The 57,297-nt window shown below is 57.9% G+C and carries 56 protein-coding genes and 2 pseudogenes (1 of these 58 only partly in view); 43 read left to right on the forward strand and 15 right to left on the reverse strand.

Features of this window, described 5'->3' with window-relative positions:
* From OIM99_RS27840 to OIM99_RS10710, 8 genes are all read left to right on the forward strand, one after another.
* Positions 1-1,407 (forward strand): YadA family autotransporter adhesin (locus OIM99_RS27840; protein ID WP_409371508.1); only part of this gene is annotated, 1,407 nt, incomplete at its 5' end.
* A 127-nt stretch (positions 1,408-1,534) separates the two neighbouring features.
* Positions 1,535-2,188, forward strand: coding sequence for a hypothetical protein (locus OIM99_RS10680; RefSeq protein ID WP_311850393.1), 654 nt, complete (start codon positions 1,535-1,537; stop codon positions 2,186-2,188).
* Between the two features lie 490 nt (positions 2,189-2,678).
* Positions 2,679-4,157, forward strand: coding sequence for a HAMP domain-containing sensor histidine kinase (locus OIM99_RS10685; protein WP_311850394.1), 1,479 nt, complete (start codon positions 2,679-2,681; stop codon positions 4,155-4,157).
* The gene (locus OIM99_RS10690) at positions 4,142-5,497 is read left to right on the forward strand and encodes a sigma-54 dependent transcriptional regulator (RefSeq protein WP_311850395.1); all 1,356 of its coding nucleotides are present in this window, start codon (positions 4,142-4,144) and stop codon (positions 5,495-5,497) included. The genes OIM99_RS10685 and OIM99_RS10690 overlap by 16 nt, the downstream gene beginning before the upstream one ends.
* A gap of 109 nt (positions 5,498-5,606) precedes the next feature.
* Positions 5,607-6,281, forward strand: a complete 675-nt coding sequence (locus OIM99_RS10695; protein ID WP_311850396.1) for a hypothetical protein — start codon at positions 5,607-5,609, stop codon at positions 6,279-6,281.
* 34 nt (positions 6,282-6,315) lie between these two features.
* Positions 6,316-6,720, forward strand: coding sequence for a hypothetical protein (locus OIM99_RS10700; RefSeq protein ID WP_311850397.1), 405 nt, complete (start codon positions 6,316-6,318; stop codon positions 6,718-6,720).
* Positions 6,721-6,832: 112 nt separating this feature from the next.
* A complete protein-coding gene (locus tag OIM99_RS10705) occupies positions 6,833-8,053 on the forward strand; it encodes an MFS transporter (protein ID WP_311852249.1) in 1,221 nt (406 codons plus the stop codon).
* 29 nt (positions 8,054-8,082) lie between these two features.
* A complete protein-coding gene (locus OIM99_RS10710; RefSeq protein ID WP_311850398.1) occupies positions 8,083-8,430 on the forward strand; it encodes a DMT family protein in 348 nt (115 codons plus the stop codon).
* A gap of 640 nt (positions 8,431-9,070) precedes the next feature.
* Here the strand turns inward: OIM99_RS10710 and OIM99_RS10715 are convergent.
* From OIM99_RS10715 to OIM99_RS10725, 3 genes are all read right to left on the reverse strand, one after another.
* Complete coding sequence (locus OIM99_RS10715; protein WP_311850399.1) at positions 9,071-10,042, reverse strand: hypothetical protein; 972 nt, start codon at positions 10,040-10,042, stop codon at positions 9,071-9,073.
* 5 nt (positions 10,043-10,047) lie between these two features.
* Entirely contained in the window at positions 10,048-10,677 is a 630-nt protein-coding gene (locus OIM99_RS10720) for a 2OG-Fe(II) oxygenase (RefSeq protein WP_311850400.1), read from the reverse strand.
* A gap of 1,799 nt (positions 10,678-12,476) precedes the next feature.
* Positions 12,477-12,686 (reverse strand): cold-shock protein, encoded by a 210-nt coding sequence (locus OIM99_RS10725; protein ID WP_311850401.1) that lies wholly within the window; start codon positions 12,684-12,686, stop codon positions 12,477-12,479.
* Positions 12,687-13,221: 535 nt separating this feature from the next.
* Between OIM99_RS10725 and OIM99_RS10730 the strand changes: the two genes are divergently transcribed.
* From OIM99_RS10730 to OIM99_RS10745, 4 genes are all read left to right on the forward strand, one after another.
* The gene (locus OIM99_RS10730) at positions 13,222-14,142 is read left to right on the forward strand and encodes a beta-1,6-N-acetylglucosaminyltransferase (protein WP_311850402.1); all 921 of its coding nucleotides are present in this window, start codon (positions 13,222-13,224) and stop codon (positions 14,140-14,142) included.
* 212 nt (positions 14,143-14,354) lie between these two features.
* A complete protein-coding gene (locus OIM99_RS10735) occupies positions 14,355-14,747 on the forward strand; it encodes a hypothetical protein (protein WP_311850403.1) in 393 nt (130 codons plus the stop codon).
* 312 nt (positions 14,748-15,059) lie between these two features.
* Positions 15,060-15,323 (forward strand): DUF1488 family protein, encoded by a 264-nt coding sequence (locus OIM99_RS10740; RefSeq protein ID WP_311850404.1) that lies wholly within the window; start codon positions 15,060-15,062, stop codon positions 15,321-15,323.
* A gap of 14 nt (positions 15,324-15,337) precedes the next feature.
* Entirely contained in the window at positions 15,338-15,775 is a 438-nt protein-coding gene (locus tag OIM99_RS10745) for a hypothetical protein (RefSeq protein WP_311850405.1), read from the forward strand.
* Between the two features lie 440 nt (positions 15,776-16,215).
* On the opposite strand, the gene OIM99_RS10750 is transcribed toward OIM99_RS10745, so the two are convergent.
* The gene (locus tag OIM99_RS10750) at positions 16,216-16,602 is read right to left on the reverse strand and encodes a hypothetical protein (protein ID WP_311850406.1); all 387 of its coding nucleotides are present in this window, start codon (positions 16,600-16,602) and stop codon (positions 16,216-16,218) included.
* Between the two features lie 946 nt (positions 16,603-17,548).
* Positions 17,549-17,926, reverse strand: a complete 378-nt coding sequence (locus tag OIM99_RS10755; protein WP_311850407.1) for a hypothetical protein — start codon at positions 17,924-17,926, stop codon at positions 17,549-17,551.
* Between the two features lie 365 nt (positions 17,927-18,291).
* On the opposite strand from OIM99_RS10755, the gene OIM99_RS27845 reads away from it, so the two are divergent.
* The 8 genes and pseudogenes from OIM99_RS27845 to OIM99_RS10785 all read left to right on the forward strand — a co-directional run.
* On the forward strand, positions 18,292-18,741 hold the full coding sequence (locus tag OIM99_RS27845) for an SOS response-associated peptidase (protein WP_409371509.1): 450 nt from the start codon (positions 18,292-18,294) through the stop codon (positions 18,739-18,741).
* Positions 18,742-19,530: 789 nt separating this feature from the next.
* Positions 19,531-19,656: a hypothetical protein gene (locus OIM99_RS10760; RefSeq protein ID WP_311850408.1), complete on the forward strand. Its 126-nt coding sequence runs from the start codon at positions 19,531-19,533 to the stop codon at positions 19,654-19,656.
* Positions 19,657-20,024: 368 nt separating this feature from the next.
* The gene (locus OIM99_RS10765; RefSeq protein ID WP_311850409.1) at positions 20,025-20,420 is read left to right on the forward strand and encodes a hypothetical protein; all 396 of its coding nucleotides are present in this window, start codon (positions 20,025-20,027) and stop codon (positions 20,418-20,420) included.
* Positions 20,421-20,609: 189 nt separating this feature from the next.
* Entirely contained in the window at positions 20,610-21,230 is a 621-nt protein-coding gene (locus OIM99_RS10770; RefSeq protein WP_311850410.1) for a hypothetical protein, read from the forward strand.
* 180 nt (positions 21,231-21,410) lie between these two features.
* Positions 21,411-22,640: a hypothetical protein gene (locus OIM99_RS10775; RefSeq protein ID WP_311850411.1), complete on the forward strand. Its 1,230-nt coding sequence runs from the start codon at positions 21,411-21,413 to the stop codon at positions 22,638-22,640.
* Positions 22,522-22,794, forward strand: a complete 273-nt coding sequence (locus tag OIM99_RS27850) for an ATP-binding protein (RefSeq protein ID WP_409371510.1) — start codon at positions 22,522-22,524, stop codon at positions 22,792-22,794. Before OIM99_RS10775 ends, OIM99_RS27850 begins: the two co-directional genes overlap by 119 nt.
* A 124-nt stretch (positions 22,795-22,918) precedes the next feature.
* Positions 22,919-23,572, forward strand: a complete 654-nt coding sequence (locus OIM99_RS10780; RefSeq protein ID WP_311850412.1) for a response regulator transcription factor — start codon at positions 22,919-22,921, stop codon at positions 23,570-23,572.
* A 202-nt stretch (positions 23,573-23,774) separates the two neighbouring features.
* A pseudogene (locus OIM99_RS10785) lies at positions 23,775-24,110 on the forward strand (FCD domain-containing protein); the annotation flags it as partial.
* Between the two features lie 137 nt (positions 24,111-24,247).
* On the opposite strand, the gene OIM99_RS27855 reads toward OIM99_RS10785, so the two are convergent.
* The 5 genes from OIM99_RS27855 to OIM99_RS10805 form a co-directional block, all read right to left on the reverse strand.
* Positions 24,248-24,484 (reverse strand): tyrosine-type recombinase/integrase, encoded by a 237-nt coding sequence (locus OIM99_RS27855; RefSeq protein ID WP_409371529.1) that lies wholly within the window; start codon positions 24,482-24,484, stop codon positions 24,248-24,250.
* Between the two features lie 9 nt (positions 24,485-24,493).
* Entirely contained in the window at positions 24,494-25,423 is a 930-nt protein-coding gene (locus OIM99_RS10790) for an integrase arm-type DNA-binding domain-containing protein (protein WP_311850413.1), read from the reverse strand.
* A 385-nt stretch (positions 25,424-25,808) separates the two neighbouring features.
* Positions 25,809-26,606 (reverse strand): thioesterase domain-containing protein, encoded by a 798-nt coding sequence (locus tag OIM99_RS10795; RefSeq protein ID WP_311850414.1) that lies wholly within the window; start codon positions 26,604-26,606, stop codon positions 25,809-25,811.
* Positions 26,603-27,805: an NAD(P)-binding domain-containing protein gene (locus OIM99_RS10800; RefSeq protein ID WP_311850415.1), complete on the reverse strand. Its 1,203-nt coding sequence runs from the start codon at positions 27,803-27,805 to the stop codon at positions 26,603-26,605. The genes OIM99_RS10795 and OIM99_RS10800 overlap by 4 nt, the downstream gene beginning before the upstream one ends.
* Positions 27,806-27,807: 2 nt before the next feature.
* Positions 27,808-29,043 carry an ATP-grasp domain-containing protein gene (locus OIM99_RS10805; RefSeq protein ID WP_311850416.1) on the reverse strand — a complete coding sequence of 412 codons (1,236 nt, stop codon included), beginning with the start codon at positions 29,041-29,043 and terminating at the stop codon, positions 27,808-27,810.
* On the opposite strand from OIM99_RS10805, the gene OIM99_RS10810 reads away from it, so the two are divergent.
* Positions 29,042-29,347: a hypothetical protein gene (locus OIM99_RS10810; RefSeq protein WP_311850417.1), complete on the forward strand. Its 306-nt coding sequence runs from the start codon at positions 29,042-29,044 to the stop codon at positions 29,345-29,347. The genes OIM99_RS10805 and OIM99_RS10810 overlap by 2 nt on opposite strands.
* 37 nt (positions 29,348-29,384) lie before the next feature.
* Here the strand turns inward: OIM99_RS10810 and OIM99_RS10815 are convergent, their stop codons facing one another.
* The gene (locus tag OIM99_RS10815; protein WP_311850418.1) at positions 29,385-30,164 is read right to left on the reverse strand and encodes a helix-turn-helix domain-containing protein; all 780 of its coding nucleotides are present in this window, start codon (positions 30,162-30,164) and stop codon (positions 29,385-29,387) included.
* An 87-nt stretch (positions 30,165-30,251) separates the two neighbouring features.
* On the opposite strand from OIM99_RS10815, the gene OIM99_RS10820 reads away from it, so the two are divergent.
* Both OIM99_RS10820 and OIM99_RS10825 read left to right on the forward strand, forming a co-directional pair.
* A complete protein-coding gene (locus tag OIM99_RS10820; RefSeq protein WP_311850419.1) occupies positions 30,252-31,307 on the forward strand; it encodes a hypothetical protein in 1,056 nt (351 codons plus the stop codon).
* A gap of 53 nt (positions 31,308-31,360) precedes the next feature.
* Positions 31,361-32,335 carry a tripartite tricarboxylate transporter substrate binding protein gene (locus tag OIM99_RS10825; RefSeq protein ID WP_311850420.1) on the forward strand — a complete coding sequence of 325 codons (975 nt, stop codon included), beginning with the start codon at positions 31,361-31,363 and terminating at the stop codon, positions 32,333-32,335.
* Positions 32,336-32,348: 13 nt separating this feature from the next.
* On the opposite strand, the gene OIM99_RS10830 is transcribed toward OIM99_RS10825, so the two are convergent.
* Together OIM99_RS10830 and OIM99_RS10835 are read right to left on the reverse strand one after the other, a co-directional pair.
* Entirely contained in the window at positions 32,349-33,476 is a 1,128-nt protein-coding gene (locus OIM99_RS10830; RefSeq protein WP_311850421.1) for an LLM class flavin-dependent oxidoreductase, read from the reverse strand.
* Positions 33,477-33,577: 101 nt separating this feature from the next.
* Positions 33,578-34,921 (reverse strand): aspartate aminotransferase family protein, encoded by a 1,344-nt coding sequence (locus OIM99_RS10835; RefSeq protein ID WP_311850422.1) that lies wholly within the window; start codon positions 34,919-34,921, stop codon positions 33,578-33,580.
* 137 nt (positions 34,922-35,058) lie between these two features.
* Between OIM99_RS10835 and OIM99_RS10840 the strand changes: the two genes are divergently transcribed.
* The 17 genes from OIM99_RS10840 (at position 35,059) to OIM99_RS10920 (ending at position 50,087) form a co-directional block, all read left to right on the forward strand.
* The gene (locus tag OIM99_RS10840; protein ID WP_311850423.1) at positions 35,059-35,811 is read left to right on the forward strand and encodes an SDR family NAD(P)-dependent oxidoreductase; all 753 of its coding nucleotides are present in this window, start codon (positions 35,059-35,061) and stop codon (positions 35,809-35,811) included.
* Positions 35,812-35,947: 136 nt separating this feature from the next.
* Positions 35,948-37,060, forward strand: a complete 1,113-nt coding sequence (locus OIM99_RS10845; protein ID WP_311850424.1) for a LysR family transcriptional regulator — start codon at positions 35,948-35,950, stop codon at positions 37,058-37,060.
* A 118-nt stretch (positions 37,061-37,178) separates the two neighbouring features.
* Positions 37,179-38,642, forward strand: a complete 1,464-nt coding sequence (locus tag OIM99_RS10850; protein ID WP_311850425.1) for an amidohydrolase — start codon at positions 37,179-37,181, stop codon at positions 38,640-38,642.
* A gap of 80 nt (positions 38,643-38,722) precedes the next feature.
* On the forward strand, positions 38,723-39,508 hold the full coding sequence (locus OIM99_RS10855) for a polysaccharide deacetylase family protein (protein ID WP_311850426.1): 786 nt from the start codon (positions 38,723-38,725) through the stop codon (positions 39,506-39,508).
* A 19-nt stretch (positions 39,509-39,527) separates the two neighbouring features.
* Positions 39,528-40,079 (forward strand): cupin domain-containing protein, encoded by a 552-nt coding sequence (locus tag OIM99_RS10860; RefSeq protein WP_311850427.1) that lies wholly within the window; start codon positions 39,528-39,530, stop codon positions 40,077-40,079.
* 14 nt (positions 40,080-40,093) lie between these two features.
* Entirely contained in the window at positions 40,094-40,966 is an 873-nt protein-coding gene (locus OIM99_RS10865) for a polysaccharide deacetylase family protein (RefSeq protein WP_311850428.1), read from the forward strand.
* Between the two features lie 127 nt (positions 40,967-41,093).
* On the forward strand, positions 41,094-41,855 hold the full coding sequence (locus OIM99_RS10870) for an ABC transporter ATP-binding protein (RefSeq protein ID WP_311850429.1): 762 nt from the start codon (positions 41,094-41,096) through the stop codon (positions 41,853-41,855).
* Between the two features lie 61 nt (positions 41,856-41,916).
* Complete coding sequence (locus OIM99_RS10875) at positions 41,917-42,882, forward strand: ABC transporter substrate-binding protein (RefSeq protein ID WP_311850430.1); 966 nt, start codon at positions 41,917-41,919, stop codon at positions 42,880-42,882.
* 57 nt (positions 42,883-42,939) lie between these two features.
* On the forward strand, positions 42,940-43,932 hold the full coding sequence (locus tag OIM99_RS10880) for an ABC transporter substrate-binding protein (RefSeq protein WP_311850431.1): 993 nt from the start codon (positions 42,940-42,942) through the stop codon (positions 43,930-43,932).
* Between the two features lie 45 nt (positions 43,933-43,977).
* A complete protein-coding gene (locus OIM99_RS10885; protein WP_311850432.1) occupies positions 43,978-44,784 on the forward strand; it encodes an ABC transporter permease subunit in 807 nt (268 codons plus the stop codon).
* The gene (locus tag OIM99_RS10890; RefSeq protein WP_311850433.1) at positions 44,771-45,598 is read left to right on the forward strand and encodes an ABC transporter permease; all 828 of its coding nucleotides are present in this window, start codon (positions 44,771-44,773) and stop codon (positions 45,596-45,598) included. Before OIM99_RS10885 ends, OIM99_RS10890 begins: the two co-directional genes overlap by 14 nt.
* A 50-nt stretch (positions 45,599-45,648) precedes the next feature.
* Positions 45,649-46,557: an alpha/beta hydrolase gene (locus tag OIM99_RS10895; protein ID WP_311852250.1), complete on the forward strand. Its 909-nt coding sequence runs from the start codon at positions 45,649-45,651 to the stop codon at positions 46,555-46,557.
* Between the two features lie 8 nt (positions 46,558-46,565).
* On the forward strand, positions 46,566-47,471 hold the full coding sequence (locus OIM99_RS10900; RefSeq protein ID WP_311850434.1) for an alpha/beta hydrolase: 906 nt from the start codon (positions 46,566-46,568) through the stop codon (positions 47,469-47,471).
* Positions 47,472-47,757: 286 nt separating this feature from the next.
* On the forward strand, positions 47,758-48,492 hold the full coding sequence (gene minC / locus OIM99_RS10905) for a septum site-determining protein MinC (protein ID WP_311850435.1): 735 nt from the start codon (positions 47,758-47,760) through the stop codon (positions 48,490-48,492).
* A 34-nt stretch (positions 48,493-48,526) separates the two neighbouring features.
* Positions 48,527-49,342, forward strand: a complete 816-nt coding sequence (minD, locus tag OIM99_RS10910; RefSeq protein WP_311850436.1) for a septum site-determining protein MinD — start codon at positions 48,527-48,529, stop codon at positions 49,340-49,342.
* A complete protein-coding gene (gene minE / locus OIM99_RS10915; protein WP_311850437.1) occupies positions 49,339-49,602 on the forward strand; it encodes a cell division topological specificity factor MinE in 264 nt (87 codons plus the stop codon). The genes minD and minE overlap by 4 nt, the downstream gene beginning before the upstream one ends.
* A 179-nt stretch (positions 49,603-49,781) precedes the next feature.
* Positions 49,782-50,087, forward strand: coding sequence for a hypothetical protein (locus OIM99_RS10920; RefSeq protein WP_311850438.1), 306 nt, complete (start codon positions 49,782-49,784; stop codon positions 50,085-50,087).
* A gap of 8 nt (positions 50,088-50,095) precedes the next feature.
* On the opposite strand, the gene OIM99_RS10925 is transcribed toward OIM99_RS10920, so the two are convergent.
* Positions 50,096-51,169, reverse strand: a complete 1,074-nt coding sequence (locus tag OIM99_RS10925) for a GGDEF domain-containing protein (protein WP_311850439.1) — start codon at positions 51,167-51,169, stop codon at positions 50,096-50,098.
* Positions 51,170-51,763: 594 nt separating this feature from the next.
* On the opposite strand from OIM99_RS10925, the gene OIM99_RS10930 reads away from it, so the two are divergent.
* Complete coding sequence (locus tag OIM99_RS10930; RefSeq protein ID WP_311850440.1) at positions 51,764-54,310, forward strand: EAL domain-containing protein; 2,547 nt, start codon at positions 51,764-51,766, stop codon at positions 54,308-54,310.
* On the opposite strand, the pseudogene OIM99_RS10935 reads toward OIM99_RS10930, so the two are convergent.
* Positions 54,300-55,430: pseudogene (locus OIM99_RS10935) on the reverse strand (LysR family transcriptional regulator); the annotation flags it as partial. The gene OIM99_RS10930 and the pseudogene OIM99_RS10935 overlap by 11 nt on opposite strands.
* Positions 55,431-55,582: 152 nt before the next feature.
* Between OIM99_RS10935 and OIM99_RS10940 the strand changes: the two are divergent.
* The gene (locus OIM99_RS10940) at positions 55,583-56,446 is read left to right on the forward strand and encodes an amidohydrolase family protein (protein WP_311850441.1); all 864 of its coding nucleotides are present in this window, start codon (positions 55,583-55,585) and stop codon (positions 56,444-56,446) included.
* Positions 56,447-56,454: 8 nt separating this feature from the next.
* Positions 56,455-57,297, forward strand: the 5' portion of a protein-coding gene (locus tag OIM99_RS10945; protein ID WP_311850442.1) for a phosphate ABC transporter substrate-binding protein. 60 nt of this gene lie beyond the right edge of the window; 843 of the gene's 903 nt are visible here — the first part of the coding sequence; it begins with the start codon at positions 56,455-56,457; the stop codon falls past the right edge of the window.

Below are 57,297 nucleotides of genomic sequence, written 5' to 3' on the forward strand. Positions count from 1 at the left end.
AGCACTGCGAGCGGCGCCAATGGCACGGCTACGGGAGCGGAAAGCACTGCCAGCGGAACGAACAGCACGGCGACAGGCGCACAGAGCACGGCCAGCGGGTCGAGCAGCACCGCGTCGGGCGTGGAAAGCACAGCGAGCGGGGCCTCCAGCACCGCGACGGGCGCACGGAGCAGCGCGAGCGGAGACTACAGCACCGCGACTGGCATGAGCAGCACCGCGAGCGGAACGAACAGCACCGCAACGGGCGTCGGCAGTACGGCAAGTGGGCAGGACAGCACGGCAACGGGGATGGGAAGCACTGCCGACGGGCTCAACAGCACTGCCACGGGCGTGCGGAGCCAGGCGAGCGGCGGCTACAGCACCGCAGCCGGAGCAGCGAGCACTGCGAGCGGCGCCAATGGCACGGCTACGGGAGCGGAAAGCACTGCCAGCGGAACGAACGGGACGGCGACAGGCGCACAGAGCACGGCCAGCGGGTCGAGCAGCACCGCGACGGGCGCACGGAGCAGCGCGAGCGGAGACTACAGCACCGCGACTGGCATGAGCAGCACCGCGAGCGGAACGAACAGCACCGCAACGGGCGTCGGCAGTACGGCAAGCGGGCAGAACAGCACGGCAACGGGGATGGGAAGCACTGCCGACGGGCTCAACAGCATTGCAACGGGCGCGCGGAGTCAGGCGAGTGGCGGCTACAGCACTGCCACGGGCGTCGATAGCGCCGCCAATGGCGGTGCCGCTTCGGCTTACGGCGCCGGCTCGGTTGCGTCAGCGAACAATGCAACGGCAATCGGAACCGGAGCGACGGCTGCCGGTGCTTCTTCCGCGGCCTTCGGGCAAGGCGCCAGCGCAACCGGCGTTAATGCGACCGCTATCGGTCAGGGTTCGAGCGCTGCGCATGACAATTCCACGGCGATTGGGCAGGGCGTTGCGACAACCCGTGCCAATCAGGTCGCGATCGGCAATTCACGCAATACCTATACGCTTTCCGGCATCACGTCGGCGGCCAGCGCCGCTGCCCAGGTCGGCCCGACCGGTTTCGTGACGACCGACAGCCGCGGCAATCTCGCCGTGTCCAACTACGGGCCGGCCTCGATCGCAGCTCTGGACGGGCGGGTGAGCGGCCTGGAGACCGCCATCGGCAATCTCAGCCGCTTCACCATGGAGACGCGGCGCGAAGCGCGTCAGGGCATCGCGGCGGCCATGGCGATGACGAGCGCGCCCATGCCTTCGGTGCCGGGGCGGACGACCTGGGCCACCAATGTCGCGACATTCAGGGGAGAATATGCGGGTGGTTTCTCGTTTGCTCATCGCCTCAACCTGGACGTACCCCTCGCCGTCACGGCCGGAGCCGCCTACAGCGGCGGCGGCAATTTCGGCGCTCGTGTCGGCCTGCAGGGCGAGTTCTGATCCGCCATGTCGAGCGGCTTTCCCCCCGGGGGCCTCTTGAACGCTGCGACCGGGCGCCCGGCCGCCTTCGCCGATGCAGGGTAATGCAGACGCCCGGAGTCGATCCTTCAGGAAGAGACGACATACGTTGCAGAGACATTCGACCTGCGGCCGCAAGGCCGCCACATGGTTCGTCATCGCGCTGGCAATAGGCATTCTGACGACGATGTCCTCGAACGCCGCGCTCGCCCAGGGCCAGCGCGAACCCGCTTCCCCGCCGAAGCCTTCGCGCGCGGTCCCCGCGCCGGAAGCGCCCCAGCCGCGGCGCGCCGACGTCGATCGCAACGGTGTCCTGATCCTCGTCAAATCGGCGTTGCTGGCGCTCGACCAGGCCAACAAGACCGGAAACTATTCGGTCCTGCGCGATCTCGGTTCGCCCAATTTCCAGGTGAACAATCCGGCCAGGCTGGCGGAGATATTCGCCTCGCAGCGGCAGCAAAGGCTGGATCTCGCCGGCCTCGTCGTCCTCGATCCCCAACTCACCCTTCTACCGCAGATCGAGACCGACGGAAAAATGCGCCTGGCCGGCTTCTTTCCGTCCACGCCGATGCAGGTCAATTTCGAGCTGCTCTACGAACCGGTCAATCGCGAATGGCGCATATTCGGCCTTTCGGTCAACCTGTCTGCCAGCGGGCCGAAAGCGCCAGACACACCCCCCGCAAGGCAGCCTGCTGTCTCCCGTGAGCCACCCCGCGCGCCAACCGCCGCCGTGCTTCCAAACAGCCCTGCCACAGGCCGATAACCGCCGGGATGTTCTCGGCGTCTTCGGGGCGCCGCAGGGCAGTTGCCGTGCCGCATGCGCGCCGATCCGGCATTCAGACATTTGCCAGCTGCCGGCGGAACCAGAGCGTCAGCAAGGAATGACGGCAATCACCAGCAGCATGCGGGCGACACACCTTAAACGGTCGTCATGAGCCGAACTCAGGTGGTAGCTTTTAAGTGAATTTTGCCTTCTCGCTTTTTGTGTTCGCGAGAAACCCCGTAGTTGCCTCTTCACTCGCCAATCCTGCGACACCTCTCACAACTATATCGATGCACGATTTATTTCTGCCCTGTCTGCGGCTATCGTCTTCACTCATGTTGAGTCCGCATTTCTGACGCGCTGTCAGCATTCGGGACACATAGGACTTGAGCTTCTAGAAAAAACAGTAAGTTAGCAGCTAGCCGCCCGGTGGCACATCCGTTGCTGTTGAGTTATCAGAACTGCATCGCGTTTTCATGGGATCAAAGCAGTGAAGCTCGCCGCCGCGAAGCTACGTCTTTCGGTACGTTGGCAACTCATCGGGCTATGGCTTCTGCTGGCCGTCTCGGCATCAATCACCGCCTATTTGTTCGCACAGTTCTATTCACAGACCACAGCCCGCCAAGTATCCGAAGCGAAAGAGGTGGCCGATCGCGCCTGTCGTACCATTGGCGATCGCTATCTCTACTTCACCACCGGTTGGGCATCCAATGCATCAGGCATTAACGACAAAGAGTTCCGGGATGGACTGACCAGTGTGGTCTCTGTCGCGCTTGCCCACATATCTGGTGTAGAAGGCGGAATTTGGTATGGACCAAGCGGCTCTCTGGCCTATGCCTATCCGACCTATGAAGGATCGGGGCCAAAGACGGATCTACCCAGCGCTGAGCTTACCACTATCGCCGAGATTAATCGGCGTGCTTTGAGCGCTGATGGCCCGGCGCAGACCAGTTTTCGCGGACAGGCTCAGACGATCATACTGCACGCTTGTCCGTTATCCGGCCCTATTCCTCAATTGACCGCTTGGACGATGTCACGCGTCTATAATTGGTCGGGACCAGCTTATAATCGACTATTCGCCGGAATGGGTTTATTGGCGACAACCGTTCTTGGCGCTGCGCTATGGCTGGCAGCGGTAATCATCAGCTCTGCGCGACGAGCGACACACATTGCCTCAATCCTGAGCCAGCATAATACGATCGATCTACCGCAGCTCAAAGAAACAGGCGATCCCGATATGGATCGTCTCGTTGTAGCGCTGAACGAGGCAGGCCAGCGGCTCGGAGAGGCCCGCCAACACGCGGAAAGCGTCGAACGACTTGCCGCCGTCGGGCGCCTGTCGGCAAGCTTGGCTCATGAGGTTCGTAATCCCTTGGCCGCTATGCGACTTAAGGCAGAGAATGCGCTGGCTTCTTCTGATCCCATGCGCGCCAACGCTGCTCTGCAGGCCGTGCTGCAACAAGTGACTCGTCTGGACAAATTGCTGAGTGATCTACTGGCGACCACCCATCAGAAGCCCATAAAACATGAAAAAATCGATCCAGCCGCACTTATGGACGACATCTTGGACACACACCGCGACGCCGCCATTCGCAAGGGCGTCCATCTCACGGCTACGGCCGCTTCTGGCTCCCTTCGCCTGTCGGGTGATCGCGAACAGCTGCGGCGAGCTCTTGACAATCTTCTCGTCAACGCGCTTAGCGCTGTCGGAACGGGTGGAAAGATCGAGCTTTCAGTACGATCGGACGGTAGAACAGCCGTCTATAGCGTCAAAGATAGCGGGCCGGGCGTCGATCCAGCTATAATTACCCGCTTATTCGAACCTTTTGTCACCGGGCGCAACGACGGAACAGGCCTCGGGCTAGCGATTGTGCGGGAAATCGCTCGTGCCCACGGCGGAGAAGCTCGGCTAGTAGCATCATCTCGAGGCTGCAATTTTGAGATTGAGGTCCCATGCCACGCATCCTGATCGTTGATGATGATGACGGCATGCGCGAAAGCTTGACAGAAACCTTGACGGATCTGGGATACGTCAATGTGCTAGCTGCAGCGTCCGGTCCTGAAGCGCTCGCCATTATGGATCGATTTCAGGTCGATGCTATTCTTCTTGACCTCCGAATGCCCAAAATGGACGGCATTGAGGTCCTGACTAAAATCCGCGAGCGCTCTCCCGCCTTGCCCGTCGTGGTGCTGACTGCCTTTGCCACGGCAGCGAACACAATAGAAGCCATGCGGCTCGGCGCCTACGATCACTTGATGAAGCCGATCGGTCGCCAAGAACTGGCCGACGTCGTGAATCGGATGCTGGCCGATAGAAGGCTTTCGTCGACAGAAATAGGGACTCAGACTGATACCCTGATCGGCACGAGTGGCGGCATGCGGGCCGTACAAAAATCGATCGGAATGCTCGCAGATAAGGATACCACCGTCCTTATTCTAGGTGAAACAGGCACAGGTAAAGAGCTGGTCGCAACCGCGCTTCACGCCCATGGTCGACGCGCCGCTGCCGCATTCATACCCGTGAACTGCGCTGCCATTCCAGCAGATTTGCTTGAGAGCGAGCTCTTTGGCCACACCAAAGGTTCGTTCACAGGGGCGATATCTGATCGTCGAGGCGCCTTCCGGGAAGCGGATAAAGGCACGTTGTTCCTGGATGAGATCGGCGATATGCCTCTCGCCATGCAGGCTAAGATGCTCCGTGCTCTCGAAGAGCGCGTGATCACGCCGGTCGGAGGCAAACCAACACCAGTCGACGTGCGCGTGATCGCAGCGACGCATCACGATCTTGGGCAACTCGTCGCGAATAAGCGTTTTCGCGAAGATCTATACTATCGCCTCAACGTCGTCCCCATAACACTCCCACCCCTGCGCGAGCGTCGGGCCGATATAGCGCTTTTAGCGCAACACTTTCTGGCGCTTAAATCGAATCTGCCAAAGCGGCTTTCGTCAGATGCCTTTGCCAAGCTCGAAACTTATAGTTGGCCAGGTAACATCCGTCAGCTTCGCAACGTCATTGAGAGAGCATCCGCGCTGGTTCGTGGTCCAATCATCGAGCCCAGTGATCTTGAATTGCCGACCTCATTAGCGAGTTCAGCTAAAGACAGCGATGGCAATGATCTATCGCAGGCTGTTGCTGAGCTCGAGCGCAAGATGATCGAAAGAACGCTCGCCGACACACACGGCAATCGGACCGAAGCGGCGAGGCGGCTCGGTATCAACCGCCAACTGCTTTATACAAAAATGCAGCGCTACGGGCTGATGACGGCGTCAGATAAACTGACGCCCGACGTCGCCGATGATGACAGATAATCATCTAGAACGTCATCTAACCCATTGTTGAGGCGTATATTCAGAGTTGGCGCACCGCTTGCTCACTAGCTGTATCGACACGCTTGTGTCATTTGGCAAGGAGAAAGCCATGCCCCGGTTTATCGATCGCTTTCTAAGCACAAAAGCAATTCCCGCGTCGCTTCTCGTTATCGGCCTGGCAGGAACTGCCATTGCTCAAGCGCCACCACGACCTGGCTACGATCCTTCGCAACTTCCGGAAACGAGGGGCACTGTGAAACAATATTCCCTAACGCCGCGTGGCGACGTTGATGGCCTCATCCTTCAGGACGGTACGCAGGTGCAATTTCCTCCGCATCTCGGCGTGCAGGTCGTATTCGCGATTAAGCCCAACGACACAATTGCTGTGCGCGGCTTGAAAGCGCGTTCGGTTCCGATGATCGACGCCATGGAAATTCGCAATGAAGCGAGCGGAGCAACGATCATCGACAGTGGCCCGCCTGTTAGGTCAGATGCCCGGATCATGACGATCGGCGGACGCGTGGCGCAACCTCTTTATGGAAAGCGTGGCGAGATCAACGGCGCTTTACTCGAGGACGGTACGATTATTCGTTTACCGCCCCACGTAGCCGAGCAACGCGCTGACCTTCTCGGCAAGGGTAACTTTCTCACTCTATCCGGCGTCGCGACGCAAACACCATTTGGCAAAGTCGTCGACGTCACCAGCTTCGGTTCCAACTCAGGAGGCATGACTGACGTTGATCGGCCAATGCCCAGAGGTCCCGGAGTCGGCCCAAGAGACTGATCCACTTATTAGCGACCAAAATATAGGAGTTCATATGATTCATTCCAAATTCACCGGCACCATTACCGACGTGTTCGCTCATCGCTTCGTGATCGAGACACGTGATGGTCGTTTCCTCGCCGATATCGGTCCGAAAGCGGCAGAACAAATTGTTCTAAAAACGGGCTTAAAAGTTCGGCTCGAAGGAGAGCGCAAACCGAGCGAGATCAAGGTCGAGCGCATCGCCATAGGCGACGGAGACTTCCAGCTAGCTCATCATCCCGACAAGCATCATCATCCAGATTTCACAGCCACCGCTGCTACGAAAATGGCCGAGGCTGAAGGCTATCGAATCGTCGGCGATTTGCGCGCCAAGAGAAAACATTTTGAGGCGACAGCCACCAAAAGTGGCCGGACCTATGACATTCACATCCATCACGACGGTGTGCATGTGCACTAAGTTATAACTTCAGCGTGGGCGCGGCTCAGCTGCGCCCACTTTTGAAACGACGGATCGTGACATGGCTTCGCATCATCAAGGAACGACTTTAGTGGCTCCTAGATCGGTTAAAATGCGGCGACCTCTCGATGCGTTGAATTTCTTTCTAGCCGACGTGCGCGACGGACTGGGGCCCTATCTCGCAGTATATCTTCTGACTGTACAGAAGTGGGATGAGGCCAGCATCGGCATAGTCATGTCGATCGCGGGGATTGCTGCAATTTTGGCACAGACTCCCGCTGGCGCTTTAATCGATTCCAGCCAATTCAAGCGCGGACTTGTCGTAACGGGTGCCATCTTGGTGATGATAAGCACTCTCGTTCTGCCCCTGTTTCCATCTTTCTCCATGGTCGCCGGTCTGCAAGCAGTTAGCGGAGCCGCCGGATCGATTTTTCAGCCTGCAATTGCCGCCATCACGTTGGGCATCGTCGGCCCTCAAGCTTTCACGAAGCGCACGGGTCGCAATGAGGCTTTCAACCATGCCGGCAACGCTACGGCAGCCATCCTAGCAGGAGCGACAGCATACTTTCTTGGGCCTATCGTTGTCTTTTATGTGATGTCGATCTTTGCGGTGGCGAGCCTCATTTCGGTAATGATGATTCCGGCTAGCAGCATCAACCATGACGTCGCACGCGGGTTGATAGATGCCAACGAATCGAAGCATCGCCCATCCGCTTGGTCGATCTTGCTGACCGACAAGCCCCTGCTTGTCTTCGCTATCTCTGTCACTCTATTTCACTTCGCCAATGCTGCCATGCTCCCACTCGTTGGTCAGAAACTGTCACTCCAAAATGGAGAGCTCGGCACAACCTATATGTCCGGTTGTATTGTAGCCGCTCAACTCGTCATGATCCCGATGGCGATTTTGGTCGGTGCCAAGGCAGACCGGTGGGGTCGAAAGCCAATTTTCCTAGCTGGGTTTCTAATTCTGCCTTTGCGAGGCTTTCTCTATACGCTGTCGGACGACGCCATGTGGCTTATCGCGGTACAAGCCCTCGATGGCATCGGCGCGGGCATCTTTGGTGCTCTTTTCCCTATCGTCGTGTCAGACCTGACACGCGGGACTGGACATTTCAACGTAAGCCAAGGCGCAATCTCGACCGCCATAGGTATTGGCGCGGCACTGAGTACCAGCTTCGCGGGTTTTATCGTTGTAAGGGCGGGATACAATTCTGCGTTCCTATTTCTTGCAGTCATAGCAACCATAGCGCTTGCACTTTTCTGGCTGGCCATGCCCGAAACATACTCGGAGGAATCCGACAGCGGTCCTCAAACAGCACCCGAGGCAGCTTAAGCACAAAACGATTGAAGTGAGAGGACTATATGGCTGATAGATTCCTGTCGATCACAATGCTGGTTGCGTCCAACGTATTTATGACGTTCGCATGGTATGGTCATCTTAAACACAAGAGCACAGCACTATGGATCGCAGTGCTCACGAGCTGGGGTATAGCGTTCTTCGAATATTGGTTGGCTGTTCCGGCTAATCGAATCGGAAGCGCCGCATATTCCACGGCACAACTCAAAACGATTCAGGAGGTGATTACACTCATTGTATTCGCGGCGTTCTCGACCCTCTATCTAGGTGAGAGATTCACGCTGAGTTATGGCATCGGCTTTTTGCTGATCGCAGCTGGAGCGTATTCTGTATTCAAGTCGCCGTTCGGATAAGATCACTGTCTATCGGAAATCACGAGTGACCCCGTCCAAAAACTCGCGAAATAGGTCACTGCCGGGCCATCGATCAGCCAGATGTGAGTTCGTCGCCTTAAGCATCTATACCACTTTTGAGGATCCTTATTCTCGCAGGCCATGAATGCTTCAATCGTCCACCAAAACGGCGCGTCCTCGCCAATCCCTATTTGGTGTCGGCGCCAACCAAAGAGCACCCCGATCAAGCCAAAGCCAAGTCCAGCAAAGCGAATGGTCCAAATCATCATCGTCAGCTTCCTACGATGGATCGATTAGCGGCAGCATATGTGCCCGTGATTTCGCTACAATCTAAGGCCTGCCGCATCAGATGTGTCCACTGGCGGCAAAGTTAGAGTTCCCGGAGGTTAAGGTTGCCGATATTGGCTGACCTTGGAGGGGAGAGCATCAGGCATCGTGGAGAGATTACGGGGCTCCATCAATTTAATTGATTGAACGCTATATTTTAGCAGATGAGCTAACGGTGCGTATGAGCAAGAATCTGTTCGTTCTGCTCTATGGCTCATTCGACTGTTAAACCACGGCAGCAGATCTGCTCGCGGGCAGCTCAGTATCGATGTCTTCTCAGCACTCTTGTGTAATTGGTGACGTCAGGACCAGTTCAATCCAGAGGACCATCGTAATCCATAGAAACGAAATGGAAGAACAGCGATGTGGAGCTGCACGCGTCCGGCAACACGTCGCGCAAATGGTGGATGACGGTTCCAGGATAGATTAGCCCGTCGCCGAGAGCCTGATAGACGCCGATGCGGCTACTACTCATATCTAGCTGTAGTGGCCAACAGGTTTCCTTGTCCGGCTCCGGCGAGAAATCGATGCAAACGGCCATTGTGATCTCACATTGTCGTCGATCGGTATGGCGAGGCAAGCGTGCACCAGGTTGATAAGCGCCGAGATAGACATACGATGGCTTCAGGCGATATCCGACTACCTCGCTGACGGGGCCAGCCAATTGCTGATGGAAGAAGCGGGCAACTGGATCGTTGTGCACAACGTATCGCAACCCACTTTGGATATCGCCAAGCTGGAATGCGCCGGTGCGAATTTGGTGGCGATAGTAGCGACGCAGGGCCGATAGCTGAAAGGGATGGATAAAGTCGCGCAAGGTCGCAAAACCGAGCGCGTACATGCGTCGCGCTTCTGCAGTCCGAAGCGACCAAGCCATGGCTCGTCTTTGTAAAGTGCCTTTATCGGTGAGGATGCCAGCATGCCACAGTAGCGATGCGATAGCGGGCGATAGCCCGCCACCCGACATGAAGTTCCGCAGTTCGCCGATGGACTTGGCGCCAAGAACGAAAGGCACGCTGATTCCCGTGCCGCTATCTGTTGTCCAGGCCGTCCAAGCATCCTGATAAACAGCATGATTTATCGCGGCAGGAAGATCGACGCGATCTCCGAAGCGGACGGCCGGTGAAATTGCCAATTCGGCAGCTATCGGGAGTGCCGGCAAAGCATTCAGTTGCCACTGGGGCACAAGATGATCTGGCTGAGCTTCAAGTTCGCAACGAAATACTGTTGAAGCGCCAAGAGGAGATTCTAAGGTCTCCTCCGTTGTCTGTGCAAGGTCATCCATCTCAATCAACCTTTGACATGAATCCAACCATTGACCGTGAAGCGACTGTCATCGAATTTCTTCGATGGCGCTTTGACAGGGCGTATTTCATGTAGGAGGCCGCTCGGGAAAAAGACGATCCCGTTACGATGAGGCGTGATTGTGCTTTGTCGGGGTGCTGCCTTGAGCCTCGCCGCATTTTCTGGTGGTTCGTAGAGGCGCAACTCGCCGCCTGAAAATGGCTTCGGCTCGCGATGAAAGAAATACACATAGCTCAGCAAGCGGGATTTGAAATGACTTCCGCCGTTATCCTGATGGGCGACAAAAAACTCCCCATCGTTGGTTGCGGTGATCTGAACATCGATGGTGTCAAATGCAAGATTTGGCAGGCTGAAACGACGTGCTACCTCAGGTAAAAGACGGCGAATGTTGTCCTGGAACAATGTCTCAACCTCGTCGGGGTGATCCATGATCACCGAACGACGCTGGTTCTGATCAACCACTCCGTTGTTGTTGCCGCGCTGCACCACGCTGGATGGTTTGAACCGGCTCTCATTTTTGCGCACGAATTCAGTGACCATTTGGAGCTGAGCTGGCGCCAGAAATTCCTCAAATGTCACGAACTGAAAGATATCGCCGGGAAAGGGAATACCCACACCGGTGGGCGCTTGGGGATTGTACTGCGGGCCGTGTGGATCGCGAGGTGGTCCCGGTGGGATCGGTTGCGGCCCTTTCGGATCACTCGGGGGGCCCGGCGGAAGCGGCTGGGGGCCCTTGGGATCGCTAGGCGGTCCAGGCGGAATCGGTTGAGGTCCTTTTGGATCGCTTGGTGGCCCAGGCGGGATCGGTTGCGGACCTTTCGGGTCACTTGGCGGTCCAGGCGGAACCGGTTGTGGGCCCTTGGGGTCGCTTGGCGGTCCCGGCGGGATCGGTTGCGGACCTTTGGGATCGCTTGGTGGTCCCGGCGGGATCGGTTGGGGGCCTTTCGGATCACTTGGTGGCCCTGGAGGGATAGGCTCCGGTCTGCCGGGGCCTTCTGGATCTTTCGGGCCTGCGTGCGGATCCCAGGGGTTACCAGGCCCGGCGACGAGAGGCGGGCCTTGTGGAGAGCCAGGGTCCCAAGGCCCCAATGGACCGGACGGACGATGTGGACCGCCCCCCTCCGGGTCCCAAGGATCACCAGGGTTATGTGGCCCGGCAACGAGAGGCGGGCCTTGCGGAGAGCCAGGGTCCCAAGGCCCCAATGGACCGGACGGACGATGTGGACCTCCCCCCTCCGGGTCCCAAGGATCACCAGGATTATGTGGGCCGGCGACGAGAGGCGGGCCTTGTGGAGAGCCAGGGTCCCATGGCCCTAATGGACCAGACGGACGATGGGGGCCTCCTCCCTCCGGGTCCCAAGGATCACCAGGATTATGTGGCCCGGCGACGAGAGGCGGGCCTTGCGGTCCTTCTGGGTTCCAGGGACCAGGGTTATGCGGTACGCCACCTTGAGGTTCCACGTGCGGTACCCATGGACGAGGGCCGTCGCGAACTAGGTCAGGCCTAACGGGCGTAGCGGCCCGCGCTACAGGGGCGGCGTCGGATTGCTGTGCCCAGGGATGAAAGGCATCTGGTACGAAGGAGGCCGTCGCGGATGGCGACGTCTGCGTAGCGTTCCGGGCGATTTCTGCAAGGATAGCAATCGCAGTATCACTGCGACCGATGGCACGGCTGGTGACGATACCAGCAATCAGGCCTGTCAGTATTGCATTGAATGAAGTTTGCTCGCCGCGTTTCTCAATAAGACGAGAGAAAAACTGCAATTCTTCAGGATCAAAATCGAAGTCGCTGCCGCTGAGCAGTTGGTGCAGCAGACCGACCAACGCATTCGGCTTTTCGTCTCCCATGGAATCCCCCGCCGCCAATAGATCCAACAACGATTAAGTGAATTAGACATTAGACAACCGGCCTACGATATAATCAACGTGCGACTTATCCAAGATGCAGTTTGAAAGCCTGTCAAGCGGCCTGCCATGAGGTCATGGCACCGTCGTACTTGTCGACTGGTTGTCTGGCACAACCGAGCCAACTGTCTCAGTGATCAAATCAATTGGCGTGATGGACGAATGATCGATTGCGACGCTGGCCTTGCTGGGCCATCCATGCTTATCGATGCCGTTCTGGCTCTTTTTCCCGTTAAGTTCGATTAAATATTGAATATCAGGACTTGAGAGGAGAACTGCTGGCTTCTTGTTTATCAATATATGGCAGTGGCGCATTTAACCAAACGCCTAAGGGCATAAGCGAGCGAGACCCGGTGACACTATGGGCAGCACATCTGTGCACTGGCGGCTCCATACGAACCGTTCTGATTATAAAAAAAGCTCCGGATTTCTCCGGAGCTCTTGAGACAACCGCTGGAATGCCACCAGTACATCCGTGGCTCGCATCCAAGAGATTACCGCATCTTTGATCAAGCAGCTTGAAGGCGGCCTGCCGAAGCTTTGCCGCTCCTGCCGTCTGTAACAATTTCGTAGGCCAGCTTTTGACCTTCATTCAGGCCGCGCATGCCCGCTTGTTCAACGGCGGACACATGGACGAAAACGTCCTTACCGCCATCATCGGGTTGGATAAATCCGTATCCCTTTTGGTCGTTAAACCACTTCACTGTTCCGGTTGCCATTTGTAGTCCTCATGTTGGCGTCTAGGCGCAAGTTATCGTTTGCTGGCGAGAGAACTCGCCAGCAGCAAACATCGAATTTTTCGGGGGAGAGGTAGTAGCGCGCCGAGGCGGGAGACAAACAATCAACCAAAAGCCGATGAGCACTTGTATGCGAACATCATGGTCAAATCAAGGTCGAGAACAAAGGCATCGCCGCCGTTAGAATTTGCATGGAAGAAACTTTCCTAATTGAGTTTTAGAACTCAGCCGTCACAACAGCACGTTTCCCAATTATCGGTCGGATATTCGCGTCGGCCGTCGTCGAAGGCGGTCGCTAAACATATATGTTGTGAATCTAGCTAAAGTAGCGTCTAGTTCGATTCAGCAATTTCGTTCCGCTAAAAATACCGCTGTTCGTGCGGTTAAGCGCACCGATCTCCAAGGTTCTAATTTGACAAACTTGCCGCGCAATCGCGCGCGACATCGCTTGTTGCGTTCCAGAACTTACTTGCCTTTTCTGAATTTCCTAAGCCGCAACTCAAAAAGGGGCGAACACATGATTGCTTACCTTATTTTGGTTCATCGATTTCCAGAACAATTCAAACGCATGTTTAGGGCAATCTATGATCCTGAGAATATCTACGTGGTTCATGTCGATCTAAAATCGGGCTTAGAACTTGAAGATGATATAGCAAGGTTCTTATCATCTTATCCAAGTGCTGAAATCTTACCAGCGGAACAGGCAACTTGGGGCGGCTATAGCTTAGTCAACACCGAACTCAGAGGAATGGCACATCTGTTGAAGATGAGTCCGAACTGGAGCCACTTTATCAATCTCAGCGGACAAGACTTTCCCATAAAGAGCCAATCCTATATCGCTTCCTATCTCGCTCGCCATGAGGGTCACGAGTTCATAAAAGTTCTTGATCAGAGGGAAATGCGACCTGAAACCGTCCAGCGAATAAAAGAATATGTCGTCGAGTTAAACGGTGGCATTTACCGAACGGCCGTGCAGCGTAGCTTTTTGTCAGGCGTAACACCATACATCAGCAATCAGTGGATGATCGTATCTCGTGCCTTCTGCGAATTCGTATGCCACTCGCCTGAAGTTGATAGATATAAGCAGTTCTATCGAAATACATTCATCTCCGATGAAGGATTCTTCCAAACTGTCATGATGAATACCTCAGCCCACGGCCAGATTATCAATGACGACTTGAGAACAATCGATTGGGTGCCAGACGGCGATATTAAGCTTAGGCCCCGCACCTTAACGGCAGACGACGCAGAGCAGTTGATTGCCAGTGAAAATCTGTTCGCGAGAAAATTTGATATTGGCGTTGACGATGTTGTCCTCGACATCTTGGAAAACCACATTATGGTGACACTTCCTGATGTGCAGGAAAACAATACCGCGTCATTGAAAAGCTCGTTCGAGGACAGGCGCGGTTTAAAACAAGCCGATCTTGCCTGTTGACTTATCAACATAGCGAACTGTCCCGCGATATCCTTCAATTCGATCCATTTCTTTGCTGGCAACAGCAAAGATCTACCGCGTGATCAACGAAGGGCATCACTATGATGATAGGAAATGATCGACGCGCGACAACGGTGGGTGACGGACCGATGGAAGCTTGTCGCAATTGATGCCGGTTAGTGTTTCGCTCAATGAGGTTTCGAACAGCAACCATGCCCACTATAACCGCTCAAATCCGCAAATCTCCTCCAATTCGAGGGCACGCGTCGGTTCACCTGTTTAATGTGGGGCAGATAGTGCGAATAAAACCCGCGTTTCATGGGCCTCTTTCAAAGCCTACAGAAGTCTATCGCATTACCCGCCAATTGCCATCGGACGGCAGTTTGCTTCAGTATCGTATTAAAAGCGATGATGAGACGTATGAGCGTGTGGTGAATGAAGAAGGTCTTGAGGTGGCGGCAAAGCTACGCTCGTTGGACGAAGATGTATTCATAAATGGGACGTCTGATAACAGCCCTGAGAACAACCGTAGCGATATTGATCGCGAGAGAAAATATAGAATAGCGGCCTCCTCTCCGCGCAAGCTGCCTAAGAAAAGTATTTGAGAGTATGCTTATTCGCGAATACGAAATCGATGCGAAGTTAAAGATCAAAGCGATAGAGACGAGGACACTCGAAGGCGGATATGCTGGGCAGGATTCAATGGATGATCAATACGGTCGTCGAATTGAAGTGGATCGTTCTTGGACCGTCTATCATGTCTTTAGCGGAATTCCGGCAAACATAGATGGTCAGAGACTGATTGGCCTCCGCCGATCGATGGCGACAAAGCGCATGATATCTCTTAATCAGCACAATACTGAACGGCGAAGGGCGAGAGCCGCGTCGCGAGGTTCAGGTGCTACAACGGTCACTTCGTGACCTTAATATTTCCAAACCCGAGCCGGACCTTTGATCAGACACGAAAGGCAATTCGTTTTGCCGGTCACGATGGCGTCTTCGAGATACTGTTTTATGTGGAGGCCGATGTTCTAACCGCAAACAATCAGGGCACCGCATCTGAAGCTGAATGCCTCAAGATCTTTGATGCTTTGCGCCCTTCGGTTCAAAAAGCCGCAAGCCTGGCATATTCGAGAGGCCCGCGTCCTTTTTACGTTCTGAGAGCAGCTGATTTTCGATAGAGCAGGCAAAAGAGATGCATGTAGTTAGTTTTTTCTATGCGCAAGGTGTAGGACGATGGTTCAGCGTCATTGTCTTGGCGCTCACCACGACTCATGCAATAGCTGAAATTGCCGCGCCGATGCCGCTTACGCTCCGATGCAATGTCCAGGTGAACGGTTGCAATGCCGATGCTTGTATCGGCGAAGGGCGAATATCCTTCACGATTAACATAGACAGCGTGAAGGGTGATTATTATTTTCATATAAATGATAGTCGAGGGCGGACCAAAGAGATCAATGACAACTTCTTCATCTTAGATAGCGATCATTTTATAAACAGAAAGACGGGCGTTTACTGGAATCAAGGGAAGCCATTTAAGGATCCGAAAATCCGCAAACAGGAAAAGTGGAATACCTGGGGTGGCGTCTGTGAGAAGATCGATTTCATACCAGAGCTGCAGAATAAGTTCTGACTCTCGCCGTCAGGCGATACGCTCAATCGTCGAGATTATCTGTAAATGAAGCTAAGTATGGTTTTGTCCAAATAGCCCCGTTAACAAGAGTACTTATTTCTGCGTACGTACAATCATTTTTGTTTGGCACCGCTCCACGTCCCATTCGTTTGAGCTTTTCGGGTGTTGCGAAGCCCGCGACCTCATACCTTTTTAGAAATGGGCAGAATACGCTGAATTTGCGAACCATGCGGTAGTCGCCAAATAAACCAGTCATTGGTGAGCTCCCCAGATCTATTCTCATTGCCTTAGACTGGGCGCTAATAGAAGCTTTTCAAAGGCGTTAAAGGTCCTCGTGATCGCGGACTGTACCTTGGGCGCGGTTTTTGCTTCAGTGCCTCTGACCGATCGCTCGGACATATCAGGTGTTCTTTTGATGCGCGGTACGAAAGGACAAATGCCTATGTTTTGGCTCCAACTAACGCCGCTGCGCACGCTCTGGCCACATCAAGGTCCGGTTTGCTGCGGCCTGGCAGCGTGGCCCAGCCACCTCTTGAGATAAAGTTGGTCTGCTGCCAAGCGCTGTCTCTCTTCAATTTGATCAGGCGTTCATCCACGCCAGCCTCTTCGCGAAATTTTTGCACGCATATTGGCGACAAGGCAGAGATAACAGCCGCTTCGGCACGGAGCCGAGCAGTTCGCTCAACGGTGTCATTGGTAACCCAGCCCAGCCAATTAAAACCAATGATACCAGCCAATACCACTCCTCCGATTAAGCCAAATGTAGCTGACATAACCATTGCTGGAATATGCATAAAAATGTCTCTGGGGTTTGCGATCGGGATCACTGAGCCTCTTTTCTTGGATTTTGAGGATTCAAAACGGCAACCTCATCATCAATCGGTGCTGGGGGAGCCTGAGGCGGCGTGAGGTTTGGGTGCCGAAAAAAACGATGGTCGTCGTCAGATTTCTCAGTAGGTAGCACTGGAGAATAAGGGGCAACCGATGGCGTCTCTTTGCTGCGCATGAAACTCACCCGGACTAATGTTTCTAGTGATTAGTCGCGCCGCTGACCTCGCGTGGATTATTCATTTCAGGTTCGAATAAATCGCCAGAGCTGGAATCCGCTTTTTCTAATCGATGCTTCGATGCTTGTTCGAGAAAGACCGTGAGGCGGGGCAGATTCGGCATGCACCGCCCCGGTAAGCGCCCAAGGTCCAAATTTCTTTGGCAATCGCACACCTAGCGTATCATCGGCAAAAGCTCGCAGGTTGGATTTTACCTCGGAACGGAAAATGTAGAGCCTCACGTCGATACCTCGTCTGTACGCAAGCGCTTTATGGAAGCCAAAGCGCTATTGAACCGGAATAATGGCTTGCTCGAAACAGTACCTTTTAAGGCGGCATTACATCTAGCGACAGGCGAGCGTAAATGACGACTGCTAGAAACAGAGCTGCCAAGATGGAAATGGTCCAATAGAAGAAAGTCTCATAATTTCCCATTTGTAGTTCTTCTTACCGGGCGTGCGAACAACGCGAAGCCAAAAAATGGCTTCGGTAGATCTTTTGCGTAGACGGATAGAAATCCAGATAGCAGCTATCTCTGACATCTGATGTTGCAAGGCGGTAGAGTGCCTTTCTCTGGCGTCGTAGATTCCCTCAGCATCGTGAGGCGGGAATTAGGTGGACGCGAGCAAACTACCTTCCAATTGACTTGGGCAGTGACCTTACTCTCATTTCGCGTAAGCACAACATGTAAAGTCGACGCTGCGGCAGTTGAACGTCATGACATTGCTCATTGCGCAGCCCTCCCTCGAGGATTTGCAAGAAATTCCCAGTCGACAAGGTCGACGACCAGCGAGCAACAAAAAGCCAGGCTATCGTCTCGACTTTCTATAGCTTCGCGCAGTTCATAAAGCGCTTGTTCCTTGTCACCGCCAAATCTGACGGTTGAAACTGCGGCTTTCGCGGGCCAGCCGTTCGACGTCGTGGCCGGGATTGCGCACATCAGGAATTCAGGGCGCACGCATGCCGTATTTGACTTGCCCATCGCGCCCATGCGCGGATCATCGCCGGGCACGTCTTTCATCGCTGGTACGACAAGGTGTATCGGTGCACGATTCCCGCCGTTGCGCGTGGAGCCATAATTAATTGGCGTCTTACCGACGCGCATCTAGCGCGGCCGCACGATCGCGAATGCGGATTTATCGAGAGGAGTTGACCATGGTTGGCATCGATCTGCTCTGTCTGCGCCTAGTTTTGGGAACCGCGATCTCGGCAGGCTTATCGCTGGTCGGTATCGCGGAAGCGCGGCAAGCTGGCGGCTTTCATGGTTGGTCACATTCGAGTAGTCCGCACTATCAGGACCATCGCGACCCACATTATCAGGATCACCGAAACGATCCGGGCGCTGGACGCCCGCCAAGCCCCGCTCTCCTAGTTATCAAAACCCCTATATCCCGGGGAATGCTGCAACGCCTCCGCGTGGCCCCACAGTAAATTCATCCGGTCAACAATCTGGTCGCCGGATGCGCTGACTTGTGCGGGCGTTTTTCTCAATCGTACACCTGGGAAGCGGCGCAAGCGTTTAGTCTGGGCCTGACGGATAGGCGCTCGGCAGCGATCGTTAGCCTGCCGCGCTATAACATCGCGCCAAATACAGATGTCCAGATCATCCGTCCCAGCCCGGCCGGCGGGCGCGAGCTGATACTCGCGCGCTGGGGGCTCATTCCAAGAGAGTGGCAGAGGCGGTTCAGCTCTAACTCGTCTCAAAGCTTGCTGAAGAAAATAGCATCGTCGCGCTTCAATCCTCCACTCGAAGATGTGGAGACGAGGCCGGCTTTCAGAGATGCTTTCAAGAAGCAGAGATGCATTATCCCGGCTAGTGGTTTCTATGCCTGGACCGGACCGAAGTCTGATAGGACCCCACATTATTGCACCGCAGAGGATGGTCATATCCTCGCTTTCGCTGGCTTATGGGATCGCTAGAAAAAGCGAATGGCGCCGAAGTCATTTCCTGCAGGATCATTGTCCGCGAGGCCGACGAGTAGACTGTGAATATGATGATCGCATGGCGGCGATGCTTCACCAAGAAGATTTCGACGCTTGGTTGAGTGGCGACGATGGGAAGGAGTTTTGCTGAAGCCGCCGCGCGTCATACAAGAATGAATTATTCCGAAGCGCGTTAACGAGGCGACGATGATCCGGATACCATCAAGCCGGTGTCGCGAAGCCCGTGGTTTGGCGCAGTCGCCGCAGTTGCACCGATTGATGCTATTCGGTGCGAAACTTTATGCGTAGCTCGCTAGCGCGCCGCTTTACCCTTCGATCGGGTATGGGCTCTGGCTGGCCAACAAACTGGCGGATCATTCTCCGGGCAGCGGCCCTGGCCACTTGCTGCGCCGACGCGTTCGCTAGTTGGAAAGACGTCACCTGATTCTGATTCCGACGAAAGTTCAACAAATTGAGCGAGCCGCCATTTCGTGGTGCGACATGGGGCTTGGCCGAGCTGCAAGCTGGGGCTGAGACACACACGGCTGATCAGAAGCTAACCCGCGCTGGCAGCTTCCAGCAATCTAACGGCAACGGGAATGGACGGCGCGTCGCCATGAGCACTCGAAGCACTTGCGCGATCTTCGTCATGCCGCAGCGTGCATAACTTGCTGTAGAAGCTACCCCCAATTTCGGGGGGTTCCTCTGCTCTGCTTCCATTTTATAAAAAAATGTCCATAACAACTGTGAGGTTATATGAAGTACGCTCTTGCCTTTGCAACTACCATGGCGTTGCTTTTCGCGGTCCCAGCCGGTGCCATGGCGCAGTCGTGGAACCAGAAGGCCTACAACAACTCTCAGGCTGCGCAGAAATCGCAGCAGCATTACAACCAGCAGACGGGCCGTCGCTAAGCTCAATCGAGCGGCTATGTACCATTAGAAATAGAACGATCATTTTGCCCCGTCTCCGGCTCGCCGGGGGCGGGGATTTTTCATTTCATGGTCTGAGCGTTTGATCAGATCAACAATCAGAGCAAGCGTCATCGTGAGCCAAGGCACGGCCGCGATCACCAGTAAGAGACGGGCGACGCGCGCTAAAGAAACAGTCGTGGTGAAATGAGCCTAGGCGGGGCCACCTTCAGGGAAACCTGACCTTCACGCTTTTTGTGCTCGCGAGAAATAGCTATCTCTACGTCCTGGTAAAAATACATTGGTAAATCTACTAGCGCGCCCGACTTCATGAAAGCGACATCCTGTTTGGCGCACACCCTGCCGCCGACATGCCGCTCGGCGAATCGCACCAACGTATCGTCGTGCTTCCACGCGAAATCGATGTATTTAACGCCAGCATCGCCAGAATAGTGTTCTCGCGGGCCAACGCCAGTCCGACGGAGGTCGTCCCAGCGGCAGCGCTGGCAGGTCTGGCCGACCACATCGCGGATCTGCCGGATGGCTTCGAGAGATTGTTCGGGCAACGCGGCGTCGAGCTGTCGGCTGAACAGAAGCAGCGCCTTAGTATAGTGCTGGCAACGCCTTTTTCAACCTCGCAGCGCGTATTCGATGCGCTTTTGAGTCTTCATGTTGGCGCCGCTATCCTCGCTATCACCCATAGCGACATCGTAACCGCTCGTATGAACAGCATTCTGCGGCTTGCTGGCGCGACGGAGCGCGCGTAAAGCCGGGTTCGTGCCTAGATCTGTGTATCGTCCTGAGCGAGCACTAACATTGGCACGTGCAAACCCAGGCACCACGCGATCACAGCAAATATCCACTCGACAAGGTCAGAAATCGTTACAATATTGCGTTCGGCTGAAGGGGGATTGTCACTCGGCGATGGGCTCCTGAGTGACGACTAACGCGCAATGATGAGTTTCTGGGTTCCAAGCCGCATATTACAAGCGGCCATTGTCATTTGTCTGGCGGCAACTTTTGTCGTGCTGATGATCGTCCTGCGTGAGCCATGGATAGGGTTGACGCTGTCGGACGATTCTGCCGGCGATACCGTTCAGATCAACGAAGTTTATTCCACGGGACCGGTAGGCAAGAAGGCGAAGCCGGGGGACCGTCTCGTGGCCATCGCATCGGCAGCCTCAACTGATGCCTCGATCGCGCTTCGCGCGGGCGACATCATCGAAGAGCCCGACGTGATCGACAGTTATGGTGCGGTCCGGGCGTTCTTCGCCAAACAAACGCAACTGGCGGACCTCCTTAAATCCGGTGCGGTGGTGCTGTATCTTGCTCGCGAGGCCGCCGAACCTGCGGTTGTCACGCTCGTTCCGATGCCACGTCCGGTGACGAGCCTACCGTCGGCCTTTTGGGTACAACTGACGACCGGACTTGGTTCCTTGTTAATCGGCGCCTGGGTGGTGGCGATGCGCCCCCAAGACGTTCCTACGCGATTTTTTGCCCTGTCGGGCGCCATGATCATGCTATCGGCGTTTCCGGCCGCGATTTATTCATCGCGGGAACTGGCTATCGACGGCTAGCTATTTCGCGTTCTCAGCGCTCTCAATCATATCGGAGCGGTCGGCTTTGGCGCCTCAATGATCTGCCTATTTCTGATCTATCCGCGACGGCTCGCGCCTTACTGGGTGTTGTGGCTGGTTTGCGGCATCGTGGCGACATGGAGTTTCCTGAATCTAATTCATGCTTTGCCGAGCCCACAGATGGGTGCCCAACTGCCAACAGCGCTTGAAATGCTTGCCATTATTGCGCTCGCTATCGCGCAGCGTTTCGCTGTGCGGCAAGATGCTCGAGCGCGCACCGTGTTGCGTTGGCTAGGTCTATCCGTCGTTATCGGTTCACTACCCTTTATTCTTCTGATCATCAGCCCGGTTCTCTTCGACGTCGCACCTGCTCTACAGCAAGGTCATGCCTTTGGTTTCTTCTTACTGATTTATGCAGGACTGGCGCTTGGCGTGTCACGCTATCGGCTATTCGATCTCGACGAATGGGCCTTCCGCATTTTATTTTACGCAGGCGGACTTATCTTGCTCGTGGCGGCGGACGCACTGCTGATTGTTCTGCTTCAACTGCAAGCCGCAACTTCGCTCGGTCTTTCTCTGTTGTTTGTCGGCTTTGCCTATCTACCGTTGCGGATGTGGCTCTGGGAGCGCCTGGTTGAGCGTCGCAATGTAGAGCGGCACGAATTGTTCGAAGCCGTGGTCGATATTTCCTTCAATCCAGAGCCGGATGAACGATCGCGGTTGTGGCGATCGCTCCTGGCACGATTGTTCGAGCCTGTTGAGTTGGCAGTCGCCGAAGAGACACGAGTCGGCACGGAAATTCTGCGCGATGGCCTCGACCTCGCATTACCGCCGGTCGCCGACACACCAGCGCTCCTGTTGCGTTACGGTTGGGGTGGGCGGCGACTGTTCGGTTCTCGCGACGGCAAGCTCGCCGACCAGCTCATACGCATGATGCGCTACTCAGAAGCGAGCCGCAACGGATATGAGCGAGGACGTATGGAAGAGCGCCTGCGCATCGCCCGCGATCTGCATGACGACGTCGGCGCCCGCCTCCTCTCGGGGCTGCACAAGCGCAAAGTCGAAGACGTACAGCGTGTCTTGCGCGATGCCCTGGCCGACATTCGTTCCATCGTCGGCGGGTTATCAGCCGAATGCCTGCCGCTGTCGCAAATCGTGGCGGCGCTTCGTCACGAGACCGGGGACCGGCTCGATATGGCCGATATCGTCCTGGCATTTCGAAAACGAAAGAGAAACGGAGACTTTGCTCGACTATCCTGTCTATCGCAGCCTCATTTCCCTCCACCGCGAAATGATCACGAACATTATCCGCCATGCACAGGCGGACACAGCTCAGGTTCATCTATCGCTTTCGGAAAGGGCTTTAACCATGCGTGTCAGCGACGATGGGATCGGTATAACCTCGCTTGACGAGGAGGCCGATACGGGCAACGGACTTGCCGGCATGCGCAGGCGTATTGCCGAGTTGGGCGGGACGATTCATTTTGAGCCGACCAACCGAGGTACAAGCATCGCTGTTCTGCTGCCGCTACGGGCTCCCGCGCGCGCGGGACAGCGAGGCTGAGACGGTGGGAATATTTCCTCGATCACGGGGTGGCGACCCAACCCACAGCGGCCTATCGTGTAAAGCTCGTGTTCTTACTTCCTCAACCCATGACCATTCACTTTCGCATCCTCCGGCTGATCGAATGGGCCTTGTCGTCGAAGACAGGCCCGATACCCGGCGCTGGCTTGTAGGTACGCTGAAAGCCGCATTCCGTGGAATTGTGGTGCGCGAGGCTCCCTCGCTTTCGGTAGCTCGCTCTCACCTGCGCGGCCAAATGAAACGCCTTACGGAGGGGGGACCCCTTGATATTGCGCTCATCGACCTTGGTCTGCCGGACGGATCGGGAATCGATCTGGTTCGAGAAATTTCTATCCATCATCCTGGACTAAGCCCGATCGTAACTACGATCTACGACGATGATCAGCATCTATTCGAAGCCATCGCTGCCGGCGCTCAAGGCTACCTTTTGAAGGACCAACACGAAGACACTATGTTGCGCTACCTGCACCGCATCGATTCCGGCGAGCCACCATTGTCGCCCTCGGTAGCGCGACGAATCATGTCTCATTTCGCGCGCACGTCACTAGGCCCAATCGCAGAGCAAGAGGCGCTAACACCGCGGGAGCAAGAAGTACTAGCCCTGATCGGAAAAGGTTTACGCATACCGGAGGTAGCCCGAACACTCGGACTAACGCCACATACAGTGGCAAGCTACGTCAAGAACGTCTATCGTAAGCTCAACATTTCATCGCGGGCAGAAGCCGCCATCGAAGCAGTTCGTCGCGGGATTATATGAGCTGCTCGTCGACCGCTCAGGCATCTCAAATGCCGAGGAAATGCCAGACACCCGTCATATAGCATTGCGCGGTGAACATGCTACGTTGGCGAAACTCTTCGACGAAATCGGACTAGCGATTGCCTCTTGCCATTGAAGCCGGCACGACGGAAGCGCCCGCCAGCCAGCCAGCCAGCCAGCCAGCCAGCCAGCCAGCCAGCGCGAGCCGAAGGCCTTGGCTAAATTGCGCGATAACATCAATCAGGAATTGGCTTTGCGCGAGACCGGCCGGGTGCGCGAGGAGATCCATCTTTCCGGCGGTTTCCACGTGCTCATGGCCGATCTGTCGGGTAACCGCATCATTGCCGAACAGGTGCGACTGCTGGTGGCGCACACAAGCCTTATCGTCAATCTGTTCGAAAATCAGGCAGGGCTTGCCGGCTGGCACGATCATCACGATAATCTCATCGGCCATTGCGAGGCCGGGCGCATCGAGGATGCGCGCCCATATTATTCGAATTGGAAGAAGGCCTGGCGCTGGATCGCCGACGCCCCGTAGCCTTTGATATGATCGGAGTATTTTCTCTTGAATAACCGTTGTGGATGGGCCGAGTGGTATAGGACTAATTGTTTCTCACGGAGGCGCTTTGATTGGGAGCGGAAGCGTAGATTTCGTGCCTCGTTGCTTCGAGGTGGCTACGAGGGAGTGTCAGTTCCCCCCTGTGCACGATGTCCCGAAAGAGCGAACTGCAGTTCGTTGCCAATCGTTTCCGTTCCGCGTCTAAGCGGATCAACATCGAGATGAGCGTAGCGCGCGGTTGTAACGGTGGATTTATGGCCAAGGAGCTTCCCAACAATCGGTAAACCGAGGTTAGATCCCGCGCCGAAGGATGCGAATGTGTGGCGCAGATCATGAATCCTGACGCCGTCCAGTTCCGCGTATCATAAGATCGTGGCCCAAGGCTTCTTGAGGTCGGTCCGCTTGGCACCGTCGATATCACCGGGGACAACGAAACGACTATCACGTGGTGCGTTGCGAAGGAGATCGAGAGCCGCTGAGTTCAAGACAATCGTCTTGCGGCCGGTCTTGCTGTCAGGCAGCAGCAAGAGGCCGCAGCCCAGATCAACATGGGACCACTCCAAAGTCAGGATCTCATTCTTGCGGGCGCCTGTAAAGATCAGAAGGCGAATTGCCAGTATGGCAGGGGCAGGCAGGAGCGTCCGTTGGTTCTCAGGCTTTGCGCGATGCTTGCTCGGCGTGCCTACGGGCGGCTTCCACGGGATACCAGTGGTTTCAGCTAAACGGAGTGCCTCGCCGATCCTTCCAAGTTCTTCGGTATTGAGAAATCGTTCGCGTGCCTGTTCACGATATTTTTCGATATCGCGGCCTGGATTGCAAAGTCGAGGGATGAGCCCACGCTTGCCGGCAAATGTGTACATGCTTTTCAGGACCATAAGGACCCGGTTGGCTTGGTGAGGTGTGCCGCGCATCTTGAGATGGAGTTCGGATATTTTTTGCGGCGTGACGTGTTCGGCGCTTAGCGATCCGAGTGCCGGGACGACGTGCTTTTCGAGCAGCGATCGATAGCCACGGTACGTACCCGGCTTTCTCTTTGCCTCCACGTGTTGGGTCAGAAAAAGATCAACCAAAGCGCGGACAGTTGCTACAGCTTTCTGCTTCTCGCGCTCGATGACTGGATCTTCACCTAGAGCCGCCTGGCTAAGGAGGGCTCGGGCTTTGTTGCGAGCCTCTTCGGTTGTTACGACGCCATGTCGGCCGATCACCACGAACCGCCTGGCGGAAGCCGCGCCTGGTGCTTTGCTTCGATATCGAACGAAATAGGTCTTCGTGCCGCTATTTGCGATCCGCACGCCCCGCGTAATTCGTTATCCCAGAGAAGAGATCGGCGGCCGGTCGTCGAGGCCGTTTCGACGATACGTTTCGTAAGCTTAACAGTTGAGCGCATTTCCCTGTTCCGTACCTCCGTGGTGACCAAATGGTGACCAACTGGGAGAGAGTTTAACGGGAAGCGAGGGACGGCGCCAGGGAGAAAAAATATTAAAATCAAATACTTAATGAAATTGGGAGATGTTGGGAGAAACCCAAGGAATGGCCGAATTGATTCCTTTAATCAGGAGGTCCTGGGTTCGAGTCCCAGCGCGCTCACCACCTCCGTGGTGCTAGTTTCATTATAGAAATCGACTAGATGCTTCGGGCGCATGGAGGCCGGATCGCGCTGCGGATTCCCGCCGTTCGTCACCTCGTCCAATTCACGCTTGCCGCAAGAAAGGCCGTGCGCAACGCAGCGGCATTCTTGGGCTCGAACAGCGTCTCGTGATTGCCCGGAATATCGATGATGCGAAGGTCGGGGCAGCGTCTACGCCAAAGGCTGTCGGCCGACGTTGTCACGCGCGTGCGCAACAGAACGGTCGGTGCTCGCAGAACGGCGGGGTGATCATCGAGGCTTCCCATCCACGTGGCCGCCATGCGGATTCGCAGCCGCATGCTCAACTCTTCCGCAAAGGTCGGATCGATCATGCCAATCCGATGAAGCGGCGCGGCGTGACCGCGCGCCAGCGCGGGCAATCCATCTCCGGCAAGGCGAAACAAACCGCGCCAGGCGAGATGCCGGGCGTGGAGTGCAAGTGCGCCGGGACGTCCGCGCCGCAGGAGGTCTAGCGCGTGGGAGGTCAGCCGCGCCTTCCACTGTGCTGATCGCGCTGCCGTGATGGTTCCGGCGTCGATGATGCACAAGCCCGCGACACCGTGGCCTAGGCTTTCGAGACGGAGAGCGGTCGCATGGGCGAAATGGCCGCCGATCGAAACACCGACGAGTACGACCGGCATCTGAGGAGCACGGCGCAGGATCTCCGCCGTGAGAGTTTCGACCAGTGCTTCTCCGGAGAGTCCGGCGTCGACATGGTTCTGCCAAGGTGGATAACGAAGCGCGACGACACGATCCCGGTCCGCCGCGTCGGCAGAGAACAATGCACCATCTGGCGCATGGCCGCTCGCGCCCGGCAGGACGATGATCGGCGGGCGCACGGCGTTCATGTGTAGGCCGCGCTGGTGCGGGACAACGCCGTGGTGATCGTGCGAGCGGTGTACTCGGCGCCGGCGACGAACCGGAACACCGGGCCGAAGCTCATCGACGAGGCGGGGCCGACGAAGCGCAGGCCCGGGACGGAGGACTGGAAGGACGCATCGAGCCGTGGCGCGGTGCCTTGCCGGGCAATGGCACGACGCAGATCGGGCTCCAGAAACGGGATGCGTGCGACGTTCACCTCGTAGCCCGTGCCGGCGATCACACGATCCACGAGCAACTCGCGATCGCTTTTGTTTCCGCCCTGCCGCAAGCGCAGCGATACGCGATGGCCGTTCTCCCGGGCCTCGACGACGGTTGTGTCATGCTCGACCGGTACGAGTGTCTCGACCCGCTCACGAAGCCACCATGCCCCTTCTGGTGGCAGCAGGTTTTCAATGAAGCGCGCGCGCAAGCAGGGTGGCAGCCGGTGGAACGCACCGGGCAACTGCGACAACGCCCATGCCTTCGGACTGCCGCCCAGCGCGGAAATTGGCCAACGGATCCGCTGCCAGGGCGTCCGCGTGCGGCTGCCCTGGATCATCCATAGGGTCGACGGTTTGCGGATCAGCAATCGCGGCGCAGCACCGGCTTCACGGAGCAAGGCAGCCGCTTCGAGCGCGGACTGGCCGGAACCGATGACTGCAACTTCGAGGCCTTGGAAGGCAGCGAAACTCTCGATCCAGGCGCTGTGCATGGCGGCTGTTCCAGGCAGCGCCTGCAAGGCCTGCGGCATCCTCGCGAAGTTTGCGAGTCCCGTGGCGACGATGACATCCGACGCCTCGACCTCCTCACCATTGTCGAGCGTCAGGACGAAGCCCTGACGACGCCAGGACACGTTCGCGACGTCCACGGGCTCGGTCCAATCGACGTTGTGCTCCTGAAACCAAAGGCCGTATGAGGCAAAATTTTCGATGGAACACGGCTCGAATGTCTCCAGGCCACGCGGTCCGTTGTAGTCGGCGAATGTCGAACCCGGGTGCGGCGACGAGATGTTCGTGCCGAAGCAGTAGGACTTGAGATAGCGTCGCGACCCAGCACGGGCGATCTGACTCCAGAAGGCCATGGGCCGGCCGAAAATCCGGTGCGCGACATTGCGAGCTGCGAGATGGCTCGCGAGCGACAGCCCGTAAGGGCCGCAGCCTATGATCGCGACGCATGGCCTGCTCATGGTCACAGCCCACGCGCGATCGGGGGAGCGGACGGGAGCATGGTCCGCACGAAGCGCGGCGCTGCCCTAAATCCGAGATAGAGTTCGGAGAGGATATGGACGATGCCCGGCATCGGATCTTGGCGATTGGAAGCAAAATGGACCATGTGCGCGCGGTTTTGCCGCGCCCAGCGTCGCCAGTGCGCCAGATCCTCGAGACGTGTCCGCATGCAGAGCGTCTGCGCGAGCAGGATCGCATGAAGGGTGAAATTGTCACAGAAAGCGGTTTTTTCGGTTGGGTCCTCGTGCTGCGCCTCGGCCGCAAGCGCTTGCACCGCGTCGGTCTCGCCGAGGGCGTCCAGATACGCCAGCATCGGCAGTGGCAGCCCACGGCGCAGGTCGAGGCCGATCTGGTTGAACAGGCGCGGATTGAAATCGATGACCGTCCAGGCGCCGTCATGCAGGATGAACTCGACCTCGAACAATCCAAAATAGCCGAGTTCTCGACACAGGCGGCAGACGGCCTGCGACAGTGCGGGATCGGCCGCGCACGCCTCGTAGCAGACGCCCACCCCCACCGGTCGCGACCGCTGAAGGATTTTGGTCGAACGTCGCGTCACGAACACATCGGCGCTCCGTCCGATGAAGCCGGAGATGGAAACCACGCCTTCGCGCCCGACATCGACGAATTTCTGAATCACCGGACGCACCGCGCCGGGCGCGCGCGCCGTGTCGTCGAAGCCGTGCCGCTCGCGAGCCAGGAAGCGTGGATATTCCGCAGCGAGCTCGTCCGGAGAATGCACGACCATGCCCTTGTCGTTTCGCAGGCGATGGACATGGGTGCGGGGCTTGATCAACACCGGATACGGCAGATGCGGCGCCAATTCGGCGAGTTCGTCGGTATTCTGCGGATCCCAGCTCGGCAGGACCGCGACGCCGGCGATTGTTGCAGCCTTTTCAAGCAGCGCCTTGTCGAGGATGCGTTTGATTGTCTCGACCGGAGGCTGATACAGGCGGAAATAGCGATCGAGGAGCGGTGCGTTGAAGGTGTAAAGCCAGACCAATTCATCTGAAGTCGGCAGCAGCACCTGGCCGGGATCGCGCTTTCCGATCGCAAGCAGCCCATCGAGATAGCGTATATTGTCGCTTTCGACCGGCCCGGCGTAACGGCGCCCGGCGTAGCGCGACCAACCAGCCGCGCAAAAAGGGTGGTCGACGATCACGTTGACGCCAACGCCGAAACGGGCGAGGTGGCGCATGGCCGCGATCGTTCCCCCCGAGGATGCCGATCCCAACAGAACGGGGGGCCGCTTCAAATTGGGTCCGCTCATGCCGACCGTCCTCGCAAGTGGAACGCTGCCCTATAAACGCACCACTATCGCGCCGCGGCGCAGCGCTCCGGGGAATAATTTCAGCCGGTTCACGCTATCCTGCGTCCAATTGAAAAGCGCAACCGGTTGCGCGGACAAGAAGATCTATCGCTTTCCGAGCGAAAACGCTCTTCGAGCACCTTCGGACCTGAGAAAGGCTTTGGGTTCGAGGCCCAGCGCTCTCACCACTTAAAGTGCTAGTTTCAGATCAGCGGCCTTGGATAGGGACCTTATTTTATCCTGGCTCGAATCCTCTGAGCATTGTCATGAACAAAGCGAAGCAGGGTTTTTGCGCCCTTGCTCTCGGGCTGCGTCGTGAAGGTTTCCGATATCCCGAACACGGTCACCGCAAGAAGCGGCGCCAGACCGCCGCTGTCCACCATTCCCGTCATCGAACTGATGCCCTTGATGTGGTCGCCATCGGTGAAGGCGAGCGGCGAACGCTGAAGACTATCGAGCCGATTGAGAAAATTTATTCGCATGGCTGAAAGCGCGCGGGGCGTATGGCCCAAGGCGCGCAAGCGCTTCTGCTCCTTCGCGATGAAAGCCAGCATTTTCTCTTCCGGCAGGCGCGATAGGAACAGCTTGCCTGTCGACGAAGTGAAAGCGGCGAGATGCCCGGCCTGCTTCGGCCGGACGGAGATCGGCTCATCCGATTCTTCCACATGCAGAATCTTCGGCCCGGCTTCTTGCCATTCGGAAACGAAGGTCGTGTGGCCGACCTCTTTCACGAACTGCGGGAGACGTTCTCGAATGACTTCAAGCGCGATCGCTTTGGCCGAGACCTGTGCGCTCGATCCGTCCGCGTAGCGATAGGAACCGCGGCCTTCTTGTACAGCAAAGCCCGCGCGCACCAGGCTGATGCAATAGCGATGCAATTTGCTAGGCGCCATCCCGCATTTGTCGGACAGATCACCCAGTGCAATCGGGCCGGGCTCATCCCGCAGCAGACGCAGGATGGCGAGACCGTTCTCCAGTGACCCGATCCCTCGCGCCTCGTCGTTCGCCATATGGTTTGACATCCTATCTGTTTTATTTCACCTTTAGATAAATCAATTTTACTATAGGTAAAAAACCTATTCAAGTGGAGGACGTTCATGGCTGCGGAGATATTGCTGGTCGGAAGCATTCCCTATGACACGAACGAAAAGGTGTTCAGGGAATTCGGCCCGGCGCTGGCCTCGTCTCTGGTGGCGATGCCGGACGGTGAAGTCGGTCCGCGCAGCCATTGGATCAGCCGCGTTCATTATGCGGTGTTTGCCAACCATCCCGATCTCGAAACCGTGCGACAGCCTGCGAAGGAAGGCGGCGTTGAACGTCTTCATCCCCGCGATGCTGGCGACAGCTGGCAATTCAAGGTGCGCGATGGGATCGAGACAGTCGCGTTCGGCGACAAGGGATGGCGTCTGGGTTATGCCCGCGATGCGATCAACTCCTATTTCATCTTCAAGGCTCTGCGCGCGGAAGGGCTATATCCCGCCGGTATGCGCTTTCAGGTGTCGGTGCCTTCGGTCAACAGCGCGGTGCCTTACCGAATATTTCCCGATCAGGATGACGTCGAGAAAGTGCGGCGCGGCTATGTCGAAGCCTTGAAAGCCGAATTGGAGACCATCGTCCGCCACATTCCAGCGCATGATCTGGCCATTCAGCTCGATTGCGCGAGCGAAGTGCAGGATGCCTATGGCGCTATCGCCGGGCAGCCGGCGGCAACCGCCATCGATCGCAACACGCCGCAGATCCAAGCCTTGCTATCCTGGATCCCGCATGAGGTCATGGTGGGCTTCCATATGTGCTTCGGTACCCTTGGAGGCTGGCCGCGTTTCGAGCCGGAGGACATTTCGGGCGCCGTTATGATGGCGAATGCTTTCATTCGCGCGGCCGCTCGTCCGGTCGGCTGGATACATATCCCACTCCTGGCACGCACGGACGAGGCCTTCTACGCGCCCTTGCGCGAGCTCCAACCGAATGGCGCACGTGTTTTCCTTGGCATGGTGCACAGCATGGAGAGCTATCCGGCCCGCCTCGCGATCGTGAGGAAATTGGTGCCTGATTTCGGCGTCGCCGCTTATTGCGGATTCGGTCGCCTCAATCCCTCGCAATTGCCGGCGATCCGTCAGCAGCATCTCGATGCGTTACGCCTTCTCCACGGGTGATGCCCGAGGTGCGGAGGTCTTAGCGGCATCGTTGTCCTGGGGAGGAAGAGACGATGAAGACATGTATTTATGTAGGGCTCTTCGCTTTGATCGCGGCGGCCTACGGACAAGCGCAAGGACAGGCACAAGACTATCCAACCAAGCAGGTAACGATCATCACTCCGGGCACGCCGGGGAGCACGTCCGATCTGATGCCGCGTGTCATCGCCGATGAACTTACGCCGCGCCTTGGAAAGCCCGTGGTGGTTGAGAACCGGTCGGGCGGTAGCGGATTGGTCTCGGCCAATTCGGCGCTGGGCCAACCGGCGGATGGTCATACTTTGTGGTTCGGGACGATGGGCACGACGACGATCAATCCGTTCGTCATGGACGACATGCCGTTTGATTCCCTGAAAGCCTGGACGCCGATCGCCGAGGCGGGGTCGATGCCGCTCGTTCTAGTGGTCAATCCCGAAAAGACACCCGTCAAGGATCTGGCGGAATTGATTACCTACGCGAAGAGCCATCCAGGCAAGGTGACATTTGGCTCGGCCGGCATCGGCTCTTCTTACGCGATCACGATGTTTCTCCTCGGCAAGGAAGCCGGCGTGCAGTTCACCCACGTTCCCTATAAAGGAACTGCGCCAGCCGTGAGCGATGTGCAGGCGGGGGAGCTGACGGTCATGGTGCCCGACGTCGGCCTCGTGCGGTCACAGATCGAAAGTGGCAAACTGCGCGCTCTGGCGGTCACGACGGCGAAGCGGCTCGACATGCTGCCGAATGTCCCGACCTTCAAGGAAGCGGGCTATAATATCGAGGTCTCGCTCTGGTATGGTTTCTTCGTCCGCTCCAATACGCCAGGGCCAATCGTCAAGAGGCTGGCCAGCGACCTCAAAGTGGCGATCCAAAGCCCGAACGTGAAGAAACGTTATGACCCGTTGGCGCTCATCGTCGGCGACAAGTTCGGTGATGACTTCGCGCGATATTATCGGTCCGAATATGAGCGCTGGGGCGCCTTGGTGAAACCACTCAACATCCGCGCAAATTAGCTGCTTTACGCCGCTACCATGAATGATCGCGGCTGGCGGGCGGCGTCCAGATGCCGGCCTTCTGCAATTGCGAGAGTACCGGTGCGAGGCGTTTCGCCTCCTCCGGTCCCCACAACAGCATGCGGAACGCGAATCCGCCCATCAGATCGCAGTCGCGATGCAGCTCGATGATTTGTTCGGCGATTTCGTCGGGCGTTCCAACGAGCGACATGATCTCGGCTGCGTTGGGGCGTGTATCGCCGATCTTCGAGAGATGCGAGGCCCAGGTCTTCTGCGCTTCCGGATCGGTCGAGCCGAGTAGATCGGCGAAGGTCTGCTGTGCGGTGCCCGGCGTATCGCGAATAAGCAAGTCGCAGAGAATAAGTATGCGCGGTGGCTCTCTGCCGGTTTGTTCCGCATTCTTGCGCAGGGTGCCCGCTGTCTCCTGGACGACGGGCTTAGTCAAGGACGATGTAAACAGATAGTCGCAATTCGCGGCCGCGAAGGCGAGCCCTTGAGTGGAGGCCGCGGCGCTGACGAGCAACGGCAGCATCTGCGGGACAGGCCGGCGCATCTTGCCGTCAACCTTGAAATATTTGCCTTCATAGGAGACGGCCTCGGGCGTGCGCTGCCACAAGGCGCCGGCGATATCGACGGCCTCTTGCGCCAGAGCATAGCCGTCTACCTTCTTGTCGAAGCCGAAGAGGCGAGCTTCGTGATCGCGGAAGCCGTTGACGATGTTCCAGCCCCAGCGGCCGCCGCTGATCCAATCCAGGTGAGAGCCGAGCCGGGCGATCACCACGGGATGCAGGAAAGTCGTGTGCATCGTCGAAATGATGCCGAGATGCTGAGTAGCGAGAAACAACGGCACGGAGAGGATCGTCGCATTGGTCGACGGATCCTGAAAGCCGGTCCGCGAGACGGCTTCCGATGCCGGTGCATAACCGTCAGCGATCAAAGCGAAATCCAGGCCGATATTCTCGATGGTTTGCGCAAAAAGGATATGGCTGTCCAGCTCCAAGACGTCTGGATTCTGTCGCGCGATTTCCAGCGAAGGTAGAAGCGTTCTGGAATAGGGCCAGAAGGCGCCGATTCTCAGCGTGCCGTCGCGGCGGCGCTGTTTCCGTTGTCCTGCCGTGGCAGATCGCGCGGTCCACTCCATACCAGTCTCACCCTCATTTGCTGAGAAAGGAAAGCTACAAGAGACGACTGCGCCCGCCTATTTGCCGTTAGTTATGCTCGTTTAACCAAAGGTGGCCCACTTCACGCCACGGTGTTCAGCGCTGCGCGGACGGCCCCGAAAAGATCGTCGATCTGGCTTTCTGAAATGATCAATGGCGGCGACAAGGCGATGATATCGCCGGTCACGCGGATCAGCGTGCCGTTTTCGAAGCTGTGCACGAAGGTTTCGTAAGCGCGTGCGCCAGGCTGACCAGAACGTGGAGCCAGTTCGATGCCAGTGACAAGACCCATATTGCGGATGTCGATGACATGCGGCGCATCGCGCAAGCCATGGGCCGCCTTCTCGAAAGCCGGTGCCATAGTTTCCGCCCGCTCGAAAAGCTTCTCTCGTTGATAAGTATCGATCGTCGCGATGGCCGCGGCACAGGCGACCGGATGGCCGGAATAGGTATAACCGTGCGCCAATTCGATGGCAGCGGGATTGTCTTTCTGATCCATGAACGTGCGGTAGATGTCATCGCTCGTGGCGACAGCGCCCATGGGGATCGTGCCATTGGTCAGGCCCTTGGCCATGGTGATCATATCGGGTTTGACGCCGAATTTTTCGGCGGCAAACGCAGGACCGCCCAAGCGGCCGAAGCCGGTGATCACTTCATCGAAGATGAGAAGAATGCCGTATTTCGAGCAGATCGCGCGCAACCGTTCCAGATAGCCCTTGGGCGGCAGGAGAACGCCGGCCGATCCGGCCATGGGTTCGACGATCACGGCGGCAATGGTCGAGGGATCATGCAGAGCAACCAGCCGCTCAAGATCGTCGGCCAGATGCGCACCCCATGCGGGCAGGCCGCGGCTGAAGGCATTCTTCTCCAGATCATGCGTGTGGGGCAGGTGATCGACATTCGGCAGAAGTGCGAACTGCCGGCGATTGCCAGCAAGGCCGCCCACCGAAATGCCGCCGAAGCCAACGCCATGATAGCCGCGTTCGCGGCCGATCAGGCGGGTGCGGCGGCCCTCGCCGCGGAGCTGATGATAGGCGAGCGCGATCTTCAACGCGCTGTCGACGGACTCGGATCCGGAATTGGCGAAGAAAACGTGGCTCAGTCCTTCCGGCAGAATTTGCCGTAGCTTTGCGGCGGCCTCGAACGCAATCGGATGACCCATCTGAAACGATGGCGCATAGTCAAGACGCGCCAATTGCGCCTTCACGGCCTCGGCGATCTCAAGCCGGCCATGGCCGGCGTTGACGCACCACAACCCCGATGTACCGTCGAGAATTGGCCGGTCATCATCCGAGCGGTAGTACATGCCCTTGGCCGAGACGAGCATGCGCGGCGCTTGTTTGAACTGACGGTTGGCCGTGAACGGCATCCAGTAGGCGTCAAGATCGTTCGGCATCACGCGCATCGGCGGTCTCCAATCATTCATGCTGTCGCCCTTATGCCGGAGATGCGCCGGAAAGTGATTTGATCTTTGGTTGCGGCCCTCGCGACCAAAATTCAAATCACTTCGACGCGGCGGTGTGCATAGTGAAGGCTACCGCAGATGGGTTTGAAGGAATGCCAATGGAGATTCGGTTCGATAACAGGACGGTGGTCGTGACGGGCGCGCGCGACGGGCTCGGGCGCTGCATCTCCGAACGGTTCATCGAGAGTGGCGCCAATCTCTATTGCTGCGACATCGATCCCGATGGATTGGAAAGCATTGCCGCGAAAGGCGCCCACGTGCGGACCGTAGATCTGACCGACGATAAGGCGCTGCGGGCCTGGATCGGCGACATCGAGCAGGAAACTGGCCGCGCCATCGATATTTTGATCAACAATGCCGGCGGCTTCGCCCACGCCGTGCCGCGTCCGCTGGAGGAGGTGACCGACAGCGAATGGGATGCGGTGATGGCTCGCAATCCGCGCATCGCCTTTGCCGTCAGTCGAGCCGTGGTTCCCGCGATGAAGCGGGCCGGTTCCGGCCGTATCGTCAATATGAGTTCGGGTGCCGGGGTGGCGGCGTCCCGCACCAAGCTGCATCCTTATACGGCCGCCAAACATGCCATCGTCGGCCTGACGCGCCAGATGGCTATGGAGCTTGGGCCATTCGGCATCACGGTCAACAGCGTCGCGCCGGGCTTCGTTCTCTCCAACGCTTTCACCAAAGCCGATTGGGAGCGCTACAGCCCCGAAGCGCAAAAAGCCCATGTCGAGAACACGTTCATGCGGCGCATCGGCCGGCCCGATGACATCGCCAGCACGACCCTTTTCCTGGCGTCCGATCACGCCTCCTGGCTGACCGGCCAAGTCATTCTGGTCGATGGCGGCCGCTAGTCCGGGGGCAGGTCAGCTCGGACTTGGCTGCTTCGCGGGCAGATGCATCAAATCCGGGCATGACCAAAAGTAAAATCGGGCTGGACTGGAACCTACAACGGGTTAACATTTCCCCCGTCATAAGAAGGTGGTCCAGATGGCCGAAGTCCCCCCGATGGCGATGAAGTTCCTGCGTCAGCGCGTCAGCCTGCGTCATTTGCGGCTGATCCTGGCGCTGGACGAGGAGCGCAGCATTACCCGCACGGCCGATCGCCTGTGCATCAGCCAGGCGGCTGTTTCCAAGACCCGCAGTGAAATCGAGAAGGGCATTGGCACGCCATTGTTCGAATGGCACGGCCACCGCCTGGAAGTGACCGAAGTCGGCCAATGCGTGCTGCAGTCGGCCCGCCGCATCGTGGCGGAACTCGAATGCCTCAGCGAGGAATTCGCGCTGATGAAGTCCGGCATGGGCGGCGTGTTGACCCTCGGCACGCGCACCATTTCCGGTCAGCCGTTTCTGTCGCGCGTCACCGCCGCTTTCAAGAAAGCGCATCCCAACGTGACCGTGCAACTGGTCGACACCGATCTCGAGACCTTGATGGAGCGTTTGTCGAAAGGCACGATCTCGCTGCTTTATGGGCGTTTCGATGCGACGGCGGCGGGCGCGGGTTTTGAAGCACATCAAGTGTTGAGCGATCGCATGCTGATTGTCGCCAGCCCCAATCATCCCTTGGCCAATGAACGCAAGCCCTCATGGGCCGAGCTGGCGAAACAGGCCTGGGTGCTGATTCCTGAAGGGTTTGTTGGCCGCTACGGTCGCGAGCATCTGGCGGCTGAACTGTCGCGTCATCAGCTTCCCTTCCCAACCAATCTGATCGAGACGCAATGTCTGTTGCTGACGATGAGCCTGTTTCAGTCGGGCGATTTCCTGACGATCCTGCCGGAAGGCGTGGCGGCGCAGCTTGAAATTCGCGGCATCGCCCGGGTTCTCAACACGCCACCAATCGGCGCGCCTGATTCCGTCTGTTTGATGTGGCGGGCGAACACCGCCATGCCGCCTGCCGCGCGGCGCTTCCGCGATATGGCTTTGGAACTGCTTCAGGCCGACGAATTGCAGCGCCAGGAGGAGGAAGAAGGCTTGCTGAAGCCATTGCGCGGTGAGGCCTGGCGTTTCGAGGCCGTGCAGGGCGTTCGCCAGCAGGCTCATGCCGCGCCGGCCGCCACTCGTCGTGGTCGTCAGCGCAAGACCGCGCTCAGTGAATCTGCCTGACACTTTCAGGTCCCTGAGCGGCCTTGCATGACATTTGGTTAGGCCGCTCGAAACTTCTTTTCCATTGTTGCGCTGGAGGTGCCGTGATTGAACCAAGGCAATGGTTCAAGAGGGCGGCGTGGTGCCTGTTGCGACATCCGGATCGGCAAAAGAGTTCGCAATCGATTTCGTGGCTCGCAACGAGCGTGCCTTCATCACCCTGAATGATTCCATCTTTTATTTCGGTGAGCTTGGTGTGCAGGAAACGCGCACCGCCGGGCTGATGACGTCGCTACTCGAACAGCACGGTTTTCACGTCCAGAAGGGCATATCCGGTTTCGCGACCTCGTTTCTGGCCACCTATGGCAAGGGTGAGCCGGTCATCGCCATCCACACGGAATATGACGCCAATCCGTCGAACAGCCAGAAGTCCGGCGTGACGGAACGGGCGGAGATCGTCGCGGGCGCACCTGGACATTGCGAAGGGCACAATACCAACGCTGCCGTCATGATCGCCTCCGCTTTGGCGATCCGCTACGCCATGGAAAAATTCGGCCTGCCGGGTACTTTGAAAATCTTCGGAGCATCAGCCGAAGAACAATTGCTGAGCCGGCCCTATTTCGTGCGCGACGGTCTTTTTGACGATGTCGATCTGGCCTTTCACGATCATATCCTCGATGAGTTCGGTACCGACTACGGCATGATGCAGAGTGCCGCCGTCTCGGCTGAATTCACCTTTCGTGGCGAGGCCGCCCATGCCGCGGTTGCGCCCTGGAAGGGACGCGACGCGCTGGATGCAGTCGTTCTGATGGATATGGGGCTGGCACAACACCGCGAACATATGAAGCCGACGATGACGGCCCATCGCGTCATCACCAAGGGCGGCGAACAGCCCAATGTCATTCCTGCAATTGCCGCCTGCTGGTGGTATTTTCGCGATCCGACGGCGGAGGGCGCACGGCTTCTCTTCGAGCGCGCTCAGCAGATCGCGCAGGGCGCGGCGCTCATGGCCAATTGCGAACTCAGCGTCGATGTTCGCGCCGCTGTCTGGCCGGTTCGGCTCAATCAGACGATTGCCGAGGTGATCCAGCGCAATGTCGAAGCGGTCGGTATGCCGGTCTGGACCGAGACTGAGCAGGATTTTGCCCGAGCCTTGCAGCGTCAGGCGAAAGTCGCGGTAATGGGCCTGCGCCCCGCGGTGACGCCGTTCAAAGGACCGGCGGTCCAGATCGCGGCATCCAACGATTGCGGCGACGTCTCCTGGAAAGTGCCGATGGGACGCATCTGGTTTCCGGGCAATGTGCCGCATTTGCCGTTTCATCATTGGAGTGCTGGTGCCGCTCTGGCCACCTCCATCGCCCATAAGGGCGGACTTGCCGGCGCGAAAGCCCTGTCGGGCGCGGTCATCGACTATCTGCAAGACCGCGATCTCGTGGCCCAGACCAAGCGCAGTTTCAAGCAGGAGATTGGCGACACAGTCTATGCGCCGCTGCTTCCGTCCGGACAGCGCGCGCCGGCTGATCTCAACCGCGCCCTGATGGAGAAATTTCGTCCGGAGATGGAAGCTCATTACCTCAGGCAGGAGCCTGTCTTCACTCTATAAACGTGAGAGGAATATCGATGTCGTCCAATCCCATGCGTTATCCCAGAAAGTGGGAATGGCCGAACCAGGCAAGGATTGCGATGAGCATCAACCTCGCGCTTGAGGCCTTTCGTTTCAAAAGCCAATATACGCAGGAAGGCCGACCGGGACAGGTCGATCACTTTTCTCTCTCCTACGCCCGCTACGGCGCCAAGGCAGGCGTCTATCGCATTCTCGATCTTCTGGATGAGACGGGTCTGAAGGCGAGCATGTCGATCAACGGCAAGGCCGCCGAGCTTTACCCCGATCAGATCCGCGCTGTCGCCGACGCCGGCCACGAACCCGTCGGTCATGGCTGGGAAAACGACATGCTCACCAATGACAGCGATCCGGAACAGGAGCTGGAAGAAATCCGTCGCGTAACGAAGGCGATCACCGATGCCGCTGGCGTGCGCCCTGTCGGGTGGACAAGCCCGGGCAGTGCCGGCTCCAGCAATACACTCAATTTCCTCGCGGCCGAGGGCTATCTGTGGAATGGCGATGAGGCCGACGACGATCTGCCTTATGTAAAGACCACCACCGGCGGCCCGATGGTGCTGCTGCCGCGCGTCAATACGCCGACCAATGATCTCAGCATCTGGATTGCCGGCAAGAACCCGCCGTCGGTGATCTGGGAGCAGTTCAAGGACACGTTCGACGAGCTTTATGCGGAAGGCCAGCGCGGTCATCCGAAATGGATCGAGATCGTATTGCACGCTCATATGGCCGGGCGACCAACCCTGATCCCGACCATCCGTAAATGCATCGCCTATGCCAAGCAGCATGAAAATGTCTGGTTTGCCCGCAAGCGCGACATCGCGGAATGGACGCTGAAGCGGGAAGGCTGAGGGCGCAGGGAGCGAAACAATGACAGTCGATGTCGGCGAACGCCTTCGGTTCGTCCGCACCCAAAAGAAAATGTCGCAACGCCTTCTGGCGAAGCGCGCGGGAGTGACGAGCTCAACCATTGCGATGATTGAATCCAATGAGGTCAACCCCTCGGTGGGCGCGCTTAAGCGGGTGCTCGACGGCATTCCCATGGGGCTTGCCGAGTTTTTTTCCGTGACGGCTCCCGCCGACGAGCACCAGGCATTCTATCGTGCCAGTGAACTGGTCGAAATCGGCAAAGGCGATATCTCCTACCGTCAGGTCGGCTCCTATTCGAACGGCAACATGCTGCAGATCCTGAAGGAGACCTATCAGCCGGGTGCCGATACTGGATCGGTGCCCTTGCAGCATGATGGCGAAGAGGGCGGGGTTGTCATTCGCGGGCAACTCGAAGTGACCGTCGATGGCGAGCGCTGCGTGCTCGGCCCCGGCGATGCCTATTCTTTCGAAAGCCGGCGACCGCATCGGTTTCGCTGCGTTGGCGCCGAACCGTGCGAGGTGATCAGCGCCTGCACGCCACCGACGTTCTAATTCCAGGAGCATTCATGGCAAAGCGTCCCCGATTTCCGCGCGAATGGAGCTGGCCCGGTCAGGAGAAGATCGCCTTCTCCATCGGCGTTCCGTTCGAAGCCTTCGAGAAGCAAAGTCAGGTCAATTTCGTCGCCAGCCGTGGTCAGCTCGATCGATTCTCCCTGTCTTATGGCGATTACGGCTGGAAGGCCGGTATCTGGCGCCTCATGAACATTCTCGACGAATTCGGCCTGAAGTCGTCGATCTCGGCCAATGGTCTGGCGGCTGAACGGCATCCCGATATCATTCGCACTTTCGCGCAGGATGGCCACGAAGTGCTGGGGCATGGTTGGGCGAATGACGTCTATGCCAAGGATGCGACGCCTGATCAGGAGCGGGCGGAGATTGCCCGCTGCACGGCCATTCTCACCGAAACCACCGGGGGCATTCGCCCGGTCGGTTGGACCAGTCCGGGCTCCAGCGGGTCGGATGTGACCAATGAGCTTTTGGCGGAGCAGGGCTATATCTGGGTCGGCGACGATGCCAGCGATGACTTGCCGTTCGTGCAACAGACTAAGTCCGGCCCCTTTGTTACGCTGCCGCGCACCAATATTTTCACCAATGACATTGCTGCGTGGATTTTCCCGAGTAACCCCACGTCGGTGTTCTTGGAAAACTTCAAAGAAACCTTCAATCAGCTCTATCGAGAGGGGCAGGAGGGCGCTCCCAAATGGCTGAGCATCACGTTGCACAGCCATATGGCCGGCCGGCCCACTATGGCGAACACCATTCGGCGCTGTCTCGATTACGTGCGCCAGCACGACGGTGTCTACTATACGCGCAGTCGCGATATCGCCGAGTGGGCATTGCAGCGTGAAAAAGAGGCAGGGCGTTTAACGGCTGGTTGAGGCTGTGCCGACTTCTTTTCTGTTGTTGCCGAACACACCGCATGATCGACTTGATGAAGAATTTTCGTTCGGAACCGCAACCATGGCGCGTATGAGCAGGTTTGAGGCCAAAAAGACGAGGGACGCGATGACGGCAATCATCGAGCTTGATCGTGTCAGCATCGCCTTCCAGAAAGAGGTGATCTACGACCAATTGTCGTTCTCGGTGAACGACGGCGAATTCCTGTGCATTCTTGGGCCCAGCGGCTGCGGGAAATCCACTCTGCTGCGGGTGATCGGCGATTTGCTTGGTGTGGATACGGGCAGTGTAACAGTTGCCGGCTTTCCAGCCGCGCAGGCCTGGCAGGAGATTGCTTACGTCTTCCAATCGCCGCGGCTGCTGCCCTGGCGCGATGCGGAAGCCAATGTCATCCTCGGCCAACAACTGCGCTTTGGCCGCGAACGTGGCGCCGACGAGATGCGTCAGAAGGCGCGCGCGCTCCTTGACCTCGTGGGCCTTGGCCGCGACACCCACAAATATCCGGCCATGATGTCGGGTGGCGAACGTCAACGCGTGTCGATCGCGCGTGCGCTTGCCGTCGACCCACGCATCGTGCTCATGGACGAGCCGTTCTCGGCGCTTGACGTGACGACACGCCGGCGCATGCGCTCGGAGATCATTGAAATCTGGAAGAAGACCGGCAAGACGATTGTCTTCGTCACGCATGAGGTCGATGAAGCTCTTGAGCTGGCGGATCGGGTTGTCGTCCTGTCGGTCAAGCCGACGCGCGTTCTGGAGACGGTAAGCCTGTCGATGCCGCGCCCGCGCAATCTCGCGTCGCCGGAAATGAACGCCGCGCGCATGCGCCTTACGCGCCTGCTCGGTGTTCCAGAACAGGCGGAAGAATAAAAACAGCGGAAACCGCGACAGGAAGGGACGAGTTATGAAGATGCCGATCATACGAAGACTAGTGACGGCTTTCGCGTTCATGTGCGGTCTGAATGCTGCCACGGCGGCGGAGACCATTACATATGGTTCTCTGCCCGATCCTGGCTATGACGCCGTGGTCTGGGCCATTGAGAATGGCAAAGTCAGCGACCCAAATGTTACGCTGAAAATCGAGCGCGTTTCCTCCATTCCCGCGTTGATGCAGGCGGCGATGACGCAGCAGTTCAACCTGATGCCGAATGGCGTGCTGTCGCTGCCGCAAATGCGTGAGAGCGGATTGAAGGTCAAAGTTCTGAGCACGCTGCTCCGTTATCATCCGGAAGGCCACAGTGCCGATATCTGGGTCATGCCCAACTCGCCGTACAAGACGATCCAGGATCTTAAAGGCAAGACGATCGCGGTCGTTTCGGGTGAATCGCAAGTCGTTATCTCCGTCCGCTGGGCGATCAGTGAGCGATTTGGTATGAATGCCGATCTGGTTGGCGGCGATTTCCGCTGGGTGGAGATGCCGCAGGCGCAGTTCGAGGCGGCGTTGCAATCTGGCCGCGTCGACGCGGCTCAGTTCAATCTCGTGCCGTCCTATTCCGCAACCAAGGATGGCAAATATCGTTCCGTGCTCCAGGGATCGAAAGAGCTCGACAGAATGTTCGGCGGGCCGATGCCGTCGAATTTCCTTTTTGGCTATGAAGACGACATGAACAAGCGGCCCGATGCCTATGTGGCGGCGGGGAAACTGCTGAAAGCCTCGGCCGATTATGTACTTAAAAATCCGGACGAAGTCTTCGCCGCCGTGGCGCCGAAATACAAAATGTCCAAGGACGATCTGCAGACCTGGTTCGTGACCTATGCGCAAATGCCGATGTCCGTTGGGCCGACCGACAAGAGTGTCATGATGAAGGCCTGGCAGGTCGGCCTGAAGATGGGAATGTTGAAGAAAGTGCCCGATAGCGCCGACGAGCTGATGTGGTCAAAAGCGATCATGCAGTAGGCGGTCAATGCATTGGTTCATACGGAAAAAGAGAAACAGGACAGGAAGGGCTTTGCTATGAACATGCCGATCATCAAAAGCGCTATAACCGGCTTGGCTTTCGCTTTCGGATTGAACGCAGCACTCGCTGCGGAAACCATCACTTATGGCTCCTTGCCGGACCCCGGCTACGATGCGGTGGTCTGGGCAATTGAGAATGGTAAGGTCAGCGATCCGAATGTCACCATCAAGGTAGAGCGGGTGTCATCGATTCCCGCCTTGATGCAGGCGGCAATGACCCAGCAATTCAACCTGATGCCGAACGGCGTTCTGTCCCTGCCGCAGATGCGCGAGAGCGGCCTGCCGATCAAAGTGCTCAGCACTCTGCTGCGCTATCATCCCGAAGGCCATAGTGCCGATGTCTGGGTGATGCCGAACTCGCCTTACAAGACCATTCAGGACCTGAAAGGCAAGACCATTGCCGTGGTTTCCGGCGAGGCCCAGAATGTGATCTCCGTGCGCTGGGTCATCAGCGAGTATTTCGGCATGAATGCCGATCTCGTGGGCGGTGATTTCCGCTGGGTGGAGATGCCGCAGGCGCAGTTCGAAGCCGCTCTTCAGGCAGGCCGTGTCGACGCCGTATCGTTCAGCAATGTGCCATCCTATGCGGCGACGAAAGACGGCAAGTACCGTTCGGTTCTGCATGGTTCCAAGGAACTGGAGAAGATGTATGGCGGCCCAATGCCGTCGCTCTTTCTCTTCGGCTACGAGGGCGACATGAACAAACGCCCGGATGCCTATGTGGCGGCGGGTAAGCTCCTCAAGGCATCGGCCGAATATGTCCTCAAGAATCCTGATGAAGTGTTTGCGGCTGTCGCGCCCAAATACAAGATTTCCAAGGATGACCTGCAGACCTGGTTCCTGACCTATGCCCAGATGCCGCTGTCGCTTGGGCCAACCGATAAACAGGTGATGATGAAGGCCTGGCAGTCTGGCGCGAAAATGGGGATGCTGAAAAAGGTTCCCGCAAGCGCCGATGAGCTGATCTGGCCGAAAGCGATCGCGCAATAGCGATCATCTTTTCATACCTCCATAAATCGCGACGAATTGCATCTGATGTCGATATCGAGTCCATCGCTGCCCCCTGATCGACGATTGCCGACGGCGTTTCTCACGCCGCGGCGGTTGATCACGATTGCTTTCGTGCTCCTGGTGTTCGTCGCCTGGCAATTGTATTCAGCCCACATGCCGCCGGTGCTCATTCCGAGCCCGGCGCGGGTATGGGATCGGTTCGTCGAATTATGGACCGATCCGAGAAACCTCGCTTATGCGATTTCCTCGCTGATACACGTGACAGTGTCGGTGGTGCTTGCCTTCGTTCTCGGCGTCGCCATCGCGTTGCTGGGCTATTATTTCAACGTTCTTGACCTGGCGATCTACAGCAGGCTGACGCCGTTTCTGAATTCCTTCTCCAGCATCGGCTGGGCTTTCCTGGCGATGATCTGGTTCGGCGTCAACGAAGGTTCGGTAATTTTTGCCACCACCATCGTGCTGCTGCCGTTTGCCATCATCAATGCCGGCACCGGCTTGGGAGAGCTTGATCGCGAAGTGGTGGAGATGGGCCGCAGTTTCGGGCGCGGCGCGTTCAGGCAGACATTCTGGATCATTCTGCCGATGATGTTTCCCTATCTCTTTGCCACCATTCGTTTGTGTTTCGGCATTGGCTGGCAGGTGGTGCTGACCGCTGAACTGCTGTGCGGCTCATCCGGGCTCGGCATGCTTATCAACCTGGCGCGCCAACGCTATTGGACCGATATGGTCTTTGCGGTAGCTGCGCTGATCTTGCTGGTGGTTTATCTCACCGACCGCGTCATCTTCGCTGCGATCCAGCAACGTTTGCGGAGGCGTTATGAGCTCTCCTAACGGGATCGGGCAACGCCTCGTCGCCGAAACCTTCGTGGTCGCGGCCATCGCTGTTTGGTGGCTGTCCTCGGCGCAGTTTCCGCCGAATGTCTTCCCCAGTCCCATTCAGGTCTTCTGGGAGCTCGTGCGCCTCAGCACCGATGCCGAGTTCTGGGGCCATGCGGCAGCCACCGGCCTCCGCGTCGTCCTGGCCGTCATTCTGGCGACGGTTTTCGGCAGCGCACTGGGCATCCTGCCACGCTATTTTCCATGGATTGGCGGCATCGTCGATGACGTGCTGGTGCCGTTCTTCACGTCATTCCCGGCGATCGTCTGGGCCATTCTCGGCACGGTCTGGTTCGGCCTCACGGGCACTGCGATTCTCATCGTCCAGGTGCTGATCATCTTTCCCTTCTGCCTGGTGAACGTCACGGAAGGCGGCAAAGAGATTGGTCGCGAAGAAATCGAAATGGGGCGCAGTTTCGGTCGCCGCCCATGGTCGATCTTTTGGCGCATCGAATTGCCCTTGCTTGCCCCCTTCATTGTTTCCGGAGCGCGTATTTCCTACGGCGTCTGCTGGAAGATCAGCCTGATCGCCGAACTCTTCGGCGGCCGTTCCGGTCTTGGCTACATGATGCAATGGGCGCGCGACTTCGGCAGCGTCGACAGCATCATCGCCATCTGCCTTGCTATCGTCTTCTTCGTCGCGATCGGTGATGCGTTGATCCTGCGTCCGTTGACGCAGTTGTTCCAGCCAAAAATGGAATCGAAGCGCGCCAAAAAGGGGCATCAAAGCCCGGAAATACTGGTCACGCCGACCGTCGGGCGCGGCTAGGGGCCAGCGCAGGCAGAGAAAATTGAAGAGAGGAAAATGCCGTGTCCCAGATGAATTTTGCTCCGATCGAGGGCAGGAAGCTCCCGGCGCCGAAACAGATCGATGTGCAAGGTCTGAAGACCCGCTACTATGAGGCCGGCCAGGGCGAACCGATCGTCTTCATGTACGGCGGCAATTTCGGCTCGTCGGATTCAGCTTCCAGCGCGCCTGTGTGGAGCCTCAATTTCCTGCCGCTCTCCGACGGCTTCAAAGTCATCGCCTTCGACAAGATTGGGCAAGGCTTTACCGACAATCCGGTCCGCAATGAGGATTATACGATGGCCTCGGTGATCCGTCATGCGGCGGCGTTCATCGAAGCGCTGAAACTGCCTCCGGTTCATCTGGTCGGTCATTCCCGGGGCGGTTTCGGCGTTACGCGCATCGCCCTTGAATATCCGCATCTTGTTCGTTCGGTCACCATCGTCAGCAGCGGCACGCTCAGTCCCCGCGTCAGCCCGAACGAAGTCATCCTGTCGAATTCGCCCTATGCGCCCTACAGCCGCGAAAGCGCCCGTTGGATCTACGAAGGTTATTCCTACGATCCAAAGAAAGTCACCGATGAATGGATCGATGCGGTGATGGAAGTGTTTGAACAGCCGAAATATAAAGTTAGCGTCCAGAAAATGGTCGAAGAGGGAGCGGGCGCGCGCTATTTCCTACCGGAACTGGCGAAGCAGAAGCGCGAGACATTGAATTGGCTACGCGAGGGGCGCTTGCAGCGGCCAACCCAGGTCATCTGGGGACAGAATGATCCGACCGTGCAAGTCGAGGGCGGTTTCGAGGTCTTTGATATGATCGCCGCGCACAATCGACGCACATCGTTCAGCCTGTTCAATCACGCCGGACATTTTTCATATCGCGAGCAGCCGGAGCGGTTCAACGCCTTGCTTGCCCATTTCGTCCGTAACGCCAGCGCTTGAGGCCGACGATGAAACCGACAACCCGATCGATCACTGTCAACGGCGCACAAGTGTCCATGCTGCAAGCCGGGCCTACCGGCGCAACGCCCGCTCTGCTTCTCCACGGCGGCCGGGCAGGCCAGTCTCCGATTGCTTATGGCAGCCATCTCTGGGGCAAGGCTCTGTCGCTTCTCGGGACTGATCGCTCCGTCGTGGCGCTCGATCTGCCGGGGGCCGGCGGGAGCGATCTTGCTTCGCCGAACCAACTCACGATCGATGGTTTGCGCGAACATCTCGATCAGGTGATCGTGGCGCTCGGATTCGAAAAGGTTCATCTGGTCGGTCATGATATTGGCGGCCTGGCTGGCTTATGGCTTGCATTGTCGTCGCCTCGAAAGATTGCGTCCCTTTCCATCGTCGCCAGCGCCATGGCGCCGCCCATGGGCGATGGGCTGGACGATATCGTTTACCAATCGGTGCCGACGCCGCTCTGGAGCCGCGAATCGCAATTCTGGGCGTTCGATCGGCTGTCTCATTCCCATGCTCATATCGACGACGGGCTGCTCGATGCTTGCGTTGCTGCCGCCACCGGCGCCTCCCATCGCGCCGCTGTCGCCGCCCTGCGCGAGGAGGCGATGGGGATGCGGAATTTTGGCATTCCGGCCGTGAAAGGAAAGATGTGGGCCATTCTGCGGGACAAAGGCATTGGTGTGCCGACCCAACTGGTTTGGAGCGACAACGATCCGCTGGCGGCGCGCGATGGCGGCAATATGCTCTTCCGCATTTTGGCGGAGAAGCAATATGCAACCTATTTTCACATCATCAATCGCGCCGGCAGTTTCGCTTTTCGAGAACAGCCGGAGATATTCGCGGAGATCGTCGGATCTTTTCATGACAGTGTCGATGCCATGACACCTGCAAGAAGCGCGGCATAAAACGTTCTGGCCGAATCGCTGTCATCGAGCGAGCCCTGATTCTTTTCACAGAGCGCCGCGGAAGCTGATGCGCGCGCAAATTTCTTGCGCGCCATGATGCCGGTCGCACCTGCGTATCCAACCACCAGTTGCGTATAGCCGTCGCTTTCAGGCCTCGAGAGCCCTCAGCGCGGGCTTCACATCGACGTTTCATCCGCAGCGCGCAGATGAACGTGGGTTCCCGGTCGAAATTTACCAACGATTAACCATTCGCTAGGTAGACCGAAGCAACCGAATATTTACCAAGATGACCAACGTGTTAACCCAAGCTCGGCCTATCCGCCTCAAGGGGCGCAGTTTTCTTGCTCTCGCCCTCACGCCCGAACAGCCTTTCGAGGATTGGCTGACGCGGCTTGACCATCTGGCCTCGCGGTCCACCGGTTTCTTCCGGCGTCGCCCGGTGGTTCTCGATATCAACGGGCTCGACATCGACCGGTCGCAGCTGCGCGAACTGATCGACAAGCTCGGCGAGCGCAATGTGCGGATCATGGGCATCGAGGGCGCGCGACCGTCCATGCTCGGCGCAGATCTTCCGCCGGCGATGGCGGATGGCCGTCCCGCATCCGACATCGAAGTGCCGAGCGACGATCATGGCGTCGAAGCGAAGCCGCCGGAAGCAGCCATTCCCGCTGTGCCGCTGCCATCCAAAGCCTCGCCGTCCATGCTCGTGACGCAGCCGGTCCGCTCAGGCCAGTCGCTGATCTTCCCGGAAGGCGATGTCACGGTCGTTGGTTCGGTCGCTTCGGGCGCGGAGATCATCGCTGGCGGCTCTGTCCACGTCTATGGCGCGCTGCGAGGGCGAGTGATGGCCGGCACGATGGGCCATGCGTCGGCACGCATCTTTTGCCGCAAGCTCGAAGCCGAACTGATCGCCATCGACGGCTACTACCAGACAGCCGAGGACATCAAACCTGAGCTGCGCGGAAAGGCCGTCCAGTTCTGGCTGGAAGGCGACACATTCAAAGTTGGATCACTCGCCTGACTCGACGGCGCGTCCACACAAACAGGAGAGTTCAATGGGCAAGGTCATCGTGGTCACATCGGGCAAAGGCGGCGTCGGCAAGACGACCTCCTCGGCGGCATTGGGCGCGGCCCTTGCGCGCGACGGTGAGAAGGTCGTGGTCGTCGATTTCGATGTCGGCTTGCGCAATCTCGATCTCGTCATGGGCGCCGAACGGCGCGTGGTTTACGATCTCGTCAATGTCATCCAGGGCGAGGCCAAACTAACGCAGGCGTTGATCCGCGACAAGCGGCTCGAGACGCTTTATCTGCTGCCGGCCTCACAGACGCGCGACAAGGACAACCTGACCGCTGAAGGCGTGGAGACGGTCATCGGCGCGTTGAAACAGGCATTCGATTGGGTCATTTGCGACAGCCCCGCCGGCATCGAGCGTGGTGCCACCTTGGCGATGCGCCATGCGGACATTGCCATCGTTGTCACCAATCCGGAAGTTTCCTCGGTGCGCGATTCCGATCGCATCATCGGCCTGCTCGATTCCAAGACGCTCAAAGCCGAAGCTGGCGATCGGATGGAAAAGCATCTGCTCCTCACCCGATACGATCCCGTCCGGGCGCAGCGTGGTGACATGCTGAAGGTCGACGACGTTCTTGAGATCTTGTCGATTCCGCTGCTCGGCATCGTTCCTGAAAGCATGGACGTGCTGCGCGCCTCCAATGTCGGGTCGCCCGTTACTTTGGCGGACGAACGCAGCGCGCCCGCGGTCGCTTACTTCGATGCTGCCCGTCGGCTCAGAGGTGAGACCCTGCCCATTGCCATTCCTGGCGAGAAGCGTGGCTTCTTCGGCAAGTTCTTCGGAAGGAAAGTGGCATGAACCTGCTCCGTCTTTTCTCCCGCTCACAGTCAGCTCCGGCAGCACGCGAAAGGCTGCAGGTTCTGCTGGCCCACGAACGCGCCGCTGTCGGCGATTCCGATCTCGTCACGAAGCTGCGTGACGAGATTCTGCGCGCCATCTCGAAACACATGCAGATCGACGACGACAAGGTCAGCGTTCGCATGGAGCGCGGCGCGAAGGTCTCGACGTTGGCCGTGGATATCGAAATTCCCTTCGACACCGACAAGAAGGCGGCATGACTGCCTCCTAATTGATATCGTCACAGCCGGCTCACTCCGGCTGTGACGCGGCCATGGCGATGCGTTCTGCTTCTTGAAGCTTGAAACCCAAGCTCACTCTTAAAATTCAGTCGTCCCAATCTTCCGCCACATTGAATGCTTTAAATTTTCCCAACGCGGCTTTGATTCGAGGGAATGTCATGCATCTCGGCAGCAACATCTCCACCACGCAACTTCTGCAGCTTATGGCCAAGAACGATGTCGTGATCCGGCGACATCTGTCTCAACCTTGTGGTGATCTGCAGCAGGACGTTTTCTCACTGGCACGAGAAGAGGCCAGCGGACGATCGACTTCGGTTGGACTTTTCGCGCGCCAGATCGAAGTGCCCGCCGAGTTCGTCGTCGACTTGGAGAAATCGCATTTCATTCGGGCAGGGCAACCGGCGGATGGGCAGGTTATTTATTCGTTGACGGATGACGGTCGGCGTGTGGCATTGGCCCAATAGCCTATTGCCTAGGCGACGAAACTCAGGTGGTCGATTTTGACACGGTTTCGTCCTGAGCTTTTCGCCTCATAGAGCGCGGCATCGGCGCGGCTCATGAGTGTTTGAACGACCTCGGATTCTTCGGAAAAGGCAAGCCCGACGCTGACGGTCGCGTGAACGCTTCTTGATCCGATGCGCATCACTGTCGTTTCCATCTGCAGGCGGATGCGGTTGGCGACAGTCGTCGCCAATTCCAGAGATGCATTCGAGAGGACGATGCAGAATTCCTCTCCGCCCAGGCGTACGACGATATCCGTCGAGCGGACGTTGTCGAGAATGAGCTGACTGAAGCGCCGCAACACTTGATCGCCGGCATCGTGGCCAAAGCGATCGTTGATCGTCTTGAAATGATCCAGGTCGAGGAGCACGACGGCGGTGCTCGGCGGCACGACATCGGGCCAGACTTCGAAGAGCACGCGCCGATTCATCAGGCCGGTCAGGGCATCCGTCATCGCATTGACTTTGTGCCGGTTCGCGATACGGGCCTGATGCAACGTGAGGGATAGGGTGCCGATGCCGGTAAGCCCCATGATGACGACGATGGAGTTGAGATCCTCCGCCCAGTTTGAAGGGCGTGCATGCAGGACGTACTGGCCTTGCGCGAGCAGAACATAAGCGCAGGCAAAGAACGACACTGCGGCCAGGAGGAAGAGCGCAGCATTCACGCTCATCAGGATCGGAGATTCGGTTCGGGCTCCCCAATATTGATAGCCTGTCAGCGCGAGCAACACGCCGATGATCATGTTGCCGATGATCGTCCCGATACCGGAATAGCCAAAGCCGAAACTGACCGACAGAGCGATGGACCCCGTCGCGCAAATCAGGAGAACCAAAGTCGAATTCGTTCGGCCCGAGCAGAATTTCGACGAACCTGAATAGAGCAGTCCAAAGCCGATCGTCAGGAATATGAAGGACCAGAACAGATAAGCGTCGCTGTAACGTTCGATGATCCAGCCAAAAAAGATGACGCCCGCAACAATAAAAACGAGGCCAATGGACCAGATGAGCAGATGAGCATGGGATCGGGCGACCGCCCACATCATAAAAAGGGTAAGCCCTAGGGAGGCTCCCGAGAAGCCGATAGCAACGAGAATGGAATATTGATCGAGGAGCATTGGCCGAGACAGGGGGGCGGCAGGACGATGGACGTCATCATAACCAGCAATCGCCGGTCGGCGGAACATCTGCCAGTATAGGGCTGATAATTCGTTAAAAACACCATTTATGGAGCGGGTTCGCAAGCGCCATGAGATCGCTGGCGCAGATCCGCTTGATCCACATCAATGCCGTCGACCACGGGCCATTGAAAATCTCCGTCATCAAGAATGGAGAAAGACAATGGCTTGGACGCTGATCGAGCAGTTCTATCTGTTTGGCGCAGTGGCGGTGTTCGTGACGCTTGCGGGATTGATCGTCTACGCCGATCGGCAGACCAGATTACGATAGTCGGTGCGACGGTCGGACGGCGTGACCGTCTCAGGTCGCGGCCCATACAATCTGTGCAACGATTTCTACACGCTAACCATTGTTTGTCTTAAAAGCGTCATAATAGCTTGAAGACAAAGAGTTTTTACCGTTCGTCAATCACGTCTGCATTATCGCCCATCTGTTTCGCGCGCAGAGTTCAAGGAGAAGCCGTGGGCGCTATCGGAAAGACGGTCGAGGAAGAAATCTTCCCCGACACATTGGGCGACGTTTCCACTCTGCGACGTAAATGGTTTGCCGCGCTGCGGCCCGGCGAGCAGCTTCCAGCCTATGAGGAGGTCGTGCTCGGCAGTATGGGCAGGCTCGCCAATCACATGGTGCTCCTACAAGGCAGCGGCGAGACGTTGACGATCCTGCGCACCGGGCGGGCGCTGCGGCAATGGCTCGGTCAGGATGCATGGGATACCCGAGTCAGCCAGCTCGCACCTGAATATGCAGGTATTCTGTCGGAGATTGCCGCCAATGCGCTGGCCAGCGGTCGGCCTTATTCCACGTCGACCTATCACGTGGTGAACGGCATCGTCCGTACCTTCGATATCTATGCCATGCCGATCGCCTGTCGCTGGGGCGCCCCGCTGGTCTCCGCTTATGTCAACCGACGCGGCGAAGGCTATAGCCTGGTGGACAGCATCTTTCGCGCCACGGAAGATGGCTTTCTGGCACTTGCCGCCTGTCGTGACGCCAATCATGCCACCGTCGACTTTCAGATCGTCGATTTGAACCAGGGCGCGTCGCATCTTTTGCGTTGTTCGACGCAGGCGTTGTGCTGGCGCAAACTGAGCGAGGGGAGCCATGACCTGGCCTCGCCGGACGTGCTGAAGCGCTTCAGCGCGGTGATCGAAAGCGGTGCGCCGGATCGGTTCGAAGTGGTGGCTTCGAATGGCACCCACATTCGCATCAGCGTCGCCCCGATCGGCGATCTGCTGTCGGCGACTTTGACTGACGTCACCGATCTGAAGCGGCGTGAGCAATCGTTCCGGCTGTTGTTTGAAAACAATCCCATGCCGATGTGGGTGTTCGACGAGAAGACGTTCGAATTCCTCAACATCAACGATGCGGCGATCGCGCATTATGGTTACAGCCGCGAACAATTTCTGAGCATGAAGATCGGCGATATCTGGCCGAATGACGAGCGTGACGGCTATTTAAAGGCCTTGCAGGACGTGCAGAGCTATCAATCGCGGCGGAGCTGGCGGCATATCAGAGCCGACGGGAGCGATATCGAGGTTTTGACCTTCGGTCGTTCGGTGGGCTTCGGCGAGCGCAGCGCCTGCTTGGTCTCCATCATAGATGTCACCGAACGCCGTAAGGCGGAGGCGAAGATTTCCTACATGGCGCACCATGATGCGCTGACGGACCTGCCGAACCGCGTCATGCTCCAGCAACGCTTGCAACAGACGCTCGATCAATGCGCCCGGCTCGACCGCAAAGCGGCGGTGCTATGCGTCGATCTCGACATGTTTAAGAACGTCAACGATTCCTTCGGCCATCCGGTCGGAGACCGGCTGCTGCAGCAGGTGGCGCAGCGGCTCAGGGCCTCGCTCGGCATCAACGATCTGGCCGCCCGTTTCGGTGGCGACGAATTCGCGCTGGTCCTCGATCCGGTCACGGGGCCGGCGGAAGCTGGTGATCGGGCCGCGCGGCTGATCAGTGCCTTGAGTGTCCCTTACGATATCGATGGCCGCGAACTGACGATCGGCGCGAGTGTCGGTATCGCCATCGCACCGCTTGATGGCGATACTTCCGAGGCCCTGCTGCGCAATGCCGACATGGCGCTGTACCGGGCGAAGGCGGATGGCGGTGGAGCGCATCGCTTCTTCGAGATGGAGATGGATCGGCAGGCTCAGGCGCGTCGTGCACTCGAGGCGGATCTGCGGCGTGCGATGATTTGCGGCGAGTTCGAGCTGCACTATCAGCCGCTGGTCAATCTGGCGGCGGGCCGCATTACATCGTTCGAAGCTCTGTTGCGCTGGCATCATCCGGAGCGGGGCATGGTGTCGCCCGAAGAATTCATTCCGGTCGCGGAAGACATCGGCCTGATCGTGCCGATCGGCGAGTGGGTGTTACGTACGGCTTGTAGCGATGCCGCGACCTGGCCGGCCGACATCAAGGTGGCAGTCAATCTGTCGCCGGCACAATTCAAGAGCCGCAATCTGGTGCCTGCCGTAATGACGGCTTTGGGCCATTCAGGCCTGTCGGCCGATCGGCTGGAGATCGAGATTACCGAATCCGTGCTGCTGGCGGAGACCGATGCCAATTTACAGACGTTGCATCAGCTCCGTGGCCTGGGCGTGCGCATCTCCATGGACGATTTCGGAACCGGTTATTCGAGCTTGAGTTATCTGCGCAGTTTTCCGTTCGACAAGATCAAGATCGACCGGTCGTTCATTCGCGATTTGCCGGACCGGGCGGACTGCGTAGCCATCGTGCGCGCCATCTCAGGCATGGCGCAGAGCCTCAGTATCGCGACGACGGCCGAGGGCGTCGAGACCACCGAACAGCTTGATCGGTTGCGGATGGAGGGCTGCACCGAAGTGCAGGGCTTCCTGTTCAGCCCAGCGCGCCCGGCCGCTTTGTTGGGCGAGCTCCTGACGCGCTTCGGCCCGAACGCGGCAACGCTCGCGCCTTCGCCTCATGTCGCAAGCACTCCAGAAACCGCGCCTGGAACGGTGTCGGTAACCAGTTGCGCCGCAGAGTGAGGCCCACTTGGCGCGGCGCATGGGGGATCGGCGGATGATCGATGGAGACCAGCCGGTCGTCGAGCTCGATGTGCCAACGCGACAGGATCGACAGACGGTCGCTTGAGGCGAGCAAAGAGGTGATGGTCGTCAGGCAATTGGTCTCGAACTGCACTTTCATCGGCAGGTGCCAATCGGCCGCGAGCTGATCGAGCACATCGCGGCGGGGCAGGCCGGGTGTCGGATGCAGCCAATCGAACCGGGCAAGCGCCGCGGGCGTCACCTTCTTTACGCCCGCGAGGGGATGGCCGCGCCGGCAGACAATGGCATAGGGATCCTCGAAAAAGGGCTCCTCGATGAGATCGGCGAAGGGGGGCGGCGCGCGCAAGGCGCCGAACACGAGATCAAGCGCGCCATCGTTCAGTTCTCGGGAAATCTGAATATAAGGCGCTTCGATCACTTCGATACGATGGCTCTCGTCCTCGGCAAGCACGGCGGTGGATGCCTTGGCCAGCAGCAGACGTGGTGCGAGCGCCAGCACGCCGATGCGCAGGCTGGCGCGCGCATCCGACGCCGTGCCGATTTCCTCGGCGCCGGAGCGGATTTCGCCGATCGCCAGTGCCAGCCGTCGGGCGAGTTCGGCGCCTGTTTCGTTCACCGTCAGGCCCGTCGCCGAGCGCCGATAAAGCGATGCGCCGACGATCTGTTCGAGATCGCGCGCCGGGCGCTGTAGGCTCGGCTCGGCGATACCGAGATCGCGCGCCGCGGCCCGAAACGAACCGGTGCGCCAGATCGCCAGCAGGCTGCGCACCTGCGCGCTGGCAAGTTTCGACACCTGCTGTTCGACGATAGCGCCATCGGTCTTGCGGTTGGCCACGCCTTTCAGCGCCTTGCGAATCTGTTCGAAGAAGCGCAGCGAACGGCGTTGAAAAATCTGCCCAGCTTCACTCAGGAAGGCGCCTTCCGGTCCACGCGCAAACAGCCGCGTGCCAAGTTCCGCCTCAAGCTGGGCAATGGAATGCGTCAAGGCCGGTTGGGTCAAACGCAGCATCTGTGCCGCGCGCGACAGGGAGTTCGTCTGCGCCGCCGCATCAAAGGCGCGCAGGCGCCGCAGGCTCGGAACGGTATTGCGATCGCGCATGCATCCTCGAAAATCGAAATTAGGAAAAATTTAGACCCCTCGGGGCCGATTGAATAGGGGGTGCGGCAATGCGGCCGCCTATAAGGCCAAAACATCAAGGACGCGGCGCTCTGACGAACCGCGTTTCAAGAAAAGGCCAAGACGGAGGACCCATGGCGGCCACAAACAGCCAGATGATCATTGACGTGCATTGCCACGTGGTTTCGCCGGATCGCGCGAAATATCCCTTGGCGCCGCTCGGCGGCAAACAGTCGGACTGGTCGTCGGAACGTCCGACCACGCCCGAACAGCTCATCGCCGCGATGGATACCGCAGGCGTCGCTCAGGCGGCTGTGGTGCAGGCCTCGACCGCTTACGGACATGACTCGTCCTATCTTGCGGATTCGATCAAACGTTTTCCGGCGCGCTTCACCGGCGTCTTTTCCATCGATCCCCTGGATCCGCAGGCGCCCGAACAGATCGATCATTGGCACGGTCAGGGCATGACCGGCATGCGGGTCTTCACCACCGGTTCGACCATGCCTGGCCAGCAGACTTGGCTTGACGACGAGCGTGCTTATCCAGTGTGGCAAAAGGCGGGCGAACTTAATCTGCCGGTCGCCATGCAGATGACGGCGCAGGGCATTCCGCTGCTGCTCAAGATCGTCAAGGCATTCCCGAACACGAATTTCCTGCTCGATCACCTGGCGCGTCCCGTCATCAACGATGGTCCGCCCTATGCTGCCGCCGAGAGCCTGTGGGGGCTGGCGGACTACAAGAACATCTATCTGAAAATCACCAGCCGCACGGTCGAACATTGTCAGGCCGGCAAAGCGACGCCTGAAACCTTCATGCCGAAACTCGTTTCGACTTTTGGCTCGGAGCGTCTGTTATGGGGATCCAATTTTCCCGCTCACGACGATACGCTGCCGAACATCGTCAAGGAGACGCTGCATGTTCTGGCGTCTGTTTCTGAGACCGATCGCGCCAATATTTTGGCCGGCACAGCCCAGCGTCTTTACCCGGTTCTGCAGTGAGAATGCCGATGACGAACTCAATCCCTACGCTCGCGACCGCGCTGAAACGCTATCCGACGACGGAAGCGCTGCTCTCCGGCAAGCTGACATCGCCGGCTTTCAATTTCGACTTCCACGAAGTCGAGCCCATTCATGACGTGTTCAAGCCGATGGCGCGGGAACAACGTTATGACGTGTCGGAACTGGCGATCTTCACCTTTCTGCAAGCCTATGCCTACAACAAGCCGATCGTGCTTCTACCCGTGGTGTTGGCGTCCCGTTTCCAACATGGCTGCATCGTCTACAATACCGACTACAACAAGGAACTGACGCCGGAGATGTTGCCCGGCAAGAAGATCGGCGTGCGTGCCTATACTCAGACCACCGGTGCCTGGGTGCGCAACATTCTGTCTCAGGAGCACGCGCTCGATTTCGAATCCGTCGAATGGATCATTTTCGAGGGCTCCCATCTCGCCGAATATACGGAGCCGTCTTTCGTCAAACGGGCTGCGCCAGGCGTCAAGCTCCTGCCCATGTTGATGGCCGGTGAAATCGATGCTGGCATCCTCGGCAATGATCTGCCGAACGATCCGAAGATCAAGGCGGTTATTCCCGATGCGGCCAATGCCGGCCGCGCCTGGCACGATAAGACGGGGCTGATCCCCATCAACCATATGCTGGTCGTCAAGCGCGATCTGTTGCGCTTCCGGCCGGATCTGGTGCGCAACATCTATCAGACGTTCAAACAGGCGAAGGAAGCAGCCCCCGTAGCACCGGGAGCGATCGATATGCGGCCGATCGGCTATGACAAGGTGACGCCGTCGCTCGAATTGGCGATCCAGCTCGCTTATGAGCAGCAGATTATTCCGCGC

The organism is Methylocella sp. CPCC 101449 (genome assembly GCF_031921685.1).
Lineage (GTDB): Bacteria > Pseudomonadota > Alphaproteobacteria > Rhizobiales > Beijerinckiaceae > Terripilifer.

Excerpts from the sequence above, each read along its gene's own strand:
- OIM99_RS10690 (WP_311850395.1), top strand. The coding sequence starts at position 4,142 with ATGCCACGCATCCTGATCGTTGATGATGATGACGGCATGCGCGAAAGC.
- OIM99_RS10695 (WP_311850396.1), top strand. The coding sequence starts at position 5,607 with ATGCCCCGGTTTATCGATCGCTTTCTAAGCACAAAAGCAATTCCCGCG.
- OIM99_RS10700 (WP_311850397.1), top strand. The coding sequence starts at position 6,316 with ATGATTCATTCCAAATTCACCGGCACCATTACCGACGTGTTCGCTCAT.
- OIM99_RS10705 (WP_311852249.1), top strand. The coding sequence starts at position 6,833 with ATGCGGCGACCTCTCGATGCGTTGAATTTCTTTCTAGCCGACGTGCGC.
- OIM99_RS10710 (WP_311850398.1), top strand. The coding sequence starts at position 8,083 with ATGGCTGATAGATTCCTGTCGATCACAATGCTGGTTGCGTCCAACGTA.
- OIM99_RS10715 (WP_311850399.1), bottom strand. The coding sequence starts at position 10,042 with ATGGATGACCTTGCACAGACAACGGAGGAGACCTTAGAATCTCCTCTT.
- OIM99_RS10725 (WP_311850401.1), bottom strand. The coding sequence starts at position 12,686 with ATGGCAACCGGAACAGTGAAGTGGTTTAACGACCAAAAGGGATACGGA.
- OIM99_RS10730 (WP_311850402.1), top strand. The coding sequence starts at position 13,222 with ATGATTGCTTACCTTATTTTGGTTCATCGATTTCCAGAACAATTCAAA.
- OIM99_RS10735 (WP_311850403.1), top strand. The coding sequence starts at position 14,355 with ATGCCCACTATAACCGCTCAAATCCGCAAATCTCCTCCAATTCGAGGG.
- OIM99_RS10745 (WP_311850405.1), top strand. The coding sequence starts at position 15,338 with ATGCATGTAGTTAGTTTTTTCTATGCGCAAGGTGTAGGACGATGGTTC.
- OIM99_RS10755 (WP_311850407.1), bottom strand. The coding sequence starts at position 17,926 with ATGCGCGTCGGTAAGACGCCAATTAATTATGGCTCCACGCGCAACGGC.
- OIM99_RS10760 (WP_311850408.1), top strand. The coding sequence starts at position 19,531 with ATGGCGTTGCTTTTCGCGGTCCCAGCCGGTGCCATGGCGCAGTCGTGG.
- OIM99_RS10765 (WP_311850409.1), top strand. The coding sequence starts at position 20,025 with ATGCCGCTCGGCGAATCGCACCAACGTATCGTCGTGCTTCCACGCGAA.
- OIM99_RS10770 (WP_311850410.1), top strand. The coding sequence starts at position 20,610 with ATGAGTTTCTGGGTTCCAAGCCGCATATTACAAGCGGCCATTGTCATT.
- OIM99_RS10775 (WP_311850411.1), top strand. The coding sequence starts at position 21,411 with ATGGGTGCCCAACTGCCAACAGCGCTTGAAATGCTTGCCATTATTGCG.
- OIM99_RS27850 (WP_409371510.1), top strand. The coding sequence starts at position 22,522 with ATGATCACGAACATTATCCGCCATGCACAGGCGGACACAGCTCAGGTT.
- OIM99_RS10780 (WP_311850412.1), top strand. The coding sequence starts at position 22,919 with ATGGGCCTTGTCGTCGAAGACAGGCCCGATACCCGGCGCTGGCTTGTA.
- OIM99_RS10795 (WP_311850414.1), bottom strand. The coding sequence starts at position 26,606 with ATGAACGCCGTGCGCCCGCCGATCATCGTCCTGCCGGGCGCGAGCGGC.
- OIM99_RS10800 (WP_311850415.1), bottom strand. The coding sequence starts at position 27,805 with ATGAGCAGGCCATGCGTCGCGATCATAGGCTGCGGCCCTTACGGGCTG.
- OIM99_RS10810 (WP_311850417.1), top strand. The coding sequence starts at position 29,042 with ATGGCCGCGATCGTTCCCCCCGAGGATGCCGATCCCAACAGAACGGGG.
- OIM99_RS10805 (WP_311850416.1), bottom strand. The coding sequence starts at position 29,043 with ATGCGCCACCTCGCCCGTTTCGGCGTTGGCGTCAACGTGATCGTCGAC.
- OIM99_RS10815 (WP_311850418.1), bottom strand. The coding sequence starts at position 30,164 with ATGGCGAACGACGAGGCGCGAGGGATCGGGTCACTGGAGAACGGTCTC.
- OIM99_RS10820 (WP_311850419.1), top strand. The coding sequence starts at position 30,252 with ATGGCTGCGGAGATATTGCTGGTCGGAAGCATTCCCTATGACACGAAC.
- OIM99_RS10825 (WP_311850420.1), top strand. The coding sequence starts at position 31,361 with ATGAAGACATGTATTTATGTAGGGCTCTTCGCTTTGATCGCGGCGGCC.
- OIM99_RS10830 (WP_311850421.1), bottom strand. The coding sequence starts at position 33,476 with ATGGAGTGGACCGCGCGATCTGCCACGGCAGGACAACGGAAACAGCGC.
- OIM99_RS10835 (WP_311850422.1), bottom strand. The coding sequence starts at position 34,921 with ATGAATGATTGGAGACCGCCGATGCGCGTGATGCCGAACGATCTTGAC.
- OIM99_RS10840 (WP_311850423.1), top strand. The coding sequence starts at position 35,059 with ATGGAGATTCGGTTCGATAACAGGACGGTGGTCGTGACGGGCGCGCGC.
- OIM99_RS10845 (WP_311850424.1), top strand. The coding sequence starts at position 35,948 with ATGGCCGAAGTCCCCCCGATGGCGATGAAGTTCCTGCGTCAGCGCGTC.
- OIM99_RS10855 (WP_311850426.1), top strand. The coding sequence starts at position 38,723 with ATGAGCATCAACCTCGCGCTTGAGGCCTTTCGTTTCAAAAGCCAATAT.
- OIM99_RS10860 (WP_311850427.1), top strand. The coding sequence starts at position 39,528 with ATGACAGTCGATGTCGGCGAACGCCTTCGGTTCGTCCGCACCCAAAAG.
- OIM99_RS10865 (WP_311850428.1), top strand. The coding sequence starts at position 40,094 with ATGGCAAAGCGTCCCCGATTTCCGCGCGAATGGAGCTGGCCCGGTCAG.
- OIM99_RS10870 (WP_311850429.1), top strand. The coding sequence starts at position 41,094 with ATGACGGCAATCATCGAGCTTGATCGTGTCAGCATCGCCTTCCAGAAA.
- OIM99_RS10880 (WP_311850431.1), top strand. The coding sequence starts at position 42,940 with ATGAACATGCCGATCATCAAAAGCGCTATAACCGGCTTGGCTTTCGCT.
- OIM99_RS10885 (WP_311850432.1), top strand. The coding sequence starts at position 43,978 with ATGTCGATATCGAGTCCATCGCTGCCCCCTGATCGACGATTGCCGACG.
- OIM99_RS10890 (WP_311850433.1), top strand. The coding sequence starts at position 44,771 with ATGAGCTCTCCTAACGGGATCGGGCAACGCCTCGTCGCCGAAACCTTC.
- OIM99_RS10895 (WP_311852250.1), top strand. The coding sequence starts at position 45,649 with ATGAATTTTGCTCCGATCGAGGGCAGGAAGCTCCCGGCGCCGAAACAG.
- OIM99_RS10900 (WP_311850434.1), top strand. The coding sequence starts at position 46,566 with ATGAAACCGACAACCCGATCGATCACTGTCAACGGCGCACAAGTGTCC.
- minC (WP_311850435.1), top strand. The coding sequence starts at position 47,758 with ATGACCAACGTGTTAACCCAAGCTCGGCCTATCCGCCTCAAGGGGCGC.
- minD (WP_311850436.1), top strand. The coding sequence starts at position 48,527 with ATGGGCAAGGTCATCGTGGTCACATCGGGCAAAGGCGGCGTCGGCAAG.
- minE (WP_311850437.1), top strand. The coding sequence starts at position 49,339 with ATGAACCTGCTCCGTCTTTTCTCCCGCTCACAGTCAGCTCCGGCAGCA.
- OIM99_RS10920 (WP_311850438.1), top strand. The coding sequence starts at position 49,782 with ATGCATCTCGGCAGCAACATCTCCACCACGCAACTTCTGCAGCTTATG.
- OIM99_RS10925 (WP_311850439.1), bottom strand. The coding sequence starts at position 51,169 with ATGATGTGGGCGGTCGCCCGATCCCATGCTCATCTGCTCATCTGGTCC.
- OIM99_RS10940 (WP_311850441.1), top strand. The coding sequence starts at position 55,583 with ATGGCGGCCACAAACAGCCAGATGATCATTGACGTGCATTGCCACGTG.